A 44,802-nucleotide genomic window follows, 5' to 3' on the forward strand; every position below is an offset into this window, starting at 1 on the left:
CCTGTGGTCCTGTGGTCCTGTGGTCCTGTGGTCCTGTGGTCCTGTGGTCCTGTGGTCCTGTGGTCCTGTGGTCCTGTGGTCCTGTAAAACAGGAGAGCAACAGCCACACCAATTATGTCAAGTGTTATCGTACCGTGCCTTTGCGAATTTTGATCAACTTCGCCAGCATGACAGAAATATGTTTAGCTTCTTGAACGAATACCATTCCCTGCTCTTTGCTGAGGTAACCCAGCTCTATCGCGATGTAGAGTTGAGTAATCATTTCTCCACAAGAACCCTTAGCAATATATAAGAATCGCGCAGATTCTTTGGCAGTTTCCCTTTCCTCACCTTCTGAAATATTGGAAGGGATGGAAAGGGAACTTCGCGTTATCTGATCAACCAATGCATAGTTTTTACAGCGATGAAGGGCTTTGACGATATCAACAGAAAGTCTTGAACTCTTTTTCCATACTTCAAGCCTTTCAAATCCCAAAACCCTCATCAGCCATCCTTGCTTACACGAGACTTATCCAATCCATTAGCCCCTAGGACCCAAGGGCCATAGGACCGCTTTTAAATTATCTTACGGCCACGTTTTCACGCGTAGAGCACCTTCAGTTAGGTTGTTGAAACCGTTGATAGTTGGTAATAACTGACCAATTACACGGTTCCAGCGAGAGATCGGTGCGGCGGTCACATAAACGATATCGTATGGTTTTAGATCGAATTCTGTGCCAATCACTAGTGCAGAGGCATCTTTAATATTGAGCTGGTAGATGTCCGCCATGCGTTCAGATTTGTTGTCTGACGTGCGGATGACGAATACGCCAGTTGCATCTGCTGAGAGCTCGTTGATTCCACCCACGCTGCTGAGTGCTTCCGTCAGGCTCATGCCTGAGCGATCCATTTTAAGCAATTTGGGATCTTTTACTTCGCCCATTACAAACACTTTTTGGCTGTCGTTGCGTGGCACGTGGATGATATCGCCCGGCTCTAATAAACGGTTTTGCGTTAAATCACCACGCTGCATAAGCGCGTAAAGAGAAATGGCTTGCTCTTCACCGTTGCGAGTAAGCGTCACATTGCGCCAATCGGCATCTTCCGCTAGGCCACCAGCACGGTTTACCGCATCGAGAATGGTTAAAGGGATATTGGTGATGGCTTGTTGGCCTGGGTTTTCAACTTCACCGGTAATGTAAGCTTTCTTCGAGCGGAACGCGGCAACGTTGACATCGACCTGTGGGCTTTCGATAAATTTCGCAAGACGTTTAGCGATATCGGCGCGGATCTCACGCACGGTTTTATCTGCCACTTCTACAGTGCCAATATAAGGGTAGAAAATGGTGCCATCTGCATGCACCCAGTTACCCGCTTCAGATGCACTACGGTAAGAACCTGCTGGAATCGTCAGTTCAGGGTGATCCCAAATGGTAACGTTAAGAATGTCGCCAGGGCCCACTTTGTATTCATAGCGGGCGATCTGCACATCAAGCTCTGGGTTTGCGCGAGAAGTAAAATGCTGCGCTTTGGCGTATTCCGTGACCGATTGGGCGTTTAGCGGATACAGATTAACCACCTCAGAAAGGTTACTTTCTTGGCTGCTATCGTTCACTTCAACAAGGTTTTTATTATCGGTGGATAGATGTGAGCCGGGTACAGTACAACCGGCAAGCAAGGCAGGCGCTAGCATCGCTAGCAGAAGTTTTGTTTTTAGTTCCATGTAAGCCAAATCGTCTAAATTAAGAGTGTTTGCAGCACTCTTGAATGAGCAAAGGTTCGATTGAACACCATTTCTTTCTAACGCTTTTGAAAGCATAGGTATTCAACATAGTTAAAGGCGTTTTCCTTAACCGCATTTAACTATACTTTATAGCCTAGCTCCCACACTGACTGCGATTTTAAGCAGCTTCGAACAACATTCTACGCTAACTGAACGTAAGAAAATGTAAGAACCCGTTAAAAGTGTGGTTTTCCACCCATATTTGTGGCTTTTTTGACACGCTACCGCCCTTTGGTAAGCACGCAAAACCACATAGCGCTGGGACAATTTGCTGCGCAATAGCTCTAATGGCTTGCTGCAACAAAGTACTGACGTTTTATGACACCACTGAGTATTGTGTCATTATTAATATTTTTTATGGGCGGTTATTATCCATATTGTGGCTTAGAGCACAATTGTTTTTGCTAAGCAAACGGTACTATCAATGAGATAAAAACCATAAATTCACATCGTTGCAGCTACAACTAATTGTTTACATTCCGTCCAAATTCTACCTAAAATAAACACCGGAGCTATTAAAGTTCCGACATCGATGTTTGAAAACGTATATATACAAAGGAATAATCATGAAAAAAATCGCATTAGCAGCGTTGATTGCACTAGGTGTATCTTCTACTGCATTTGCTGCGGGTGAAGCTGCAACAGCAACTACAGCAACTAGTACAACTGCTTCTACAGGCGCAGCAGCAGGTGCTGGCGCAGGTGCAGCTGGCGCGGGTGCAGCAACAACTGCAGCAGTAGCGGCAGGTGCAGCAGTAGCGGCAACAGCGGTTGTTGTTTCTTCAAACAACACTACTGGTACTACTGGTACTACTGGTACTACTGGTACTAACTAAGTTTTAGTGCTTTAGTCTCTAAGCCAACACTTGAAAGAGTGTTGGCTTTTTTGTTTTAGGGAAAGTGAACGTAAGTTGCTGGGATTGTTGTGAACAACGACGGTGAAGACGGGTGCTGACGGATGGGTCCCCGCGTTCGCGAGGATGACGGAGTGAGAGAATTGATCCGCACCACCAGCAACACGAACAATAAAGCGCGAAAAACGTGCCACGGCGCTCGCTATACGATGGGTCCCCGCGTCCGCGAGGATGACAAAAACAAGAAAAGAAAAAGCAGAGCTAAGTTCAGCGGCAAAGAACAAAAAACTCAGCACACTGCCGCCACGCCCCCAACTGTCATTCCCGCGCAAACGGGGATCTATTCATCCACACATGTCAGAAGCCACGTTTGGAAACGCACTTGCCGCGACAGACAACGACGAAAGCGAAACCAACAACAACACCGGCAATGAAGCGCTAAAACCGAGCCACGGCGCTCGCTATACAATGGATCCCCGCGTTCGCGAGGATGACGAGGTGAGAGAGTAGCTAAATCAACAGAAACACCAGTAATGAAGCGATAAAACCAAGCCACGGCGCTCGCTATACGATGGGTCCCCGCGTTCGCGAGGATGACGGAAATAAGAAAAGAAAAAGCAGAGCTAAGTTCAGCGGCAAAGAACAAAAGACTCAGCACACCGCCGCCACGCCCTCAACCGTCATTCCCGTGCATACGGGGATAAATTCATCCATACATGCCAGAAGCAGCGTTTGGAAATGCACTCACCGCGACAAGCAACAACTAAAACGAAACCAACAGCAACACGAACAATAAAGCGCTAAAACCGAGCCACGGCACTCGCTATACGATGGGTCCCCGCGTCCGCGAGGATGACAAAAATAAGAAAAGAAAAAGCAGAGCTAAGTTCAGCGGCAAAGAACAAAAAACTCAGCACACCGCCGCCACGCCACCAACTGTCATTCCCGCGCAAACGGGGATCCATTCATCTGCACGTGCTAGAAGCCGCGTTTGGAAATGCACTTGCCGCGACAGACAACGACGAAAGCGAAGCCAGCAGCAACACGGATAATGAGGTGCCAAAACCGAGCCACGGTGCTCGCTATACGATGGGTCCCCTCGTCCGCGAGGATGACAGGGTGAGAGAACTGATCCGCACCACCAGCAACACGAACAATAAAGCGCTAAAACCGAGCAACAGCGCTTGCTATACGATGGGTCCCCGCGTTCGCGAGGATGGCGGAGTGAGAGAATCGATGGTAAATCTTCTGTCGCTAACCCACGCAACGGCGAATGCGAAGGATAACTCCTACGCCAATAAGGATGGCAAGACAGAGGCTTCACTTGACGATTGTTTAATCTCTCCTTTTCTCATTACGCCTTCCATAGTACCCTTGAACACTATTTTTTATTTATGGATTCCTACCAACAACAAGGTTGTTAGTCGATGATAAATCTCCCTTTTCAGCAGGCTATTTTGCCTCGTTTTCTTATGCGCAGTGCAGCCGTAGCCAGTTTGATTCTCCTTTCCGGTTGTGTGCAACGTTTCGATGACATGAGCACCACGCTAAATGAAGCTTTCTTTGGCGCAGAAGACATTACCCAAACCCCTCAGCAGGTGTTAGCGCTTCCCTACGCCAGTACTTATATGAGAATTAATGACGGCCAGCGCATTTTCATGGTGCTCGGCTACGCTGAGCAAAACCCAGACAATAATCAACTACAGCTAAAATGGGTTTCTTCAGACGGCGGAATGATTGTGACGGAAAACGGCCGAGTGGTTAAAACGCTTAATCTACCTTACGGGAATCTTATACGTAGAGAGGTGGATTTAGCGCACTCTCAACAAGCAAAATCTTGGCAAGCCAACCTTCAATGGCAAAGCCAGTATGATTGGAAGACACAAGGCTCCGATAGCAATAAAGGTATGCATTACGGGTATCTTGGCGATGTGACGCTCACGCAAATGGGGAGTGAAGAGGTTATTTCCGCTATTTGGCAGCAAACGTTAACCATCTGGCAAGAGAACATCTTCTTCCCTCAATTAGATACCACAGTGCAAAACCAATACTGGGTTAATGACAGTGGTCAAGTAATGAAGAGCATTCAATATCTTGGGCCTAAAATGACGCGCATTGAATTCGAGATCCTGAAACCGTTTGCGGAGGCTGCACAATGAAAAATGGCTTTTCCTTTGTCACTCTGTTGAGTGGAACTGTGGCGTCGGCATTGACTCTTTCACCTAGCGCTGTAGCTAGTTCACAAGAGAGCAATATTCAGCAACCCACTCAAGTGGTATTGCTCAATCACGATTTACAACTCAACTACCCACAACCGGTTCGTCTTGAGCAAGTGCTCTTGGATGCCAAGCAGCAAAATCGCCAACAAAATGGCTCATTGAATGCACAAACATTGAGTTTCCATGAAGGCTTCCAGCTGTTTAACCTCAACAAACAAGCCGATGCAGATGCACTGCTACTGCGAGTTCGCCAGCAACTTATTGAACTCGCTAAAGATGAAGATTATCGCCAGGCAAGCCAGCTTTTACTAACGCTACTGGAAAAACATCAATACGGTTATCGCGAAAATATTAATTTGGATATTGATGCGGTTCGTTTGAAAGCGGATCTCAACCCTGCCCTACCGGGTCACTATGCCTTGAAACAAGCCTCACGCGAGAACAAGGTGTTTTTATTAGGATTGATTGACCCGAAAACAGTGCCTTTTTCTGCAGATCTCGACGTAGCAGATTACATCGCGGACAGCACATTGAATAACAATGGCAATAAAAGCGAGGCATGGGTGATCGCGCCAAATGGCAACAGTAGCAAAGTAGGTTATAGCTACTGGAATAATCAGCATATGTCCGTGCTACCTGGCTCTACGATTTTCATTGGCTTTAACTCCAGTAATGATGAGCTTCAGGCGCTAGAGAGCGACATCGTCAAACTATTAGGGATGATCAAAGGTTAATTATGACGTACTTCAATTCCTCATCAGAAATCCCAAGCGTTGGCTTTCGCTCTCAAGTTTCCGCCGTTTGTCTTGGCGTGCTCTCCGCGCTCGCAGGCGTAACTTCTTTGCATTCACAAGCCTCTGAGCTTGAAACCGTGACACTTCGCCCCTCACAAACTGATTTTGGTGGCGTGGGTTTAATGCAAATGCCATCTGGCCGTATGGCAAAAGAAGGTGAATTCAACTTTGGTGTTAACCTCAACGACGACTATCACCATTATTACACCTCGCTGCAGTTGTTCGATTGGTTTGAAACCACCATTCGTTACACGCGTGTGCCGGATATGCTGTTTAACCCGAACCCAGATTACAGCGGCGATAATCTCTATACCGACAAAGGGATTGATTTCAAAATACGCCTTTGGCAAGAGAGCTACTGGTTACCTGAAACCTCAATTGGCATTCGAGATTTTGGCGGGACAGGTTTATTTGATGGCGAGTTTATTGCCGCGACCAAACGGTTTGGTCCTATCGACTTTACCCTAGGTATGGGATGGGGTTATATCGGCCAAAGTGGCAATTTCACCAACCCATTTTGTAAAGCTAGCGACAAGTTTTGTGAAAGGCCAAGTGATTTCAAAGGCTCAGGTGGCAGCGTTGATTTTGAGCGCTGGTTTAAAGGCCCTGCTGCCCTCTACGGCGGCATTGAATATCAAACACCGTATCAACCACTGCGCTTGAAAGTGGAATACGATGCCAACGATTACAGCCAAGATTTCCCTTATGTTCAAGGTGGTAAGCCAATGCCACAACATACCCCTTGGAACTTTGGCGTGCTCTACCAACTTGGGGATTGGGGCGATGCTAAGTTAAGTTATCAACGTGGCGATACACTGACATTTGGTTTTAATCTCTACACCAATTTTGATGATCTCAAAGCCGTTTGGCGAGATGAACCAAAGCAAGCCGTTACGGGAAGACCAAGCGAAGGCAATACCGATTGGCAAGCAGTCGCCCAGCAACTAGACAGCAACGCGGGTTATCAGCAAAGCACCTTGTATGAACAAGGCGATGCTTTGGTGATTGCGGGTGAGCAGGTTAAATACCGTGATAGAAAAGAAGCGCAAGATCGCGCCGCCGCGATTTTAGCCAATAACGCACCAGGCTACATCACTACCTATAAGATTGTTGATACGCGCAATGGCGTGGACTTAACACAAACCGAGTTTGATGCAGAAGCTTATAAACAAGCGGCGACGTATCAATACCTTGGTGCCAATAGCCGTGAGCTAGGCAGTACCAGCGAGCCCGATTACCGTGAAAACGCAAAACCATTGACGACACATCGCGAGCGCTGGAACGCAGGTATTTCTCCTGTGTTGGCGCAATCATTAGGTGGCCCTGAAGCGTTCTACTTGTTCCACCTTGGTTTTAATACCGAAGCGAACTATTGGCTAACCAATAACATCGAAGCGAGCGGCTCTATCTACGTCAACCTTGCCGATAACTACGACAAGTTCAACTACGTAGAGAAAAACCCTCATATTTCGAACTTCGCCGTGCCGCGCGTGCGAACGATGTTCCGCTCCTACGTGAGCGATAACCCTGTTCGTCTAAACCATATGCAGCTCACTTGGTTTGCTCAACCTACGCAGCAAGTCTATACACAAATGTACGGCGGTTATTTGGAAACCATGTTTGCTGGTGTAGGTGGTGAAGTGCTTTACCGTCCATTAGGTAAAAACTGGGCTTTGGGCTTGGATGCGAACTTAATCTCACAGCGTGACCCAGATAGCTGGTTTGCTACCTTTGATGAGCCGTTTGTTTATTACGATGGCTACGATGCCTCTAACTGCAAACCAAACGATGTTGGCTGCCAAGCCTACGTGCTTGATAAAGGCACAACGGGTCAACTTTCGGCTTACTACATGCCTCAGTGGTCTTTGCTAGAGAACACGTTGTTTAAAGTCAGCGCGGGTAAGTTCTTGGGCGGCGACAACGGGGTACGCGTCGATTTCTCCAAACAGTTTAAATCCGGCATGATTGTTGGTGCATTTGCGACCGTGACGGACCTGACGACAGAGGAATATGGCGAAGGCAGTTACAACAAAGGCTTCTATATTTCGATTCCATTTGATGCGATGACGATCAAACCAAGCACGGCGCGTGGTGTTTTTGCTTGGCAACCAATCACGCGAGATGGCGGTCAAACACTGAGTCGCAAGTACGAGCTATTTGAAGTGACCAACGCGAGAAGCCGTTGGTATTAAGAGAGAAGGGTCTAGGGTCTAGGGTCTAGGGTCTAGGGTCTAGGGTCTAGGGTCTAGGGTCTAGGGTCTAGGGTCTAGGGTCTAGGGTCTAGTTTGCTTATTTCTCCCCTCTAGACAACTGAATTCTCATCTGATTGGGAATTCAGTTGCCTTCATACGAAGAACCCAGGTTAAGACCAAGTTCTAGCACCCTCCTTCTTTTCCTGATAAAATTTTTAGGCATTTTGTAACCTTAGGTGGAAGATTTATGATCATCGTAACTGGCGGCGCTGGCATGATTGGCAGCAACATTGTTAAAGCCCTAAACGAGATTGGTATCAATGACATTCTGGTTGTCGACAACCTGAAGAACGGTCGAAAGTTCAAAAACTTGGTTGATCTAGACATTACCGATTACATGGATCGAGATGACTTTCTCACTCAGATCATGGCGGGTGATAACTTTGGCCCAATCGAAGCGGTCTTCCACGAAGGTGCTTGCTCTGCAACAACAGAGTGGGATGGCAAGTACATGATGCTCAACAATTACGAGTATTCAAAAGAGTTACTTCACTACTGCCTAGAGCGTGAAATCCCATTCCTATATGCTTCTTCTGCTGCCACTTACGGTGAGACCACTGTCTTTAAAGAAGAACGCGAATACGAAGGTGCACTCAACGTTTACGGCTATTCAAAGCAGCAATTCGATAACTACGTTCGCCGCTTATGGCAAGATGCCGAAGAACATGGCGAGACACTATCGCAAATCACAGGGTTCCGTTACTTCAATGTTTATGGCCCACGCGAGCAACATAAAGGCAGCATGGCATCGGTTGCTTTCCACCTTAACAACCAAATCCTTGCGGGTGAAAATCCAAAACTGTTCGCAGGTAGCGAGCAGTTCAAACGTGACTTCATCTACGTTGGTGACGTGAGTAAGGTAAACTTGTGGTTTATGCAAAATGGCGTTTCTGGCATTTTCAACTGTGGCACGGGCAACGCTGAGTCTTTTGAAGAAGTGGCAAAAGCAGTGATCAAGCATCATGGCAAAGGGGAGATTGAAACTATTCCATTCCCTGAACATCTAAAGGGTGCCTACCAAGAGTTTACTCAGGCAGATCTGACAAAACTGCGCGCCGCTGGGTGCGATGTTGAGTTTAAGACTGTCGCTGAAGGGGTCGCGGAGTATATGGCGATTGTTAATGGTTAGGTTCTAGGTTCTAGGTTCTAGGTTCTAGGTTCTAGGTTCTAGGTTCTAGGTTCTAGGTTCTAGGTTCTAGGTTCTAAAGTGTGTATCTCTGGCGCCTAGGAGTAAAGAACTAACTCATGAATCTTAGCAGACGCTATGACTCGAATATTGACAAAACATGAAAACTGAACGAAACGACTTCGATCCCAAAGCGCACAACCCCACCTTTCAGTGGGGTTTTCTCGCTCCTAAACATTGGGGAATTTGGCTAGGTTTGTTAGTGGGCTTACCCTTTGCTTTGATGCCTCTCCGTTTTCAACGCTGGTTAGTCACAAAGATCATCAACAAACTCACCGACAAACCACCTCGCACGGTTCACAACATTTGGACCAACCTCACTTTGTGCTTCCCAGACAAAACGAATGCAGAAAAAGAAACCATACTGCGTGATTGTTTGATCACTGCCGGCGTTTTCTTACTGAATTTTCCGCTTATTACACTTTTTGGTCGACGCTACCTTGAGAGAAATAGTGACATTATTGGTTTAGCACACCTTGAAGCGGTGAGAGAGCAAGGACACAACGTTATATTGCTTACGCCTCATACTTGGGCCATTGACGTACTGCCCATATTACTGGCCGCAAAAGGAAGCCCAGTGGTGGCCATGATCAAAGAGCAAAAAAGCCCAATTGGTGATTGGTTAATGCACCGACAACGCATCCAATTTGGTGGCCGTATTTATGAGCGCAGTGCAGGAATAAAACCCTACATGAAATCCATTCGTGAAGGTTATATTGGCTACTATCTACCCGATCAAGACCATGGGCGAGAGCAAAGTATTTTTGTCGATTTTTTTGCAACTCAAAAAGCGACGCTTCCTGGTCTAGGTAAGTTGGCTAAAGTGAGCAAAGCAAAAGTCGTATCCTGCTTCACACGCTTTAACGTTGAAACTGGTCGCTACGAGATACACATTTATCCAATGTGGAACAACTTTCCTTCTGCAGATGAATATACTGATGCAAGACAGATGAATGCCTTTATTGAAGAGCAAGTTTCTCGCTATCCCGAGCAGTACATGTGGATTTTCCAGCTGCTACGCACTCGACCAAACCCTGAAGAAAGAAGCCCATACTATAATGAAGCGCTGAAAAAACCGACGGCAGAATCATGAGAAAAATTTTAATCATTGGCCCTTCTTGGGTTGGCGATATGGTGATGTCACAATCACTCTATACCACGCTAAAACAGCAACATCCCGATGCTCTCATTGACGTCATCGCTCCTGGATGGTGTAAACCGATCTTGGAGCGGATGCCTGAAGTCAACCGAGCGATTGAAATGCCGCTAGGCCATGGCGAGTTCAACCTGTTAGGCCGTCGTGAAATCGGTAAATCCCTACGTGAGTTTGGTTATGACCACGCTTACGTCTTGCCTAATTCAGCGAAATCCGCCTTAATCCCATGGTTCGCCAATATTCCCAAACGTACAGGCTGGCGTGGCGAAATGCGTTATGGGCTACTGAACGATCTTCGACCAAACAAGAAAGCTTTTCAGTATATGGTCGAACGTTATGTGGCCTTGGCTCACCCACGTGAGCAAATGATCGATTCCTCATCGTTAGGTGGGCTAGAAACCTTGCCTCGCCCTAAATTGTCTATTCATGCTGATGCTCAGCAACAAACACTAGCGAAGTTTAGTCTTACGGTGCAGAGCAAAGTGATCGGTCTTTGTCCTGGTGCTGAATTTGGGCCCGCCAAAAAATGGCCGGAAAATCATTATGCCGAAGTCGCCCACGCAATGTGTCAACAAGGTCATCAAGTATGGTTGTTTGGTTCGCAAAAAGATCGCGATACCTGTAATGGCATTAAACAAAGCGTACCTAGCGAATTTCATCACCAAATTCACGTATTGGCTGGCGAAACCAGTTTAATTGAAGCGGTGGATCTACTGGCGGCTTGTCACACGGTTGTCAGCAACGATTCAGGCCTAATGCACGTCGCGGCGGCGGTTGGGTGCAATGTCGTCGCGGTATATGGTTCAACATCACCAAAATACACACCGCCTTTGGCAGAAAACGTAGAAATTGTTCACACCGATATCGAGTGTCGTCCCTGCTTTAAGCGCGAATGCCAATACCAACACCTCAAATGCTTGTCTGAACTGACACCAAAACAAGTGTTAGATAGTATTCGTAAACTCGACGCCATTGCGGTGAACGCATGTTAGTGAGATTGCTCTACACACTCCTACTGGCTTTAGCGGCACCTTTGCTGTTGTTTGGTTTGTATCGTAGCAAGCCAAACAAACCCAAGTTTGGCCAACGTTGGAAAGAGCATTTCGGCATCACCCCAAAGCTTGATGGGCAAAACCAACCACTTTGGATCCATGCTGTTTCTGTCGGAGAAAGCCTCGCGGCAATTCCGCTAATTAAAGCAATTAAAGAGAAAACGCCAGACCAAGTGATTGTTGTGACCACCACCACGAGCACAGGTGCAGAACAAATCGAAAAATTAGGGAACTTAGTTGAACATCGCTACATGCCTATCGACTTCGCCTTTGCGGTTCGTGGTTTCCTTAAAGCGATCAATCCGGCCAAAATGCTGATCATTGAGACAGAACTGTGGCCGAATACCCTCGCAACCGTGCACAAAGCCAATATCCCGATTATCGTGGTCAATGCTCGTTTATCAGAAAAATCTCAGCAAAACTACGCCAAAGTTCAGCCGCTATTTAATCTTATCCACCCTTGCTTGAGTAAAGTCCTTTGCCAATCCCAAGCGGACGCCGATCGTTTCGCTCAACTTGGCGTCCCGACAAACAAACTCAGTGTGACGGGCTCGATCAAATTCGATATCCATATCTCCGATGAGATCAAACGCCAAGGCGTGGAATTACGCACTCTGCTTGGCCAACAAAGGCCGGTATGGATAGCCGCAAGTACCCACAAAGGCGAAGATGAACAAGTATTGGATGCTCATAGACAAGTGTTAGAAACGCATCCAAATGCACTCTTAATATTAGTGCCCCGCCACCCAGAGCGTTTTGACTCGGTGTTCGAATTATGCCAAACACAAGGTTTCGAAACCGTAAGGCGTACACAAACAAACTCCGTTGCCGACTCAACGCAAGTGTATCTTGGTGACACAATGGGTGAAATGCTGATCTTACTCGGTGCAGCTGATGTCTGCTTTATGGGTGGAAGCCTAGTTGGGGACAAAGTCGGAGGGCATAATGTGTTAGAGCCAGCAGCTTTGGGAGTTCCTGTTATAACTGGGCCAAGTTATTATAATTTTAAAGAAATAACCATCGCGTTAGTGCAAGCGAAAGGCATTATCGTTATCGAAAGTTCACTACTTGGCCAAAAAACACAACAGCTACTTTGCCACAGTGATCGACAAAAGTTAGTAGCAGATGCAGCCTTGAACGTTGTGCGAAAAAATCAAGGTGCTCTCACTCGGGCTCTCTCAATTTGTATGGAATAAGATTATATGAATGTTTTCTTAGTCACCTCTCCATTTCAGTACATTTGTGCAAATGAAGCTCGAATTTCATATCAAACGCAAGATAACATTTTGATTCTCATCGAACAGGATAATCCAACTGGTCAGCGCCAAATGGCAGCGTTGGTTCAAGAACATGATTGGAAAAAAGTTTTACGCTTTCCTCGGAATAAGCGAACTAGTGTCACGCCAAAGATAATTAAAGAAGTCCAAAGACTCAGCGAAGGACAGCTGGATACCTTGTTCTACAGTGAATATAACGCTTGGCGCAGCAAACTCATCATACGCAACCTTTCATTTAAAAAGCACGTGTTCTTCGATGATGGTACCATGACATTCTTTGACTATTATGATCATATAGAACCAAAGAGTGTTTACTATCGGCCTCGTTTCATCCAAGACATTCAATTACGCTTGCAAGGCATTAAACCTATTGGTCATTTAGGCTTTTTTGAAAATACAGAAATCTTTTCAATCTTTGATTTCCCCGACTGTGTAACAAGTTATCGTCCTAATCATTTATCAACATTAGCACTTAAAGCCCAAAATCAGCACATTAGGCAAAATAAGTATTGTGTTTTTATAGGGCAAGGTTGCATTGGTGAAAAGGGGCATGTAAGCGTCGATGCATACCTAACTGTTTTGCAAAATATCTTAGGAGAAAGTGACTTCCCTGTGCTGTATATACCACATCGAACCGAATCTGAAGAAGTCAGCAAAAGAATAATAGCGCTTGAAGGTGTTACCTATCATCATCCCAAATTTCCTATTGAAATTGAGTTGCTAGAACAAAGTATTGAACCTGTCCGCCTTGTAGGGCTAGCATCTACCGCTCTCTATACCTTATCAATTATTTATCCTGATACAAAAATTCAACTACTGAAAACTGGTGACATACAGGAATCAAGTAGAGCAAATCGAGTTCAGCAATATCTTCAAACATATTTCGCTCTATTTAAGAGAAAACAATAAAATAAAACGCTCCAATCAATGGAGCGTTTTATTTTTAAACATTATATTTATTTTAAGCGGCGAAACTTTAGAAGTTCTCTTTCCCAAGCCGCCCAAACAGATGCTTCGCTATACTGCGCCACATCCTCTTTTGCCTGCAAGCCAAAGCGGTTACGCAGTTCGTCATCTCTCATCAACGCTTCAAGGGCCGCTGCAAACTCATCAGGTGTTGACGCCAGCTTGCCATTATGACCATCCACAATAAGCTGATTTACACCGCTACAGCTTTTAAGGCCTATCGGAGCAAGCCCCAGACTCATAGCTTCCGTCATTGCAAGAGGAAAACCTTCATTTAGCGAAGGAAATGCACAGATAGACGCTGAACTAAGCACCTCATATGGCCGCTCAGTCGCACCACAGTACCTGATTTGCTCAATAAGACCATACTGGCTAATAAGCATGTTCATATCAGCCAAGTATGTTTGATCGCTAACGCTGCCATAAAACTCAACTTGCCAATCTTTACGTAACTGAGGATCAACTGACGCAAAAGCATTGACGATAAGGTGTTGGTTTTTGTTTTTTTCAATTCTAGCTAAATAGATAATTTTCTTTTGAGCAGAGTCTGTGACGGTTTCAAACTGAGGAACAACATTGCCAATAACCACGACATTGGTATTGAGTCCCTTCAAACTAGAAACATACTCCGGTAGTAATACCTGAACTCGCTCTACTGTTTTTAAGGCTTTCTTTTCTAAAACGGTGAGGTTGCTGTATATACGATGAGCATCACTGTGACACATCAAAGTCACAGGATATTGCGCCCCACTGTAATTTAATGACATGAGATCAGACACACCAAATGCCACAATGACATCCGGTGAAAAATCATCTAAAGGCTCGCGTAACGCTCTCCCCACTAACTTTTGTTTAAGAACAAGCACTGGATCATAGTAGTTTTTCATCAGGCCAATTCGACTTAGGCCTCGATACAGCTCACGTTGTATTTTTTGAAGCTTAAAGCGAGGAAAATTCTTTTGCGCATTCAGATTAATCAAATTAACTCGAGGTTCTGAATAGAAAAACGGCTCACCTTGTTCAGAGTCACTATAAATCGCTTGAACATCATGATTCTGTGCTAAATAGTTAGCCATCGCAAAAAAAACCTTTGACGCGCCAGCTGAGCTACCATGCATTTTTCCATGTAGAGAAATAAGTGAGATCTTCATTCTTTCTCTCTACAAACTAAAACCATCATCTACAACAATGTTCTGTCCTGTCACATAACGTGACTGCTCTGAAAGCAAAAACAGTACAGAACCAACCACTTCTTCCACATCCAACATGCCAGCGCCATGCGTTTTCTCTTTATAGGCTTGCAAAAACGCTTCAGGTTGATGGTCAAAGATGCCGCCAGGGCTAACACAGTTAATACGGAAACGGCTGTCATTCACGTAAGACACCACGTATTTGTTGAGGTGTTGAATAGCCGACTTGATCGCTGCGTATTCAACTGGCATCGTCATCGGCGTATTGTTATAAATCTCGAATTTTGGTGCTACAACCCCATAAATGGAGGAGATATTCACCAACGAAAATGGCTGTTGCTGCAGCTTAAAGTAAGCAGCACATTGCTGGGTGAAAAGAAAAGCACTGCCTAAATGCAGAGACAAATTTTCATTGAAGCTTTCTAAACTCACGTCAAAAAAGTGCTTGCCGTAAGTCTTGTTGCGAGGATAGGTTGAATTAACTGCGCCATCGATGTGTAAGTCATGTTGACTAAAAAAGTGCTGCACACTTTCTTCTTTAGTGACATCTAACTCACAGCAAGACAAGTTGTGATCTGTGATATCAACACCTAATGATGACAAACGCTCACGCATTGCATCTGGCTGAATATCGGCTGCTATGACCTTAGCCCCCTGCTTGAGAAGCGCTGGCACTAAGCGTGTTCCAAGTAGGCCACCCGCCCCGGCAACAAGAATAGTTTTATTATTGAGCAATTGTTCCATTAGTTGGTTTCCTCAAGGATCGCTTGGGCTAATTTAAAGTCATAAATATCATCAATATCCACCGCTCGCTCTTTTGGCACTTCGATACTGGTGACTTTGCCCGAAAAAATACCATAGTGATTGAGCACAAAGTGAGGCGTCGTCGCATACACAACCGTGGTAATATCAAACACCGCAGGTGCATCTTGACGACGAGCCACTTCACCTTGTGGCTTATTGACGAGCTCAACCATCCCAGTTTCGGTCTGCTTCACCATATTAAAAAAAGGACTGCGACTCGCTGGTGTCACTGAGATACAGATATCTGCTTCGGTGGTGAAGAGTTTATTGATAGCACCTTCCACATCATCAATACTTCTCAACGGACTGGTGGCAGGTAAACTAATAAATCCATCAAACTCTCCATAGTGTGCTTGCACCCATTCAATAGCATGACGCCAAGACAGCCATTCGGGACTTGTATCACTGGCGAGCTCCGCAGGACGCTCAATCACTATCGCGCCCGATGCACGCGCGACGTCTGCAATTTCAGTATCATCAGTTGAAACAAAAACATGCTCAATTGAAGGGGTGGCCAAAGCAGTATCAATGGAATACTGCAGTAATGGTTTGCCCGCTAGTAATTTAATATTTTTTCTTGGTAGCCCCTTAGACCCACCTCGGGCAAAAATAAAAGCACAGTTTTTCATTCGATTATTCACCTTTTAACTCACCCGACACCGATGTGATTGGAAAGCGCCGTTTGATTTCTTCTATAAGTTCAACACTTTGAGCTGCTTCAGCAAGAGAGACACATTGATTGGGTTGTTGATGGATTTGCGCGACAAAGTCGGCAAGCATCGCCGTGTACATTTGGTTTTTATCCCATTTGGGCTCACTGTAAAGTACTTGGACACCTTGCGATGTAACAAATCGGATTTCATTGCCAATCAAGTCCCACTCCAGCGCCCCTTTGCTGCCCACAAAACGACATTGCCGATGCGCCTTGCGCTGCAAAAAGTCGAGGTGCATGTGTACGATCGCTTGCTTTGAGGTACTTAACAACAGATCTGCACTGTCTTCAACGTCAAGACCAAGCTCTTTGGTTTGGCGCAAAATAGCGTGTTCGAGCGTTAGATCACCCAGTAGCCATTGAGTGTAATCAAACTCGTGGCTAAGCTCTAACAAAGCACCTCCGCCTAAACTGGCTTTCGCGGAAACGCTGTCGCGGTAGTCTTTACTGGGTCGCCAATCAGGCAAATACTGCCCTATCTCGACATAAGCATGATACAACTGACCGATTTTTCCTGAGGCCAATAACGCTTTCATTTCAAGCGCTGAAGATAAATAACGCAAACAATACCCCACAGCGACGGGAGTATCATGCTGCGAAGCCACCTGTTGTAATCGCTGTTCATCGGCTTGTGAAGCCGTCACCGGTTTCTCAATCAGTACGGCAATGCCCGCCTCGATTAGAGGGATAGCATGCGCCGCATGAAATGGCGCTGGCGATGCAATGATCACGAGTTGAACGCGCTGATCGATGAGTTCCTTAATAGACGTCACAAGTAAGTCTGCATCATTGACCGTTTCTTGTGGTACACGCCCACTGGCCGACATCGCATACAATAGTGCGTTGGGGAATAACTGTTTTAAATTCCGTCGATGGCGAGTCGCGATATTTCCTAGCCCAACAACAGCAACTCGTTCCATTAGTCCAATCCCAAAGTATGAATATCTGCTTGCGCTCGATTGAAATCATCCATTCGGCCGATATCCAGCCAATACTCGTGAATTGGGAACATCAAGACGTTGTTTCTTTCCTGCATGTGTTGCTCTAAAAGCGTCGGCATATCAATACGATGATTTTCGGGTACCGATTGAATGACTCTCGGAGAAACCACGTATATCCCTGCATTAACAAAGAAACGTTGAATCGGCTTCTCCACCATGCTGGTAATTTTGTTGCCTTCGCCGTTGATCACGCCGTAGGGAATTTGATAGTCGTATTCGCGAACACACATGGTTGCGTCGGCGTCATGGCTCACGTGAAAATCGAGAAGGCGTTGAAAATCGACCTTGGTCAGCACATCACCATTCATCATAATAAGCGGCAAATCTTTTGGCAGATCTTTCGGCAATAATCCCAGCGCGCCACCAGTGCCCAATGGTGACTCTTCGTGGACATACGTGATATTGACACCGAACTCTGAACCATCACCAAAGTGAGCATGGATCAACTCAGGCATGTAGTGAGTTGAGATATAGAAATTGACGAAGCCCGCCTTAATAAAACTACGGATCACCGTTTCAAGGATCGGTTTGTTGCCGATTTTGAGCATGGGCTTAGGACAGTTATCCGTCAGCGGACGCAAACGAGTACCAAATCCGCCCGCCATCAAAAAGACTGGATTTTGATATTTCGGGCGATGCAATGCGCCATGCAAGGTTTCAAGCCCCACCACCTTTCCTGCTTCATCAAGAAGCGGAATAGATAGGATGCCTTTTTTCTCCATCAGCTCGATCAAGTCTTCTCGACGGGTTCCCATCTTCGCTATCGTCGGAGATAGGTTCATCACCAAAGAGACAGGCTCTGCCAACGTCAAATTCTTGAGCAGGCCACGGCGAATGTCGCCATCGGTTACAACTCCAACCAAATGCTGGTTGTTGTCAACCACTAACGCAACCCTTAAGGCCTCGTTATTAATGATCTCCAGCGCATCGCGTATTGAGTTGTCAGGTTTAATCAATACATTGTTCCAGCAATAGCTCATGGAATATCCTTGAATTTTATTTGTTTTATTTAATATAGACGCGAGCTGGATAGCATGTACTACCCTTCTTAAGTGATTGAGTCACTATCGCCCCTGCCCCAACGACGCTCTGCAATTCTAAAATCAAACCTTGAATGACTGTTGCATTTGCACCGATATACACGTCTTCAGCCGTAAACACGTCGCCACATAAGGTGGCATGAGGCGCGATGTGATTGTAGGCACCAATTCTGCAATCGTGCTCAATCAAAGCTTCGCTATTCACTATGGTATGCTCGCCAATAATCGCGCCAGTGTGTACTCTCGCACCAGGAAAAATCTGTGCTCCCGATTTCACTTCAGCAAAGGAGGAAACCTTAGCGTCACTCGCAATCACCGTTTCAAAAACATACCCTTGTGCGAGAAACTTCTCGTTAATACGCTGACGAAAAGTTGAACGAGGCATCATGCCAATTCCGTTTACCAGCCGCACACTCTCTGGAGAGAAGCGTGCAATATCCTCATCTTGGGTAAGATGGGGAATGCCTGCCAATACCGCCCGTGATGAAACATCATCAGGGCAAATGACGGCAAGTATTTCTCGTCCTTGGCCAAGTAAGATATCAGCCAAAACACTGGCGTGCCCGCCTCCTCCAATCAAAACAAGCGGTAACGGTTTATTCAATGATCAAATCTCCGATTTGGTAATCTCGGCTTGCTTTACGCTCAAGCATCTCCCAATACTGATAAGGAGACATGCCATTACCCGGGCGCTTAATCGTCACGTTATCTGCACTAAAGGCATCGCCTGCTTGAATCGCTTGACTTGCCACCAGGCTTTTGCGTGCCACCGCTTTGTTTTTGACTTCAGAGACGGTTGGCGATTTCACTGCTGATCCTAGCGCCAACTCAACCTGACGGATGGCCTTCACCATCGCGGTAAGTTCATCAGGTTCAAGTGATGCCTTGTGATCTGGCCCTTCCATATTTTTGTCCAGCGTGAAGTGTTTTTCGATCAACACCGCACCGCGCGCAACGGCGGCAATCGGTATGGTGATCCCTTCGCTGTGATCAGAGTAGCCTGCTGGTAAATCAAACGCCTTGCCGAGCGTGTCCATCGCTTTCAGATTAATTTCTGCCATCGGGGCTGGGTATTCGGTCGTGCAATGCAGGATGGTCACTTTCTCTTTCAGAGCTTTCTGCCCTTCATTTGATGCGTAAGCTTGCTGAAAAGCCAATACCGACGGTGCAACGTGATCCGCTGCAGTGTAGCCAAAAGCGATGACGCCCAATGCCATTTCAATCTCGGCCAGTGTCGCCATCCCCGTAGACACGATTAAATCACATCCTGTGCGCGCATGCTCAAGGACTAATGGCGCATTGGTCAACTCACCAGAAGGCAATTTCAGTCGCGTTAAACCAAGATCATTGACGAGGAAATCTAAGCTTTCAGAATCAAAAGCGGTCGAAAGGAACTCAATACCCAGTGACTCACAATGTTTGACTAACTGGTGGTGAGCCGCGTAAGACAGCTCAAGTCGGCTAAGCATGGCTAGCTGCGACTCTTGCTTTTGCGTATTGGCCACTTGGTAATCCGCTTGCTTGGCTTGTTCTGTCACTAAGTTTTTGGCTTTAAAGGTTTGAAACTTAACAATATCGGCACCAGCTTGATGCGCAGCGTCGACGAGTTTAAACGCCAGTGCTTCGTCGCCATTATGGTTTACACCCGCTTCTGCAATGATTAGAGTCATGCTGCCTCACTCAATTGGTTCAAAGGGTAAGTCATAGAATGACTTACAAGGTTCAAAATGAAGTGATTTTATCATTGCAATCACTTGCGCACTGCTATCACCTTGGCCATAAGGATTATCGATCACTTCACCGTCAGCCTTATAGCCTCTGGTAATGGCCGTTTGAATTGCTTGTTCAATCTCTTCTTTAGATGCCCGGCAATGCAAGACACTTTTTGCGGCCAAACGCCCTTTCTGACGCACGCCGATATTCACCGTCGGTACATCAAAAGCAGGAACTTCAATAATGCCACTGGAAGAGTTGCCAATCACCGCGCTAGCATGCTTAACAGCACTGAGATAACGCACTTGCCCCAAGGAAGGAATAGCAAGCACACGCTGTGGATTCGCGGCAGCATACGCTTCGAGCATTGGAATGATACGACGTCCACCATCATCTGCATTCGGATAAGTGAGGATCACTTGATGCTCAGGGCAAGTGTCAAGTGCATCGAGCAAGGCCTGAAAACTGGTTTCGGGCGCTTCTTCACCTAAGGTAACGGGATGGTAGGTCACCAAGACGTACGGCTGAGTCAAAGGGAAGTTGAGTGATTGAGCCAGAGCCGGCACATCCAAGAACTGAGCGCGTTTAAGGTGGTCAAGCCCAATAGCGCCGATATTTTTCACGCGCTCTGGCGCTTCCCCTAGCTGGATCACACGTTGACGATACGCTTCGGTCGAGGTGCCATGCAAATAACTCAGCTTGGTGATGGCATGACGAATGGCGTCGTCATACGCGCCCTCGGTGATCTCCCCACCATGCAAATGAATCACCGGAATACGCAGAATCATCGCCGTTTGCGCCGCGGCCAAAGCTTCAAAACGATCGCCAAGAATCACCAGAACATCTGGTTTAAGCCTTGCCAAAGCATCCGCAAACCCCAACACGCCTAGCCCCATGCTTTTGGCGGTGCCTACCGCTGAATCTGAGGAAAGCAGGATTTCGATTTTTTCGTCGATATGAAAGCCATCTCGCTCAATTTGCTGATAGGTTTCGCCGAACTCAGGCGATAGATGCATACCTGATACCAGCAGTTGAAGTTGAAGATCAGGATCGGCTTGGATGTCTTTTAAAAGCCAAAAGAGCAGACCATACTCTGCTCTTGTTCCGGTAAAAACGGCGACTTTTTTCTGATTTTCGCTCATGCTCGCTCCCTCACCTAAGCGCCAACCGGCGTACTCGGTAAGTTAATCAGGTGTGCTTCAATAAACTCTGAATGGGTCAAATCCCCACGCAGGGCTTGTTCGAACATTGGTAAACGGTGCATTAACTGCCAAATTGGCCGAGTCATTACGCCAGCGGCATTAGTTTGCTCTAGCAGTTCATTGCGCTGCTGTGTATCTGCACAAATGATGGCATTGAGCCAGTAGTTTGACTGTGCGTATTCTGGCTCGATCACAAACGTGACATCGCTGCCCGCAAAAAACGCTTGGTATTTATGTGCCAATTGGCGTTTTTGCGCCAGATAGTGTTCAAGTACTTCCATCTGCGCACAACCCAGCGCCGCATTTAAGTTTGGCATGCGATAGTTGAAGCCGGGCTCATCATGGAAGAACTCATAAGGATGGGGAACTTTTGCGGTTGTGGTAACGTGCTTAGTGCGTCTGCCCGCCTCTTCACTCCCGCAAAGCACCATACCGCCACCACCTGTGGTAATGATTTTGTTGCCGTTGAAACTCACCGCACCAAAATTACCGATTGTTCCCGTGTGCTTCCCCTTGTAAAACGAGCCTAGACTTTCTGCTGCGTCCTCGACTAGCGTGATGTTCCATTTCGAACAAACGGCAATCAGTTCATCCAATTCTACCGGATGACCAAAAGTGTGCATTGGCACCACGGCTTTGATTCTTCTGCCCGTTTGTTTATGGATGCAACCTCCCTCAGTGACTTGCGCATTCTCTTCTAAGAAAGCATCCATCGCTTTAGGGCAAAGTCCCAAGCTTACAGGGGAAACATCAACAAAAATCGGCTCGGCGCCCATGTGATAAAGCGCATTACAAGTAGCAACAAACGTCAGTGCTTGCGTGATCACAAAATCACCACGTTCAACCCCTGCCATGTAGAGGGCGGCGTGCAAAGCTGCGGTACCGTTGACCGTCGCCACCGCCTTTGGAGTACCAGTAAACGCTTCCATTTTACGTTCAAACTCATCGACAAACTTACCGACGCTGGAGACAAACGTGCTTTCAATGGTTTCCATTACATACGCTTTCTCATTGCCCGCAAAAGTAGGGGCATGCAACGGAATAAATTCTTGGGTTTGGTATTGGTCGCGTACAAACTCAACCAGTAGCTGTGCGTTCATTCTTCTTCACCCTTACATCTTGCTATCGAGGTATTTGCCCGTTTCTTTATGACCAAAATCGGGGATCATCCTAAAGAAGAGCGCTACAATCTGCTCTTTGCTCCAAGCTCGTTGATCTTTCATTTGGGCAATTTGTTCTTCAAAAAGACTCAACAGCTCCGGTTGATACAGAGGTTCATTTTTGATGATGCCCAAATTTTCAAAACGAGCCATATCAAGCACTTCTTTATCAGTGAAAAACTCTTCGAAATCCTTCTCACCTGTGGTGTCACTTTCGGTGAAAAGACAAGGCCATTTTCCTTGTGCGGGTAGTGTTTTGGCGAGCTCACGCGCTTCATCTTCATTCGCGCATAAATGTGGCTCGTAGCCCCTTTGCTTTAGGTATTTCACCGCGATATCCGCAAATGTAATCAGATGCAATGCTTCACTGAGTTTCGGGAAGAAGATGTCGCGATTTTCACCAAAAATACACGACATCAAACACAACTCACCCGATTCTTGAGGAGTAACAAAATAACGTTTGATATCGTTTGGTGCGACAATCGGCTGATTTTTTTGGATACGTTGGTTAAAACCGTGCAGCAGCGAACCATCAGAAAAGGCCACGTTAGCAAAACGCGCAGTTGAGATGGCAATTTGCTCACTCTTACGCATCAAGAACATTTCCATAATGCGTTTGGACGCCCCCATCATATTGACTGGGTTGGCCGCTTTATCCGTCGAGACACAGAAGTACTTTTTAACGCCAGCATCAATCGACTGTTGAATCGTCTTATCAGTGTTGAATACATTGACATCGATCATTCGCATTAAGGTAAATGGGTCTTTCTCACTGCGAACATGCTTAAGCGCAGATAAGTTCAATACATAGTCATATTGGCCATCCGCCTTAATAAACGCATCATACTCAATAGAGCCGATGTCCAACGCGAATGTTTGGAAATCGCCATCTATGTAACCGAATGAACTGCGAATATCGCGGACCAACTCCACCATATTGTTCTCACTGATATCAACAACGTGCAACTTCTGCGGATGGCGCTTAAAGATTTCTTTAGTGACCGCTTGGCCAATCGACCCCGCACCGCCAAGAACAAGAAAGCGTGACTCTGAAACGATACGAGATAGCTCAGCTTCATGCTGAGCAATGTCTTGAGTAAACAGCGCGTCGGTACGACCGATAAGAGGTAGAATTGGGTTCATAAGAGATGACTACGAGTTATGACTAATAGTCGGATTTTAAACCAAGGGATTGATGGGGGAAAGCAAAGGCAAAAAAAACTGCAGGAAAACTGGTATTTATCACCTCAAAACATTCATAATGCCTTGTATCCTCATTAACCTTTGTTAACTAAGCTTCTTGATATGAACTTTCTCTTTCACACTCTTTCTCTGACTTCCTCTGGCGGTAGCCGTGTCATCACCAATTTGAGCAACTATTTGGCAGAAGAAGGCCATAAGGTCGCCATTGTGATCGATAGAAATCGTGTTGCATTTCCTTTGCATGAAAATGTCAAAGTTTACCATCTCAAGAATTTTTCTCTCAAAGATGTAACTCCTGTTTATCAAGGTGACACCCAGCACTTTCAACAACATTTAAAAGCGAAAAGTGAAAAAAAGGCGAAAAAAAAATTAAAGCTAAGAGATAAATATCCTTTCATTCAAAAAATAAACGATTGGAAAAAGTACCTATTAAAGCTCTTTACATTCCCTAGCAAATACTTGGTAATGAGAAAGTTTATGTCTGAGTTTAAACCAGATAAAATCGCCAGTCATAATATGTACTATTTCTTAGAACACTACTTTTTCTACCCAAAGGATAAATTTAGTGTTGTGTTACATAACTCTCCTAATCAAGTTTTCTTGGATCGAGGTGTCCAATCTCTAATCCCTTTGAAACTAATCTTTAAAAATAGACACTGTATTAGTGTTTCTCAAGGGGTTCATAATGAAATGCTTAAGCTTTACCCGGACATTTCTAATAAATCAATCGTTATTTATAACCCCATTGATATCGATGAAATTCGCAGAAAAGCAAATGAACACGCAGAGCTACCAGATTCACCTTATATCATCACAGTGTCCTCTTTAGCTCCGGGAAAACGTGTTGAAAGAACGATAAAAGCCTTCCAAAAACTTGAACGAGAAGACTTATTACTTTTAATTCTGGGAGAAGGAAGTGAAAGAGATAAACTAGAAAGTCTAACCAAAGAATTAAACTTAACAGATCGAGTTATATTTAAAGGCTTTGTTGAAAATCCTCTGCCTTTTATGAAAGGTGCTGAGCTTATGTCTTTCACATCCGATTATGAAGGTTTTGGTCAAGTTATCGTAGAGTGTTTAGCCACAGGAACTCCTGTCGTTAGTACTAATTGTCCACATGGCCCTTCTGAGATCTTAACTTTAGAGCTTTCTCGATTCTTAGTTGATATAGATAACATTAATGAGATTGATATTGTAAATAATTTAAAAGATAAAATAGATCTCTTGCTATTATCACATATAGATATTCAAATGAAATATTTAGACCCATTTAATAAAAAGACATCTAAGGAAAAATGGAAAGACTTTTGATCAAACCATCTTTAAGAGTTTCTTGAACTTCAAATAATGGTGTCGTTTCAAATTATTTCTTCGAGATCTATTATATCGATTAAACATAATATCAAAAGAAGATGAAAATTGATACTCCGTAATAGAATCCATTAACTTTACAGCTTTACACATTCTTTCATAAAACTTAGCGGTCGTTTCGTAATCGACATTAGAGAAGTTAGTACTAAAAGAAACTGCATGCTGTATCCTATATACTGACATCGGCTCTGGGAAATAATAAGCCCCTCCATCTTTTGATGCCATAATCTGAAAGAAATAGTCACCACATGGCATAGTAAGAATGAGGTCTCTTGTTATCTGCTCAAAAGCCTCTTTGCGGCAAAATAATCCTGACGTTGGCATAAATGCTCCATCACCTAGAATCACCTCTTGAGGCGTAAATTTTCGTTCATCTTCACTATGGTGAGCAAATAAATTCCTTTCACCATTTGGTGTTTCAGTATATGCGCTATGAAAGCTTGCCGATAAATCGGGGTTTGCCTCTAACACATCGTATTGCTTTTGCAACTTATACGGATCTATCCAGTAGTCATCACCTTCACATAGAGCAATGTACTTCCCACTTGCATGACTTGCACAAATACAGGTTACATCCACATCCGAAATACTGTTTTGATTTTCCGACTGAAGCAAAAGAGTCACTTTTTCTGGATATTTAAGATAAAAATCTCTTAATAAGTCAGGAGTACTATCTGTTGATGAATCATCATGTATAACAATCTCATAATCAAAATTTGCATATTGATTGATAAATCCATCTAGTGCTTGTTGTATAACATTTTCTTGATTGTAAGTAATACATACAATTGACACTTTTGGTTGAAGCAAAGACGTTCTATTTAGTTTTTCCATATATCATATCCTAGTTGGACAAATGTCATAAAATCATATTTTTAATAAGGTTGCTTTCATTTGATCCTAGTTCGATATATTTCTTCTTTATTGCAGCACTATTTTGAACAGCAGATATTAATACACTTTTATTATCGTTTACTAGTACTTCAGGAGAATATATATCATATCCGTTTATTTTAGAACCAATCTTGCTTTTGGTATTATCTACAATATAAGCAACATTATATAGGTTATTAAAACGTTTATTACCTAACAATATTTCCGTTTGCTTACCAGCCCCCCAAATAACTATTTCCTTCTTGGACTTTTCATCCGAAATATATTCTCCGAAGTTATATGACTTCAACCAATTGTTAACTTTAATATAATCAACATTAGACTTTCTTACTCTAGAAACTAATAAATCATCTAGAATAACAAGTGGTACATTTAGTTTAACTAATTCACCATGCATGATAGTGATCAACGCTAGGTCATGATCAGAAACAATCTCTTTTTTAAAATCATAGCTAATTTGGAAATTACAACAGGTTAATCCAAATTTAGAGATCACTTTTATAAAGGATATAATCTCGTGCAAGCTATTATTATCGTCTAAAAAGATATATTTGATTGTAATGTTTTCTGCACCAAATTCTGAGTAATATTTTAAATTTTTAAGCACTCGCTCAAATTGCTTATTTTTTCTTACTTCAATAAATTTCTCTTCTGAACCTGCATCAATACTAGTAACTAAGGACACTGTGTTTTTTTTCAAACCATCAATAATACTCTGTGATATTTTAGTTGCATTAGATATCACTCGTTGTTGTATATTAGGAAATTCAGTGCTAATTTGCTTGATCATTATTTCAAAGTTTTCACCGAGCGTTGGCTCTCCACCTCCCCAAACAATTGCTTTACAATCAGTCAAATATTTTTTATTTTTAAGATCTTTAAGAAGAGAGTGAACATCATAGCGGCTTCGTTCTCCACCATAGTAAGTATCACTACAATAGACACACTTCATATTGCAAACTGAGTGATACTCAAAAGATATATACTCACACTTAATATTTTCCCAATTTTTGAATTCAAGAAAATCACATCCTGTACATCGTTCAGATTCACCCTTATTTATTTCAATAAAGAGTTTTTTCTTCTCGTCAAAGATATTAGTAACGTTATAGTCTGAGAATGCGTACTCAGAAGGCGTCAAAAGAGCAACATCCCCTTTCATCTCTCCATCACGGAAAAATCGCTTACAACACGTTCTTACCTGATCTGGGGCAAAGAACAAACTGTTGTGCAAGTCGTAGCAACTCCAGCTCTTTGGTTGTATGTCAGCCAGATATTGATTCACCTTTTCAGCCGAACGCGGTTCTTTCGGATCAAAAGCATTTACAAAATAATTAAAGATTTTGATGTACTTCGTCTCAAACTCATCTTTAAGTAACGAAAAGTCTACCTTGGTGTCGCGAGATAACTGTTCCAATTGCTGATGTAGGCAGGCGTACAGATCGGCGCTGTTTTCTGATAGGCAGATTTGACGAATTCGAGTCGCAACCACTCCGATGATTCCCAACAAATATGAGCGCTGATAGTTCACACTTGTTAGCCCCGCATCAGTCATGAACTTGTGCATCTCCGCATACGCTCTAAACATCCCGACAATATGTTTAGTGGAGATGGTATTCACAATAGACCCTGTCCGGTTGTCTTTTATATAAATAACGTCCTTCAAGATAGAGTAACGCTGTGCTTTCGCGTAAACCTTAAGCATAAAGTCAACGTCTTCATGGTAACCCTGGAAAAAGCGGATACCATTCTCATCAAGAAACTGCTTACGCATTAAGGTAAATATTACTGATCCATCCATCTTTAGGGATAAATAGTCTTCGAGCAGTTTTTCTTTCGGCTGCTTCAGAGAAGCCAGATCGGTTCTAGAGCCAGACTCATTTGACTCATCAGACAAAAACTTAAAATCATAAGCCACATAATCGAGTGCGCTCTGATTAAGTAGGTTTGACTCATCCAGCTTGACGTGCTGGTACAACTTACTGATAGCAAGTGGTGCCAGTAAGTCGTCACTATCAAGAAAGAGAATCCAATCGTGACTTGCGTTTTCAATACCAACATTGCGAGCGCCACCTGGCCCACTGTTTGTATCGGTTTTAAAGCCCTTTACATTTTGATATTTATCTGCTAATTCCTGGATCACTCTCGCAGTGCTATCTGTAGAACAGTCGTCCACAATCAAGATTTCTACATCGTTGTCTTTATTGATTTGCTCTACAACGGAATCGACACATACACCCAAGCTATGTTGTTGATTGTAAGCAGCTATTACTACTGACAGTCTCATATCAAACCTATTTAACCCTAGACTCGCTGCCATGCAATACAACAAGGCATACGAGTTCATTAATTTTACTCTTTACTACAACTCGTGAAGCTACTCTTAATACACCATGTATCAGTCTGTAGCTCTAAAACTATACTTCCTTTGACAAAGTATATTGTTCTCTTGCTAGATACTTATCGTAGCTATTTTTTTTGTCTTCTTCTTGTGAGAACAATATCGCCACTCGCGTTTTTTGATTCGGTTGAACTTCAGAACCAAGACTCAACAATGGATAGAACGCTTTCACCTTCAAGGAATCAACAAATTCACAGGCTTCATAATGTGTGAGCTCATTTGAAGCCATGGTATGTCTGACGATAGGAACGCTTTGATTTACCGCTGTAAAGTATGTGTCACCAATAAAATAAGACGCGAACTTACCTGCGTAATCAAACCCTGTACTGTATTCAATCAGCTTAGAATAGAGATCGCCAGGACATCGTCTTGTAATCTCGATTAAGTATGGTTGATCATCCGCAAGAATAAACTGCAAATGAACCAGGCCATCACGAAGCTGAAGGTGCTGTGCAATCGCTTCGATACTCTTTTTCAGAACAGCACGCGCGTCTTCATTGAACTCATCATCGACATAACTGGTATCAACGGCATATGGGTTAGAAGATGAGCCTTCAATAACCACGAAGCTCTCTACTACTTTACGTTGTTCAATAAAAGCACTGTAACTATACAGCTGCCCTTCAACAAACGTCTCAAATAGCGAGCGTCCAGTATGGCTAACCGAACGAGCAACTTCATCAGCATTAGCAACCGAATCGATGTCCATTCCGTCAATAACCGATACGCCCCGACCACTAAACGCATCCACTGGTTTGCAGATATAGCGGCCAGGAAATGGGAAGTCTTCACGTTGTTTGCATTGCGGAGACAACAAGTCCAGCTCCGCACACATTTTTCTAAAATGCTCTTTGTCTCCCAGGTATTGATAAGCTTCTGGTGCATCAAAAAAGTCATATGTATCCACAACTTTTTGGCACACTTCTATCGATAAATCAGTACATCCTGGCAGGATATAATCAAACTTGTAATCCGCGACAATGTGCTTTACAGACTCAATTTGGCTGTAATCCTGATTGATCCATTTCGGCCCAGCTCTCATCGCCAAGGCGTCACCTGCTCGGTTGCCCATAACGTATACGCTGTGACCCTGTTTAATCAGGTAGTTATAAATGGGTACAGACGCAAAGGCTGTATCCAAAAGCAATACTTTACTCAAACTGTTGTCCCGCTTAATTACAAGTAAATCGGTTTTTCTTCTAATATCGACTGCTGTATTGCATGCAGCACTCGCATATTGTTATAGCCACTTCGTCCGCTAACAAGTGGACTTGCTAGACCTTGAATAACATCAACAAAGTGGTCTAGTTGGCAACGTAAAGGATCTTGCGCTTCAACAGGTATGTTTTCATGCGTAAAAGGCTTCCACCAAGAGGCATGTTCAACCTCTCGATAGTAAGTAAGATCCATGCTAGGGAAGTCCAGTGAACCATTGGTACCAGCGAAGTGATAGCATGCTTCTTTCGGATAATGAGGATACGCCGGGTTTTCACCGCTTGTCATCTCCCAACTTTTAGTGCTGGCTGCGCAATCAGACAGGATAAAAGTACCAATACAACCTTTATCAAACTCAAAGTTGATCGCTACCGTATCTTCCACTTCAAACTCACGAGTGGTATTCGAAGCAAAAGCGAAGACTTTGATGATTTCACCACAGAGCTCTCGCATAATTCCTATCTCGTGGATCAAGTTAATTAGGATCGGACCACCGCCTTTTTTAGTGCGCCATTCACCTTCAACAAAGTAATGGCCTGGCTTAAAGAACTGAGCGCTGCCCTGTACTGACACCAGTTTACCAAACTTGTCGCTACCAATAATTTCTTTGGCAATAGGCATAAACGAGCTGTAAGTTCGATGATGACCAACGAGCACTGGCACACCTTTGTCTTCAGCGTATTTAATTAAACTAGCAGCACGCTCTAAGGTATCAGTAAGAGGCTTTTCTACTAATATCGGTAAGCTGTGGTCGATACACTTTAACGCATGTTCATAATGAAATTCATTTGGCGAGCTAATAATTACCGCATCAAATGTATGATGTTCAAACGCTAGCTCTAGGGTTCCATAAACCGGAATACCCGCTTCGGTAACGTAGTTATTGTGCATCTCTGGGTGTAAGGCAACGATAGCCTCAACTGAACATTTGGGATGTTCTTGAATCAATTGAATGTGCTTTCGGCCAATTAATCCTGGGCCAATTACTAAAAACTTCATGACTTTACTCTTGGTCATCTTTCTACATTACTATGAGTTTCTTTGCGATACAGAAGCGGACAACTCTGCCAACATTTCTAGTGTACTTTCCCAGTCAATACACGCATCTGTTACAGATTGACCGTAGGCTAAAGCCTTACCGTCCGCTAAATCTTGTCGGCCTTCGACTAAATTTGATTCAATCATTACACCCATAATACCATCGCCACCATTCTCTAGCTGTCGACAAATATCTTGTCCTACCACTCTCTGGCGCTGGTACTGCTTTGAACTATTGCCATGACTGCAATCGACCATTAACTTTGGTGTTAGACCACCTTGCTTTAGCTCTTCTAAGCTAGACGTAACATGGTGTTCTTGGTAGTTCGGCTCTAAGCCACCACGCAAGATAATATGCCCGTGTGGATTACCTAATGTATGCGCCACAGAAGCCTGACCATGCTGATCTATGGTCAACTGAAAGTGCCTTGCTTGAGCTGCCTTTACGCCATCCATTGCGACATTGACGTTACCATTGGTCGCATTTTTAAAACCAATCGGGAACGGGAGGTTTGAAGCAAGCTCACGGTGGATTTGCGACTCAGTGGTTCTTGCGCCAATCGCTCCCCAAGAGACTAAATCTTGAAGGTAACCCGGAGTAATCATATCTAAGAACTCACAAGCGACTGGGATACCCATCTCTGTAAGAGAAACCAGCAAATTACGTGCAATTTTGATTCCGTCGTTTATTTCAAAGCTACCATTTAGGTATGGGTCATTAATCAACCCTTTCCATCCCACCGTGGTTCTTGGCTTTTCAAAATACACTCGCATAACTATTTCAAGTGTTTCTGAGTACATTTGTCGTGCTTGAGCAATTTTCTGAGCATAGTCTATTGCTTCTTCAACGTTGTGAATTGAGCATGGCCCAACAACGACTAATAGTCTTGAGTCGTCCCCTGATACGATCTGCTTAATCGCATCGCGATTACGTCTAATCGTCTGAACCGCTAATGCGCTGCTCTTATGGCAATGCTCCATCACCTGACGTGGTGAGAGTAACTCTAAGTTATTATCCAAAGCTACTGTATTTACTTGTTCTTTCATCAATCAATTTTTTGAAATAAAGCACCCTCAATAATTAAGGGGGCATGAGCGAATTTACTGGCTTAGCGCATCCTTAACGACTGAGACCACCTTAGAAACATCCGCTTTTGCCATATAAGCATGAAGCGGCAAGCAAAAGACTCCCTGAGCTTTCAGTTGACTGGTTGCACACCCAAAACTTCTCTGCTCTGGGTAGGCAAGGTCTAATGAAGGAGTGAAGTAACGGCGATACTGAATACCGTTATTATCAAGCGCATGCTGAAGTTTATCTTGATCGTGAACTTCTACATAAATTGGCATATAAGCGCCATTGAATGAAGCTTGTTGATGCCATTTAGGCATTTCAACGATACCCGCAAGTTCATGCCTATATTTAAGCAGAAGCTTCGCTCGATGAGCAATAACAACATCAATTTCATCTAAAAGAGTTAACCCTACCGCACATTGGTATTCATTCAATTTAGCATTGATACCAGGTTGCCCTAAGGAACCATTACTCTGTATGCCAAAGTTAATCAGCTCTTTTGCACGTTCGAAATCATTCCTATGTTTAAAAACAATGGCACCACCTTCTACGGTGTGAAAGATCTTGGTTGCATGGAAGCTTAATGTACTTGCATCACCGAAATTCAGTACTGATGTTCCTTCCACATCAACACCAAATGCATGGGCAGCATCGTATATCACTTTAACGTTATGCTGCTGACTTAGCGCTTCGAAAGCTTTTACATCGCAGGGGTTACCATAGACATGCGTCGCTACAATGCCATCAAAACTTTCTTGTCGTAGTGCTTTTTGGGCAACTTCAGGTGACAAGTTGTAGCTATCTGCATCGACATCACAAAAACTAATATCCATTTTTTGCCACAATAAAGCACTTGATGTTGCAACAAAGCTGAACGGTGTGGTCAATACACGCTCAACTTGAAGCGCTTTCGCGGCGACTTGCAATGCAAATGTCCCATTTGAAACCAACAATAGGTTTTCCACACCTAAAAACTCTTCTAATCTTTGTGTTAACTGCTGGTGCAAGGGACCGAAGTTTGTATACCAACCACTCTCATTAACTTGAGATAAATATTTTGAAAGCTTAGTTAAGTCTGGAGCTAACGGGTTGTTAAGTTTAATTGTCATCTTCGCTCACAATGCTTGATAGGTAGATACCATAATTGTTCTTCTTAAGGGCATCCGCTGCCGCCATTAACTTCTGTTTGCTAATCCAACCATTGTTAAAGGCAATTTCTTCCAAACATGCAATTTTATAGCCTTGTCGTTTCTCTATCGTCGAAACAAATTGAGCAGCATCGAGCAAGCTTTCGTAAGTACCTGTGTCTAACCAAGCAAACCCACGCCCTAGCATTTCTACATTGAGTTCGTTTGCTGTTAGGTACATTTGATTTAATGTGGTGATTTCCAGTTCACCTCGCTCTGATGGTTCTACTTGCTTAGCTCTACTCACGACTTGGTTGTCAAAGAAGTACAGCCCAGTCACAGCATAATTACTCTTTGGTTTAGCTGGTTTTTCTTCAATAGAGATTGCTTTTCTATCAGCATCAAACTCAACCACACCAAAGCGTTCAGGGTCTTTCACTTGGTAGCCAAACACCGTAGCCCCATTACCGCTCTCTGCCGTCTCAACCGCTTTCTTTAACTTTGGAGAGAAGCCTTGACCATAAAAGATGTTGTCACCAAGCACTAAACATACAGAGTCAGTACCGATAAACTCTTCACCAATGATAAAAGCTTGTGCAAGCCCTTCTGGAGATGCTTGAACTGCATACTCAAGTGAAATGCCAAAATCACTCCCATCGCCAAGCAATCGCTGAAAGCTCGCTTGATCTTCAGGGGTGGTAATCACCAAAATCTCACGAATACCAGCAAGCATGAGTACTGACAGTGGGTAGTAGATCATTGGCTTATCGTATACAGGCAGTAGCTGCTTAGAGACGCCTCGCGTAATTGGGTATAAACGCGTACCAGAACCACCAGCCAGAATAATACCTTTCATTATTCACCCGCTCCTAATCGCTCTAAGCTGTAGGAGCCATCAAGCACACGTTGCCACCATTGCTGGTTGTTTAGATACCATTCAACGGTTTTGCGAATACCACTATCGAATGTCTCTTCTGGTGTCCAGTTAAGCTCTTGAGCAATCTTTGTTGCATCAATTGCATAGCGCACATCATGACCCGGCCTGTCTTTCACATAAGTAATCAACGATTCGTAGGACTCGACGCCTGCAGGTTTATTGGGGCGAAGCTCTTCAAGTAAGTCACAAATGGTTTTCACCACTTCGATATTGGCTTTTTCGTTGTGACCGCCGATATTGTACGTCTCACCGATCTCACCTTCCGTCACGACTTTGTAGAGTGCGCGTGCATGATCTTCGACGAATAACCAATCACGAATTTGCATACCATCACCATACACAGGCAACGGCTTGCCATCTAGAGCATTCAAAATCATCAGTGGAATCAGTTTCTCTGGGAAATGATAAGGCCCGTAGTTATTCGAGCAGTTGGTCACCAATGTAGGAAAACCATAAGTACGCTGCCACGCACGCACAAGATGATCGCTGGACGCTTTGGAAGCTGAGTAAGGGCTACTCGGAGCATAGGATGTCGTTTCAGTAAACAAATCATCCGTACCTTCTAGATCGCCATATACTTCATCTGTCGAGATATGATGGAAGCGAAAATGAGCCTTAACGCTCTCTTCTAGCGTCAACCAATATGCTCGTGCTGCTTCAAGCAAGTTATAGGTGCCAATGATATTGGTTTCGATAAACGCTGCTGGTCCATCAATAGAGCGATCCACATGCGATTCCGCAGCTAAATGCATCACGGCATCTGGCTTGTGCTGAGCAAAAACACGATCTAACTCTGCACGATCACAAATATCAACTTGCTCAAAAACATATCGCGAGCTCTCGGCAACGTCACTTAACGATTCAAGGTTACCCGCGTAAGTCAGCTTATCTAAATTGACCACACTATCTTGAGTGTGATTGATAATATGTCTTATTACGGCTGAGCCAATAAAACCTGCGCCACCTGTTACTAATATTTTCATAATTATAGTTACTTACTAAATCGACTGATCTGCTCCAAGGCTTGCTGCAGATAGGTAAAATTCGGTTGTTGATCTTTCAACTGGCGATTGGTTTTGTCCATAAATTGGTACTGGCCACCGCCACTCACTTCTAGGATATTGTCATCGGTAATAATGGCATAACCGCTGTAGTTTGAGGAAATGATCCAATCACGTTTTACTGCATCACCGAGTAAATCTTCGCCAACCGAGTAATCTTTCACATCGTTGGTCACCCCGAGATAGTGCTTCATCAACGTCGGTACAACATCTTGGTGGCTAGTGAGCGCTTCGGTGCTCCACTGCATCTTCGCCGGATCAACGCCAGGGCCAAAGATAGCAAACGGTACGTTGACCTGCGCATCGGTAAAGTTGCTGTTGTGCCCCCAGAAGTTGAGTTTGTTGTCATTCATCTCTTGCCCATGGTCACCGGTAATGATCACCAAGGTGTTTTCCAGATCGCCACTCTCTTTGAGTTTATCGAGCACTTTTGTTGCCATTGAATCGACATAACGCACACTGGTTTTGTAGCGATTGAAAAATGGCGTCGGATCCGTGTCGTTGTTCAGCTTGAGATAATTCACCTCTTTGAGCATCGGTTCGTATTTCGGCTCAAAATCTGCAGGGAAGTCGTAGCCATGTGGCGCATCGTAAAACAAGAAAGAGAACGTTGGCTTCGACTTATCACGTTGATCGTACCAAGCTAACCAATCTTGAGTAAGGTCAGCATCCAGCTCAGACGGGCGACCACCTTCAGAACCAATACGTAAGTTTTCTACTTTGGTGAAAACCGTTTGATTGAATTCCGGTTTACGCAACTGAGCGGCAGTGAAAATACCTAATTGGTAGTCCAGAGCCTGTAGACGGTCGATCAGTACCGGGCTTTGTTGGTTTGCTAAGAAGCCATGCCAGTAGGTGCCCGGAATGCCGTAGAAAAGACCAAAGATACCTGTGCGGGTCGCGTTGCCTGTCGCGATGTGATTATTGAAAACCACACCCGACTGCGCGTATTTCCACATGTTTGGCGTATTGTCTGCGTTGAAGGTATCGGCGCGCCAAGAATCCACCACCAGCAACATAATATTGAGCGGTTTCTCTACAGGTTGTGTTTGAAGTGGTGCTAATGGGTAATTCAAATCATTTTTGCGTTTAAACGCCAGTGCCTTTTGACGCTCAAGCGCCTCTTCATCCACCCAACCTTGTTTGCGCATAAATTTATCTGCTGTAGCAGGATAAAACAGCGGTAAATAGCGCTTCACCGTGGTCACTGGCTGATAGGCATGCGCTGCGGCCCAAATATGAATCGCATTGGTGGCCAGTAGCGCAGCAAAGGTCAACAACGCAAATTTGCGGCCAAGTTTCAGCGCTCTGACGGGTGCACCATTTTCTAGCCAGCGAATTGTCCACCACTGAGCGGCCAACAACAAAGCAACACCACCAATCACCATTAACCAAGTGATCAACGGGAAGCTAACAATTTGTCCCGACATCACGAGCTCTAGCACCACCGCATTAATATGGAATCGATACTGTGCAAACACGATGGTATCAATAAACAAAGTCGCGACGCCTAACGAAGCAATTAGAGCTTGGGTACCATTACGAAATGGTTTCGGCAAAAATAAGGTGGGAATGGTCACTAAACCAATGAGCGCAGCAAGCAGCGTCATCTGCCCCCAAGTACCAGCAAGAATAAAGGTGATGCCTAATGGATCCGTCGGGAACTCTGGCAGAAAGGCGAAATAACGGCTAGCAATCAACATTAACACCAAAGCGTTAATCAAAATAAACCAGCCGTGAGCGTGCAGCTTTTGCTTAAAAGACATGTAACTAACTTCCTGAGACTTACGTCTATTAATGAGAATAGCGATTATTGTTGACTTTCGTAGCCTGTCAGTAAGGCTTGAAAATCTTTGTCGTGCCAGTGAATACTTCGCTTCACTCGCTCTTTGTTAAATGAGCGCTTGAGTCTATCTAAGTTCTCTTGTTTCCAACCATCCCCAGCTTGCGGATAGCATTTATCAAAATCGATAATCCACATCGTTTCCTGCGCATCAATCAGAATGTTGTGAATATTAAGATCGGTATGATTGACGCCAACGCGATGCATTTTCGCAATTTCGACACCGATTTTTTGGTAAAGCTCCGCACTCAGTGAGTGTTTTTGCAGTATGGTCACTAAATCTTGCGCATTGGCAATGCGTTCACTCAGCAAATCCGCTTGGTAAAAAAGCCCTTTTCTCACCGCATAGGCTGCGATCGGTCTCGGTACATTGACCCCGGCTTCGCGTAATTGTTTAAGCAGATGAAATTCTGCGAAACTGCGTGTTGCAGACCAGCTTCGAAACCAATAGTGATCTTTCACCAACTTGCCGAATAGTCCACCACGACGATAGTGACGCAGTGCTGCTGTGATCTTGGGCAGTTGCACAAACCACGTGGTGCCGCGCCCAGTGGCACTTCCCACCACTTTGTTTTGTGCTTGCCAATACTGCGGGTCAAATAAAGCCAGCTCTGGCGAACTCACCCATTCGCTGTCGTAACAAATTCGACTTTGACCAAACTGCTGTTGTTCAATCATGCTTTACCACCACCAATCATGCTTTACCACCAATAGTGACTACCAACGATATAAAGCCATGTAAAACCAGCGAAAATCAACGCCACCAGCACCGCCGCAGAACCAATGTCTTTAGCTCGGCCACTGAGTTCGTGATGCTCCACGCCGATGCGATCCACCACCGCTTCCACCGCTGAATTCATTAATTCAACAATCAGCACCAGCACAACCACCGCAAGCAACGTGATACGTTCGAGTATCGATACATCAAGCCAAGTCGCTAGCACAATCGCAACGACGAGCAAAGCAAACTCCTGACGAACCGCAGCCTCATGCTTAAATGCTGCTTTCAAGCCCTGAATCGAGTAGCCTGTGGCTTTTATTATGCGCTTAACACCAGTATTGCCTGGCTTGCCTATGTTGGGCTGAGTCATAGAAAGGAATGCCTTATCGTTGCCATCAATGAAAGAGGGGTATTTTACATTTATCTTGGGTATCTGCATAATTTAGCCAGATATTTTTTTGAGCAGAACTTATGTCGCTTTTTGAACAAGCCCCAAACTCCGTCTGTTTCCTCCGTTTGTCCGCCATTGGTGATGTTTGCCATGCGGTCGCTGCCGTTCAGGCGTTGCAACGCCACTGGCCTTCCACCAAGGTGACCTGGGTGATTGGCAAAGTCGAAGCGCAACTGCTACAAGGTTTAGAAGGCGTTGATCTTATTGTTTTTGATAAAAAACAGGGGCTCGATGGCATGAAAGCCGTTTGGCGCCAGTTGAAAGGGCGTCGTTTTGATGCGCTTGTTCATATGCAACTTGCCCTAAGAGCAAGCATAGTCACTCTTGGCATCAAAGCCACGTATAAGGTTGGCTTTAACTTTAAACGCGCGAAAGAAGGGCAGTGGCTGTTCACCAATCGTAAGATCTCTGATACCGAATCCGCGCACGTCTTAGACAGTTTCTACTCGTTTATCGAATATTTGGGTGTGCCCCGAACGCCTCCTCAATGGCAATTGCCCATCAGCGATGCTGATCATCACTTTGCCCAAGAGACCCTTGGTGACCAACCAACTCTTGTCATTTCGCCGGCAGCCAGTAAGGATGAGCGTAACTGGTTGGCAGACCGCTACGCGGCATTAGGTGATTATGCTTATGAACAAGGCTATCAAGTGGTGATTTGTGGTTCTCCCGCTGAACGCGAAAAAGCCTTGGCTGCGGATATTCTGCGCCACATGCAGCACCCTGCGCTGAGTCTAGTGGGTAAAACCAACCTCAAACAGCTCACCGCACTATTAAACAAAGCTGCCGTAGTATTGGCGCCCGACTCTGGTCCCGCACACATTGCCACGACCCAAGGCACACCCGTCATTGGCCTTTATGGGCACAGCAACCCCAAACGCACCGGACCATACAATAACCTCAACGAGGTAGTGAGCGTCTATGAGCAATTCATTGTCGAACAACACGGCAAAGCGGCTGAAACGCTGCCTTGGAGCACTCGCGTTAAAGGCGATCATATTATGCAAGCAATCTCGGTCAACGATGTGATTCGCAGCTTTGACCACATCACGAAAAAGGAATCAGCATGTCTGAATCAATAAATAAGGCAAACAAGCCAACGCTCGCCGTGGCTCTGATTGTCAAAAATGAAGCCGCTAACTTAGATGCCTGCTTAAAAACGGTAGAAGGCTGGGTCGATGAGATCGTTATTTTGGATTCAGGCAGCAGCGATGAAACCGAAGCCGTTGCCAGACGCTACACCGACAAATTTTTTATTAACAAAGAGTGGCCCGGCTTTGGCCCACAACGCCGTCTTGCTCAGCAGTATGTTGAATCCGATTATGTGCTTTGGCTCGATGCCGATGAACGTGTCACGCCTGAGCTGAAGTTGAGCATTCAGCAAGCGGTAGAATCGAATGAAGCAAATACCCTTTACAGCATGTGTCGCCTAAGCTGGGTATTTGGTCGTTATATCCGTCACTGTGGCTGGTATCCTGATCGTGTGGTGCGTCTCTATCCTACCAAGTTGACTCAATACGACGATGCGTTGGTGCATGAGAAGGTGGAAATCACCAAAGCAATGAAAGTGAAAGAGTTACAAGGGGATGCCATCCACTATACTTACAACGACTTGCACCATTATTTGGTGAAGTCTGCCGGTTATGCCAAAGCATGGGCAGAGCAACGTGAGAAGCGAGGGAAAAAGAGCAGTCTCTCTCAAGGCGTACTGCATGCCATTGCTTGCTTTGTCAAAATGTACATTGTCAAAGCGGGCTTTTTGGATGGTAAGCAGGGCTTTCTGCTGTCGCTACTTTCCGCGCACTCCACACTGGTGAAGTACGCGGACTTGTGGATCAGGACAAGTACTGAGAAACCCAAGGATTAAGCTGTACCAGCGCCGCATCAATATCGATGCGGCTCATATCCGCTTCCATCTCCTCACCGCCACCTTTTGATGGGCAAAACGCCAGATGGCGTCCTTCTGAGTTAAGTGGCCTCCAGCGTAATGGCGTTGAAGAACGCTTACTTGGGAAAAATCCTACAGTTGGAACATCCAAGGTCGCCGCAATATGCAACGGTCCTGTTGAGCCAGCAATAAATAGATCAGCGCAGGCAATGGAGCGCGTAAAGTCGACAAGGCCTTCATTCTTGTCATACACCACCCCTTGGCCACCTAACTGAGCGTATTCTTTCAATAGCTGTTGTGCTTTTTCCGTTTCCCCCGGCCCCGCCGTGACAATCAGTTGAAAATCTTGCTCGATCCCTTTTAGCAACTCGGCATATTGTGCCAATGTCAGGTTATTGGCTGAGCCACCCGTGCCGGCATGCACCATCACCCAAGCCTTATGCGCTTCAATGCTGAGCTGTTCGCTGAGCTTGAGTTTTTGCACACTCAATTCGGTTTCGTCAAACGAAAGAAAAGGCGCTTGCGGCTCAACGGCAGAGAGGTTTTGCTCTTTCAAGAAAGCACGAATCAGATCAAGATTGTACTGATATTCCGGTTTGGCGGATTGTGAGCGTTTCTGCTTAATTCTGCGGTTATAAAAAATCTGTGCGATTTTTGTTGCAGGTGCCAAGCGATACTTAATGCCCGCTTTCCACACGAGTAACGCATTATACGTTGTCGAAAACAAGTTGATTGAGGCATCAAACTGACGTGACTTGATCTCCTGAACCAACTGCTTCGTGGCTTCTTTGCCTGCCTTTTCAGTTGGGTCCAACAATACATCGTCAATCCATGGGCAAAGTCGCGCCAACTCTTGCGTATAACTTGGTACTAAAGCGGTAATGTGCGCTTCTGGCATCGATTGCTTGAGCATGGCGAAACTTGGCCACGCAAGCATAAAGTCTCCAATTTTATCATTCCGGATAACCAGTATTTTTTTCATTGTTCTGCTGCCGTTTGATTTTTATGTCGTCATGATACATGCATATTGATAGCATGTAGACATTTTGAGCTGAAGAGTATTCCAACGTGTCGAAAAAAGCCCTTTCCAGAGTTGTCTACCCAGGCACTTTTGATCCGATTACTAATGGCCATCTCGATTTAATCGAGCGTGCGGCAAAAATGTTTGATGAGGTGATCATCGCCGTGGCGGCCAGTCCGAGTAAGAACACCATGTTTACCCTCGAAGAACGTGTTGATTTCGCCAGACAAGTCACCCGTCATCTCGACAATGTCACCGCACAAGGCTTTAGCGGTTTGATGGTTGATTTTGCACGCGCGGTTGATGCTAATGTCTTAATTCGCGGCCTACGCACCACCGTCGACTTTGAATACGAATTTGGCTTAACCAATATGTATCGTCGATTGCTGCCAGGGCTTGAAAGCGTCTTTCTTACCCCTTCGGAAGAGCACGCTTTTATCTCTTCCACCATCGTACGTGAAGTGGCCATTCATGGCGGCGATGTAACGCAATTCGTTCCCACCGTGGTGGCAGAAGCACTGCATCAAAAGAAAAAAGTGTGAGAAATAAAACAAAACCCGCCCGATGAAGCACCTGACAGCGGGTTTCTCTTTTTTATTGCTGCGTGGGCTGAAAATGCTATGGTTGCGTGACCTGCAAACGCAAATAGTCATTCATCAATTTACGGTAATCCGCAGCCCATTCAGGCTGAGGGTTAGCAATGGTTGTTTCTTGCGAATAGAGCCCATCACCCCATGGGTAAAGCCGCTCTGGCTTCGACGTGCTATACGCCCCACGCTCTGTGATCACTCGAGATGCATTAAAACCGGTATTACTCACGCCCTGAGTTGAGAGCATATTTTCCCCACCAAGAGAGACATACTGCTGCGCAGATAAACTCAAATGGTAGAGCGTAGGAAAAATATCGCGATGAGAACCGATACGACTTGGATCGTATTGATGTTCCACATGCTGTAGGATGCTTTCAGGCACATAGAGATAGAAAGGCACCCCAAAGGTCAAGCCAAACTCTGCCTCTTCATCGATGGCTAAGTAACGCACGCGATGATCGCCAGAGGCCGCAATGACGGTTTTCTCGGCCAATGGGGATTGCTTCACACCATGGACAAATTGACCTAGAGAATCGTTCGCGTATTGGTACGCTTGCAACAAATCATCCGCCTCTTCCTCCATTGGACCCAGCAAGGTTTTTAATCGCTCACTTGCTTTAACAGGCTTAGCCTGATAATCGCTCGGGGCGCGAAATGGCGAGTGATTGGTCACCGTCATAATATAAATCAGCGTTGGTTGCGTGGCTTCATCAAGCACTTTACGAGCAAACTTGAAGGTAAACTCATCCGGCACGCCCCAAGTATCGGCATGCTTAGCGGCATCAGGAAAGGCGTTTTTAATGCTGTTTTCATCGTAGACCTGATCAAAGCCTTGCACCGGCAAATAATTGGACAAGTTACGCCACATCCCATTGCCACCGTAGATAAACACCACACGATAACCTGCCTGCTTGTACGGTAACACCGCAGAGGATGCCAACGGTTTTTTCTGTGCACTGGAGTGGCTGATCGTCGGAACATCGCTGTGCATTAGCATCATTACGATGCTATCAATGGTTGCCGAAGTGCCAGCCATAAAACGTTTGAAAACAAAATCTTGCTCAAATCCTTCACGTAATGCTCCTAACAAGTCGTTACTTTGAGCATTGTCTTCAATTAACACGTTGGTGCCCATCCCCTCCATCAGTGCCATCACCACATGCGGGGGATTTTCCGCAAGATAGGCGTTCTCTGGCGTGGCGAAGTAAGGTGTAGGCTGTCCAAGCACTTTCATCATTTGCGCCTCCACCTCTTGGGCAGAAATAGGCTCAAATTTCGATTGCTTCTTATAATCGCTTTTTGCCCAATCGAGCGCCATAAAGGCATTAGGGGTAATGATATTCAGTAGCTTGTTATCCGACACATTGGCGTGATAACGCTTAAGTGGCAAGGTACCGATGGATCCTCTTGCGATCACCACATAAAGCAGAATCACCGCCACAATGACTGCCGTCGTATAACTCCAATGACGAGGCGTGAAACGGCGTTTTTGTAAACGCTCAACCAGCCACTGCGCGCCAATTCGGCTCAACCATGCCACGGCAAGCGAAACGAAGAAGGAGCGCAAGATCGGGTAATCCTCCAAAGCATTTTCTAATACCGCCTCGGTATCATCGTCGAACAAACCAAACGCAAACACGTCAATATAGTTGCCATAAGTGACGTAGTAGTAATAGTTGCCGATGGAAAAGGCCGTGAGTAAAAAGAAAATCACAAACGCATAATTGGGAACGGCGCGTTGCCAAAGCGAAAAACCTCGAGCAAAGACCGCCAATATCAGCCCGGCTAAAAATAATGGCGCAAAAGCAATCGCAATGATTTTGGCATCAAAACGCACCCCCACCCAAAAGGCTCGGAATAGATCATTGCCTAGTCCAGTAAGATCAGAGAAATCTGCGGCCAACAATAAAAAAAGGCCGCGAGAGACCGTAAGCAGTAGTAACGCCGCAACGATTAAAGAGAAAATGATGCGCATCGCTCGGCGCGCATTTTGCTGGAAATCCATTGACTAAAAACCTAACGGGTGATCACTAAAGGGCGCACATCATAGCATAGAGAGCAAATTGCACCTCAACTCTAGGTGTCAAAGCAGTGATCAAACACACGGACGATCGGCATTTCTATCTCAGCCTTCAACCCGTTTCAGGTTCATTAGCACTGACAGTAAGAACAGTAGAAGGTATTGCGTTGCCCTATCTTCTGCTCTTGAATCGCTTCGCCGCATTCTGGGCATGGCTCTCCGGCTTTTCCATACACTTGCAATTCTTGGGCAAAATACCCCGGCTTACCATCGGCTTGGGAAAAGTCTTTCAATGTCGTGCCACCTTGCTCAATCGCCGTTTGCAAGGTTTGCTTGATGTGGCTCACCAAGCGTTGCCATTCCTCGGCACTGAGTGACATCGTCGCTCTGGTCGGCAGGATGCGTGAGCGAAACAAAGATTCGCTGGCATAGATGTTCCCCACGCCCACTACGATTTTGTTGTCCATAATAAACTGCTTCACCGCAACGCGTTTACCTTGCGCTTTTTCAAACATGTATTGCCCATCAAAAGCATCCGTTAGCGGCTCTGGACCAATATTACCCAACACATCATGGTCTTCCCCTGGCGCTGCATAAAGCCAAGCACCAAAGCGACGTGGATCGTTGTAACGCAGCACTTTGCCATTAGAGAGTTTGAGATCGACGTGATCGTGTTTGCCTGCTGGGAAGTCAGCGTCCAGCACACGCAATGAACCGGACATGCCTAAATGCACAATCGCACTGCCGACATCGGTTTCGATGATCAGATATTTGGCTCGGCGGCCAATATGACGAATCACTTGCCCTTGCAGCTTTTTTAGCTCACTTGGAATGACCCAGCGCAGTTTTGGGGTACGGAAAATCAGTGATTGAATGGTTTGATTGAGCAAATGCGGCGTAATGCCCATTCGGCTCACTTCCACTTCTGGTAATTCAGGCATGGTGGCTCCAAGGTCAAAGTGCTCAATGTCTAGTAGGGAAACAAATAATCGGTTGAAACTGAAATGGCAATCCATTGGTCTTGCCAATTCTTAAAGACCCAAAAATCCGTAAGACGGTAAAACGTGATTCTTTGTGGCTCTTCCTGATCTTGGTACCACACTTCGATGGTTTCTGGTTCAATCAATTGTGGCGCCAATTTTTGCATTGTCGCCTCATCCAATTGCGTCCCGAGTAACGATTGCCATCTCTGCGCCCACTCTTGCGGAGAAATGGAGAGCTCACGCGCGGTAACCCACATTCCCTTTTGCCACTCTAAGCTATTATCGGAAAGCTGGATGGAGAGTAACTGAGTCTTGGGATTCAATAGAGAAGGATAGCCGTTGATACTTTCAATCTGAGTCGTGCTCTGATCGTCAAGTAAATAGGTTTTGATCAACGTCGGGGCATTGATGATCACAATAAAGAAGGTAATGCCAGCGATGAGGATATTATTCCATCTCCGGCGACGTTTTGGTGAAACCCGCATATTCTCAATCCTGACTGATAACTGAGCAAAGTATACCAACCAAGGGAAAAGCGAGGTACTAGTTTTCTAGGTTCTAGGTTCTAGGTTCTAGGTTCTAGGTTCTAGGTTCTAGGTTCTAGGTTCTAGGTTCTAGGTTCTAGG

At 45.0% G+C, this 44,802-nt stretch carries 42 protein-coding genes; 15 read left to right on the top strand and 27 right to left on the bottom strand.

What is annotated here, in order from left to right:
* Nucleotides 1-124: 124 nt before the first annotated feature.
* Together PQQ36_RS20535 and PQQ36_RS20540 are read right to left on the bottom strand one after the other, a co-directional pair.
* Nucleotides 125-484, bottom strand: a complete 360-nt coding sequence (locus PQQ36_RS20535; protein WP_038964895.1) for a four helix bundle protein — start codon at nt 482-484, stop codon at nt 125-127.
* Between the two features lie 81 nt (nt 485-565).
* Nucleotides 566-1,702, bottom strand: a complete 1,137-nt coding sequence (locus PQQ36_RS20540; protein ID WP_273662489.1) for a polysaccharide export protein — start codon at nt 1,700-1,702, stop codon at nt 566-568.
* 626 nt (nt 1,703-2,328) lie between these two features.
* Here PQQ36_RS20540 and PQQ36_RS20545 point away from each other — a divergent pair.
* From PQQ36_RS20545 to PQQ36_RS20600, 11 genes are all read left to right on the top strand, one after another.
* The gene (locus PQQ36_RS20545) at nt 2,329-2,598 is read left to right on the top strand and encodes a hypothetical protein (protein WP_039508989.1); all 270 of its coding nucleotides are present in this window, start codon (nt 2,329-2,331) and stop codon (nt 2,596-2,598) included.
* A 372-nt stretch (nt 2,599-2,970) separates the two neighbouring features.
* A complete protein-coding gene (locus PQQ36_RS20550) occupies nt 2,971-3,126 on the top strand; it encodes a hypothetical protein (protein ID WP_182290364.1) in 156 nt (51 codons plus the stop codon).
* 342 nt (nt 3,127-3,468) lie between these two features.
* On the top strand, nt 3,469-4,047 hold the full coding sequence (locus PQQ36_RS20560; protein WP_273662490.1) for a hypothetical protein: 579 nt from the start codon (nt 3,469-3,471) through the stop codon (nt 4,045-4,047).
* Nucleotides 4,044-4,775: a YjbF family lipoprotein gene (locus tag PQQ36_RS20565; RefSeq protein WP_273662491.1), complete on the top strand. Its 732-nt coding sequence runs from the start codon at nt 4,044-4,046 to the stop codon at nt 4,773-4,775. The genes PQQ36_RS20560 and PQQ36_RS20565 overlap by 4 nt, the downstream gene beginning before the upstream one ends.
* Nucleotides 4,772-5,569, top strand: a complete 798-nt coding sequence (locus PQQ36_RS20570; RefSeq protein ID WP_273662492.1) for a capsule biosynthesis GfcC family protein — start codon at nt 4,772-4,774, stop codon at nt 5,567-5,569. The genes PQQ36_RS20565 and PQQ36_RS20570 overlap by 4 nt, the downstream gene beginning before the upstream one ends.
* A 2-nt stretch (nt 5,570-5,571) precedes the next feature.
* On the top strand, nt 5,572-7,821 hold the full coding sequence (locus PQQ36_RS20575; protein WP_273662493.1) for a YjbH domain-containing protein: 2,250 nt from the start codon (nt 5,572-5,574) through the stop codon (nt 7,819-7,821).
* Nucleotides 7,822-8,068: 247 nt separating this feature from the next.
* Nucleotides 8,069-9,010: an ADP-glyceromanno-heptose 6-epimerase gene (gene rfaD, locus PQQ36_RS20580; protein WP_273662494.1), complete on the top strand. Its 942-nt coding sequence runs from the start codon at nt 8,069-8,071 to the stop codon at nt 9,008-9,010.
* A 157-nt stretch (nt 9,011-9,167) separates the two neighbouring features.
* Nucleotides 9,168-10,160 carry a lauroyl-Kdo(2)-lipid IV(A) myristoyltransferase gene (locus tag PQQ36_RS20585; RefSeq protein WP_108677861.1) on the top strand — a complete coding sequence of 331 codons (993 nt, stop codon included), beginning with the start codon at nt 9,168-9,170 and terminating at the stop codon, nt 10,158-10,160.
* Complete coding sequence (waaF, locus tag PQQ36_RS20590; RefSeq protein ID WP_045596164.1) at nt 10,157-11,215, top strand: lipopolysaccharide heptosyltransferase II; 1,059 nt, start codon at nt 10,157-10,159, stop codon at nt 11,213-11,215. Before PQQ36_RS20585 ends, waaF begins: the two co-directional genes overlap by 4 nt.
* Nucleotides 11,209-12,471, top strand: coding sequence for a lipid IV(A) 3-deoxy-D-manno-octulosonic acid transferase (waaA, locus tag PQQ36_RS20595; protein WP_039552418.1), 1,263 nt, complete (start codon nt 11,209-11,211; stop codon nt 12,469-12,471). The genes waaF and waaA overlap by 7 nt, the downstream gene beginning before the upstream one ends.
* A gap of 6 nt (nt 12,472-12,477) precedes the next feature.
* A complete protein-coding gene (locus tag PQQ36_RS20600; protein WP_051934080.1) occupies nt 12,478-13,461 on the top strand; it encodes a polysialyltransferase family glycosyltransferase in 984 nt (327 codons plus the stop codon).
* Between the two features lie 47 nt (nt 13,462-13,508).
* Here PQQ36_RS20600 and PQQ36_RS20605 read toward each other — a convergent pair whose 3' ends face one another.
* Genes PQQ36_RS20605 through PQQ36_RS20650 form a run of 10 tightly spaced genes read right to left on the bottom strand, consistent with a single transcriptional unit; the run spans nt 13,509 to nt 23,483 of the window.
* Nucleotides 13,509-14,669 (bottom strand): glycosyltransferase, encoded by a 1,161-nt coding sequence (locus tag PQQ36_RS20605; RefSeq protein WP_039552415.1) that lies wholly within the window; start codon nt 14,667-14,669, stop codon nt 13,509-13,511.
* 9 nt (nt 14,670-14,678) lie between these two features.
* A complete protein-coding gene (locus tag PQQ36_RS20610; protein ID WP_273662495.1) occupies nt 14,679-15,452 on the bottom strand; it encodes an oxidoreductase in 774 nt (257 codons plus the stop codon).
* Nucleotides 15,452-16,141 carry an acylneuraminate cytidylyltransferase family protein gene (locus tag PQQ36_RS20615; protein ID WP_130249438.1) on the bottom strand — a complete coding sequence of 230 codons (690 nt, stop codon included), beginning with the start codon at nt 16,139-16,141 and terminating at the stop codon, nt 15,452-15,454. Before PQQ36_RS20615 ends, PQQ36_RS20610 begins: the two co-directional genes overlap by 1 nt.
* A 4-nt stretch (nt 16,142-16,145) precedes the next feature.
* Entirely contained in the window at nt 16,146-17,144 is a 999-nt protein-coding gene (locus tag PQQ36_RS20620; protein ID WP_130249437.1) for a Gfo/Idh/MocA family protein, read from the bottom strand.
* The gene (locus PQQ36_RS20625; RefSeq protein ID WP_039552405.1) at nt 17,144-18,205 is read right to left on the bottom strand and encodes a nucleotidyltransferase family protein; all 1,062 of its coding nucleotides are present in this window, start codon (nt 18,203-18,205) and stop codon (nt 17,144-17,146) included. The genes PQQ36_RS20620 and PQQ36_RS20625 overlap by 1 nt, the downstream gene beginning before the upstream one ends.
* 25 nt (nt 18,206-18,230) lie before the next feature.
* Entirely contained in the window at nt 18,231-18,869 is a 639-nt protein-coding gene (locus PQQ36_RS20630) for an acetyltransferase (protein ID WP_039552402.1), read from the bottom strand.
* Nucleotides 18,862-19,935: an N-acetylneuraminate synthase gene (gene neuB, locus PQQ36_RS20635; RefSeq protein ID WP_039552399.1), complete on the bottom strand. Its 1,074-nt coding sequence runs from the start codon at nt 19,933-19,935 to the stop codon at nt 18,862-18,864. The genes PQQ36_RS20630 and neuB overlap by 8 nt, the downstream gene beginning before the upstream one ends.
* Nucleotides 19,936-19,941: 6 nt before the next feature.
* Entirely contained in the window at nt 19,942-21,120 is a 1,179-nt protein-coding gene (neuC, locus tag PQQ36_RS20640; protein ID WP_130247636.1) for a UDP-N-acetylglucosamine 2-epimerase, read from the bottom strand.
* A gap of 14 nt (nt 21,121-21,134) precedes the next feature.
* Nucleotides 21,135-22,280: a LegC family aminotransferase gene (locus PQQ36_RS20645; RefSeq protein ID WP_039552392.1), complete on the bottom strand. Its 1,146-nt coding sequence runs from the start codon at nt 22,278-22,280 to the stop codon at nt 21,135-21,137.
* A gap of 12 nt (nt 22,281-22,292) precedes the next feature.
* Complete coding sequence (locus PQQ36_RS20650) at nt 22,293-23,483, bottom strand: UDP-N-acetylglucosamine 4,6-dehydratase (RefSeq protein WP_039552389.1); 1,191 nt, start codon at nt 23,481-23,483, stop codon at nt 22,293-22,295.
* A gap of 162 nt (nt 23,484-23,645) precedes the next feature.
* On the opposite strand from PQQ36_RS20650, the gene PQQ36_RS20655 reads away from it, so the two are divergent.
* Nucleotides 23,646-24,854, top strand: a complete 1,209-nt coding sequence (locus PQQ36_RS20655) for a glycosyltransferase (RefSeq protein WP_130249436.1) — start codon at nt 23,646-23,648, stop codon at nt 24,852-24,854.
* Here PQQ36_RS20655 and PQQ36_RS20660 read toward each other — a convergent pair whose 3' ends face one another.
* The 11 genes from PQQ36_RS20660 to PQQ36_RS20710 all read right to left on the bottom strand — a co-directional run bounded on the left by PQQ36_RS20660 (nt 24,855) and on the right by PQQ36_RS20710 (nt 37,593).
* Nucleotides 24,855-25,748, bottom strand: a complete 894-nt coding sequence (locus PQQ36_RS20660; RefSeq protein ID WP_130247762.1) for a glycosyltransferase family 2 protein — start codon at nt 25,746-25,748, stop codon at nt 24,855-24,857.
* A gap of 25 nt (nt 25,749-25,773) precedes the next feature.
* Nucleotides 25,774-28,155 (bottom strand): glycosyltransferase, encoded by a 2,382-nt coding sequence (locus tag PQQ36_RS20665; protein ID WP_273662496.1) that lies wholly within the window; start codon nt 28,153-28,155, stop codon nt 25,774-25,776.
* A 70-nt stretch (nt 28,156-28,225) separates the two neighbouring features.
* The gene (locus PQQ36_RS20670) at nt 28,226-29,368 is read right to left on the bottom strand and encodes an ATP-grasp domain-containing protein (RefSeq protein ID WP_273662497.1); all 1,143 of its coding nucleotides are present in this window, start codon (nt 29,366-29,368) and stop codon (nt 28,226-28,228) included.
* A 17-nt stretch (nt 29,369-29,385) separates the two neighbouring features.
* Nucleotides 29,386-30,423, bottom strand: coding sequence for a Gfo/Idh/MocA family protein (locus tag PQQ36_RS20675; RefSeq protein ID WP_273662498.1), 1,038 nt, complete (start codon nt 30,421-30,423; stop codon nt 29,386-29,388).
* Between the two features lie 30 nt (nt 30,424-30,453).
* Nucleotides 30,454-31,509 (bottom strand): 3-deoxy-7-phosphoheptulonate synthase, encoded by a 1,056-nt coding sequence (locus PQQ36_RS20680; RefSeq protein WP_130249434.1) that lies wholly within the window; start codon nt 31,507-31,509, stop codon nt 30,454-30,456.
* Nucleotides 31,510-31,563: 54 nt separating this feature from the next.
* Nucleotides 31,564-32,643, bottom strand: coding sequence for a DegT/DnrJ/EryC1/StrS family aminotransferase (locus PQQ36_RS20685; RefSeq protein ID WP_039552379.1), 1,080 nt, complete (start codon nt 32,641-32,643; stop codon nt 31,564-31,566).
* Nucleotides 32,633-33,517, bottom strand: a complete 885-nt coding sequence (gene rfbA, locus PQQ36_RS20690) for a glucose-1-phosphate thymidylyltransferase RfbA (protein WP_130267634.1) — start codon at nt 33,515-33,517, stop codon at nt 32,633-32,635. The genes PQQ36_RS20685 and rfbA overlap by 11 nt, the downstream gene beginning before the upstream one ends.
* Nucleotides 33,517-34,581 (bottom strand): dTDP-glucose 4,6-dehydratase, encoded by a 1,065-nt coding sequence (rfbB, locus tag PQQ36_RS20695; protein ID WP_130249432.1) that lies wholly within the window; start codon nt 34,579-34,581, stop codon nt 33,517-33,519. Before rfbB ends, rfbA begins: the two co-directional genes overlap by 1 nt.
* An 8-nt stretch (nt 34,582-34,589) precedes the next feature.
* Entirely contained in the window at nt 34,590-36,425 is a 1,836-nt protein-coding gene (locus tag PQQ36_RS20700) for a DUF3413 domain-containing protein (protein ID WP_130247338.1), read from the bottom strand.
* 44 nt (nt 36,426-36,469) lie between these two features.
* On the bottom strand, nt 36,470-37,180 hold the full coding sequence (locus PQQ36_RS20705; protein ID WP_176308269.1) for a 3-deoxy-D-manno-octulosonic acid kinase: 711 nt from the start codon (nt 37,178-37,180) through the stop codon (nt 36,470-36,472).
* A 23-nt stretch (nt 37,181-37,203) separates the two neighbouring features.
* Complete coding sequence (locus tag PQQ36_RS20710) at nt 37,204-37,593, bottom strand: diacylglycerol kinase (RefSeq protein ID WP_130250719.1); 390 nt, start codon at nt 37,591-37,593, stop codon at nt 37,204-37,206.
* A gap of 101 nt (nt 37,594-37,694) precedes the next feature.
* Here PQQ36_RS20710 and PQQ36_RS20715 point away from each other — a divergent pair, with 101 nt between their 5' ends.
* Together PQQ36_RS20715 and PQQ36_RS20720 are read left to right on the top strand one after the other, a co-directional pair.
* Complete coding sequence (locus PQQ36_RS20715) at nt 37,695-38,756, top strand: glycosyltransferase family 9 protein (protein ID WP_273662499.1); 1,062 nt, start codon at nt 37,695-37,697, stop codon at nt 38,754-38,756.
* The gene (locus tag PQQ36_RS20720) at nt 38,741-39,541 is read left to right on the top strand and encodes a glycosyltransferase family 2 protein (protein ID WP_273662500.1); all 801 of its coding nucleotides are present in this window, start codon (nt 38,741-38,743) and stop codon (nt 39,539-39,541) included. Before PQQ36_RS20715 ends, PQQ36_RS20720 begins: the two co-directional genes overlap by 16 nt.
* On the opposite strand, the gene PQQ36_RS20725 is transcribed toward PQQ36_RS20720, so the two are convergent.
* Nucleotides 39,510-40,544: a glycosyltransferase family 9 protein gene (locus tag PQQ36_RS20725; RefSeq protein ID WP_273662501.1), complete on the bottom strand. Its 1,035-nt coding sequence runs from the start codon at nt 40,542-40,544 to the stop codon at nt 39,510-39,512. The genes PQQ36_RS20720 and PQQ36_RS20725 overlap by 32 nt on opposite strands.
* 86 nt (nt 40,545-40,630) lie before the next feature.
* On the opposite strand from PQQ36_RS20725, the gene coaD reads away from it, so the two are divergent.
* Nucleotides 40,631-41,125, top strand: coding sequence for a pantetheine-phosphate adenylyltransferase (gene coaD / locus PQQ36_RS20730; protein WP_011078889.1), 495 nt, complete (start codon nt 40,631-40,633; stop codon nt 41,123-41,125).
* Nucleotides 41,126-41,201: 76 nt separating this feature from the next.
* Here the strand turns inward: coaD and PQQ36_RS20735 are convergent, their stop codons facing one another.
* The 3 genes from PQQ36_RS20735 to PQQ36_RS20745 form a co-directional block, all read right to left on the bottom strand.
* Nucleotides 41,202-43,178: an LTA synthase family protein gene (locus PQQ36_RS20735; RefSeq protein WP_206629191.1), complete on the bottom strand. Its 1,977-nt coding sequence runs from the start codon at nt 43,176-43,178 to the stop codon at nt 41,202-41,204.
* Nucleotides 43,179-43,324: 146 nt separating this feature from the next.
* On the bottom strand, nt 43,325-44,134 hold the full coding sequence (mutM, locus tag PQQ36_RS20740) for a bifunctional DNA-formamidopyrimidine glycosylase/DNA-(apurinic or apyrimidinic site) lyase (protein WP_039552353.1): 810 nt from the start codon (nt 44,132-44,134) through the stop codon (nt 43,325-43,327).
* A gap of 29 nt (nt 44,135-44,163) precedes the next feature.
* Nucleotides 44,164-44,661, bottom strand: a complete 498-nt coding sequence (locus PQQ36_RS20745; protein ID WP_045623824.1) for a hypothetical protein — start codon at nt 44,659-44,661, stop codon at nt 44,164-44,166.
* Nucleotides 44,662-44,802: the final 141 nt, after the last annotated feature.

Origin of the sequence: Vibrio sp. CCUG 15886, from assembly GCF_028570825.1 — a bacterium.
Lineage (GTDB): Bacteria > Pseudomonadota > Gammaproteobacteria > Enterobacterales > Vibrionaceae > Vibrio > Vibrio vulnificus_B.

Bases quoted from the DNA above. Each gene is read 5' to 3' on its own strand.
- mutM (WP_039552353.1), bottom strand. From the start codon at position 44,134: ATGCCTGAATTACCAGAAGTGGAAGTGAGCCGAATGGGCATTACGCCG.
- PQQ36_RS20685 (WP_039552379.1), bottom strand. From the start codon at position 32,643: ATGACAATTAAACTTAACAACCCGTTAGCTCCAGACTTAACTAAGCTT.
- PQQ36_RS20665 (WP_273662496.1), bottom strand. From the start codon at position 28,155: ATGAACTCGTATGCCTTGTTGTATTGCATGGCAGCGAGTCTAGGGTTA.
- rfbA (WP_130267634.1), bottom strand. From the start codon at position 33,517: ATGAAAGGTATTATTCTGGCTGGTGGTTCTGGTACGCGTTTATACCCA.
- waaA (WP_039552418.1), top strand. From the start codon at position 11,209: ATGTTAGTGAGATTGCTCTACACACTCCTACTGGCTTTAGCGGCACCT.
- PQQ36_RS20620 (WP_130249437.1), bottom strand. From the start codon at position 17,144: ATGGAACGAGTTGCTGTTGTTGGGCTAGGAAATATCGCGACTCGCCAT.
- PQQ36_RS20565 (WP_273662491.1), top strand. From the start codon at position 4,044: ATGATAAATCTCCCTTTTCAGCAGGCTATTTTGCCTCGTTTTCTTATG.
- PQQ36_RS20535 (WP_038964895.1), bottom strand. From the start codon at position 484: ATGAGGGTTTTGGGATTTGAAAGGCTTGAAGTATGGAAAAAGAGTTCA.
- neuB (WP_039552399.1), bottom strand. From the start codon at position 19,935: ATGACTCTAATCATTGCAGAAGCGGGTGTAAACCATAATGGCGACGAA.
- PQQ36_RS20585 (WP_108677861.1), top strand. From the start codon at position 9,168: ATGAAAACTGAACGAAACGACTTCGATCCCAAAGCGCACAACCCCACC.
- PQQ36_RS20550 (WP_182290364.1), top strand. From the start codon at position 2,971: ATGTCAGAAGCCACGTTTGGAAACGCACTTGCCGCGACAGACAACGAC.
- PQQ36_RS20715 (WP_273662499.1), top strand. From the start codon at position 37,695: ATGTCGCTTTTTGAACAAGCCCCAAACTCCGTCTGTTTCCTCCGTTTG.
- PQQ36_RS20575 (WP_273662493.1), top strand. From the start codon at position 5,572: ATGACGTACTTCAATTCCTCATCAGAAATCCCAAGCGTTGGCTTTCGC.
- rfaD (WP_273662494.1), top strand. From the start codon at position 8,069: ATGATCATCGTAACTGGCGGCGCTGGCATGATTGGCAGCAACATTGTT.
- PQQ36_RS20545 (WP_039508989.1), top strand. From the start codon at position 2,329: ATGAAAAAAATCGCATTAGCAGCGTTGATTGCACTAGGTGTATCTTCT.
- PQQ36_RS20735 (WP_206629191.1), bottom strand. From the start codon at position 43,178: ATGGATTTCCAGCAAAATGCGCGCCGAGCGATGCGCATCATTTTCTCT.
- PQQ36_RS20675 (WP_273662498.1), bottom strand. From the start codon at position 30,423: ATGAAGTTTTTAGTAATTGGCCCAGGATTAATTGGCCGAAAGCACATT.
- PQQ36_RS20705 (WP_176308269.1), bottom strand. From the start codon at position 37,180: ATGATTGAACAACAGCAGTTTGGTCAAAGTCGAATTTGTTACGACAGC.
- PQQ36_RS20720 (WP_273662500.1), top strand. From the start codon at position 38,741: ATGTCTGAATCAATAAATAAGGCAAACAAGCCAACGCTCGCCGTGGCT.
- PQQ36_RS20570 (WP_273662492.1), top strand. From the start codon at position 4,772: ATGAAAAATGGCTTTTCCTTTGTCACTCTGTTGAGTGGAACTGTGGCG.
- PQQ36_RS20710 (WP_130250719.1), bottom strand. From the start codon at position 37,593: ATGACTCAGCCCAACATAGGCAAGCCAGGCAATACTGGTGTTAAGCGC.
- PQQ36_RS20625 (WP_039552405.1), bottom strand. From the start codon at position 18,205: ATGAGCTATTGCTGGAACAATGTATTGATTAAACCTGACAACTCAATA.
- PQQ36_RS20560 (WP_273662490.1), top strand. From the start codon at position 3,469: ATGACAAAAATAAGAAAAGAAAAAGCAGAGCTAAGTTCAGCGGCAAAG.
- PQQ36_RS20680 (WP_130249434.1), bottom strand. From the start codon at position 31,509: ATGAAAGAACAAGTAAATACAGTAGCTTTGGATAATAACTTAGAGTTA.
- PQQ36_RS20650 (WP_039552389.1), bottom strand. From the start codon at position 23,483: ATGAACCCAATTCTACCTCTTATCGGTCGTACCGACGCGCTGTTTACT.
- PQQ36_RS20745 (WP_045623824.1), bottom strand. From the start codon at position 44,661: ATGCGGGTTTCACCAAAACGTCGCCGGAGATGGAATAATATCCTCATC.
- PQQ36_RS20610 (WP_273662495.1), bottom strand. From the start codon at position 15,452: ATGGAACAATTGCTCAATAATAAAACTATTCTTGTTGCCGGGGCGGGT.
- PQQ36_RS20540 (WP_273662489.1), bottom strand. From the start codon at position 1,702: ATGGAACTAAAAACAAAACTTCTGCTAGCGATGCTAGCGCCTGCCTTG.
- PQQ36_RS20655 (WP_130249436.1), top strand. From the start codon at position 23,646: ATGAACTTTCTCTTTCACACTCTTTCTCTGACTTCCTCTGGCGGTAGC.
- PQQ36_RS20615 (WP_130249438.1), bottom strand. From the start codon at position 16,141: ATGAAAAACTGTGCTTTTATTTTTGCCCGAGGTGGGTCTAAGGGGCTA.
- PQQ36_RS20605 (WP_039552415.1), bottom strand. From the start codon at position 14,669: ATGAAGATCTCACTTATTTCTCTACATGGAAAAATGCATGGTAGCTCA.
- PQQ36_RS20700 (WP_130247338.1), bottom strand. From the start codon at position 36,425: ATGTCTTTTAAGCAAAAGCTGCACGCTCACGGCTGGTTTATTTTGATT.
- waaF (WP_045596164.1), top strand. From the start codon at position 10,157: ATGAGAAAAATTTTAATCATTGGCCCTTCTTGGGTTGGCGATATGGTG.
- PQQ36_RS20725 (WP_273662501.1), bottom strand. From the start codon at position 40,544: ATGAAAAAAATACTGGTTATCCGGAATGATAAAATTGGAGACTTTATG.
- PQQ36_RS20645 (WP_039552392.1), bottom strand. From the start codon at position 22,280: ATGAACGCACAGCTACTGGTTGAGTTTGTACGCGACCAATACCAAACC.
- neuC (WP_130247636.1), bottom strand. From the start codon at position 21,120: ATGAGCGAAAATCAGAAAAAAGTCGCCGTTTTTACCGGAACAAGAGCA.
- PQQ36_RS20660 (WP_130247762.1), bottom strand. From the start codon at position 25,748: ATGGAAAAACTAAATAGAACGTCTTTGCTTCAACCAAAAGTGTCAATT.
- rfbB (WP_130249432.1), bottom strand. From the start codon at position 34,581: ATGAAAATATTAGTAACAGGTGGCGCAGGTTTTATTGGCTCAGCCGTA.
- PQQ36_RS20600 (WP_051934080.1), top strand. From the start codon at position 12,478: ATGAATGTTTTCTTAGTCACCTCTCCATTTCAGTACATTTGTGCAAAT.